At 44.2% G+C, this 56,434-nt stretch carries 64 protein-coding genes and 3 other annotated features (2 of these 67 running past the window's edge); of the genes, 25 read left to right on the top strand and 39 right to left on the bottom strand.

Going from position 1 to position 56,434, the window contains the following annotated elements; genetic code table 11:
• On the top strand, nt 1-439 hold the final stretch of the coding sequence (locus tag ACFSUO_RS03700) for a S1C family serine protease (RefSeq protein WP_382391209.1). 869 nt of this gene lie to the left of the window's left edge; only the last 439 of its 1,308 coding nucleotides appear in the window; its start codon lies beyond the left edge, outside the window; its stop codon occupies nt 437-439.
• A 210-nt stretch (nt 440-649) separates the two neighbouring features.
• Nucleotides 650-1,441: a zinc ribbon domain-containing protein gene (locus ACFSUO_RS03695; RefSeq protein ID WP_382391207.1), complete on the top strand. Its 792-nt coding sequence runs from the start codon at nt 650-652 to the stop codon at nt 1,439-1,441.
• Nucleotides 1,442-2,285: 844 nt separating this feature from the next.
• On the opposite strand, the gene ACFSUO_RS03690 is transcribed toward ACFSUO_RS03695, so the two are convergent.
• From ACFSUO_RS03690 to ACFSUO_RS03660, 7 genes are all read right to left on the bottom strand, one after another.
• Nucleotides 2,286-2,495 carry a zinc ribbon domain-containing protein gene (locus ACFSUO_RS03690; protein WP_382391205.1) on the bottom strand — a complete coding sequence of 70 codons (210 nt, stop codon included), beginning with the start codon at nt 2,493-2,495 and terminating at the stop codon, nt 2,286-2,288.
• 94 nt (nt 2,496-2,589) lie between these two features.
• A complete protein-coding gene (locus ACFSUO_RS03685) occupies nt 2,590-3,252 on the bottom strand; it encodes a TraR/DksA C4-type zinc finger protein (RefSeq protein ID WP_382391203.1) in 663 nt (220 codons plus the stop codon).
• 68 nt (nt 3,253-3,320) lie between these two features.
• On the bottom strand, nt 3,321-3,767 hold the full coding sequence (locus ACFSUO_RS03680) for a GNAT family N-acetyltransferase (RefSeq protein ID WP_382391201.1): 447 nt from the start codon (nt 3,765-3,767) through the stop codon (nt 3,321-3,323).
• The gene (locus ACFSUO_RS03675) at nt 3,767-4,075 is read right to left on the bottom strand and encodes a hypothetical protein (protein WP_382391199.1); all 309 of its coding nucleotides are present in this window, start codon (nt 4,073-4,075) and stop codon (nt 3,767-3,769) included. Before ACFSUO_RS03675 ends, ACFSUO_RS03680 begins: the two co-directional genes overlap by 1 nt.
• On the bottom strand, nt 4,068-4,766 hold the full coding sequence (locus ACFSUO_RS03670) for a class I SAM-dependent methyltransferase (protein WP_382391197.1): 699 nt from the start codon (nt 4,764-4,766) through the stop codon (nt 4,068-4,070). The genes ACFSUO_RS03675 and ACFSUO_RS03670 overlap by 8 nt, the downstream gene beginning before the upstream one ends.
• 161 nt (nt 4,767-4,927) lie before the next feature.
• Nucleotides 4,928-5,128 (bottom strand): cold shock domain-containing protein, encoded by a 201-nt coding sequence (locus ACFSUO_RS03665; RefSeq protein ID WP_382391195.1) that lies wholly within the window; start codon nt 5,126-5,128, stop codon nt 4,928-4,930.
• Between the two features lie 348 nt (nt 5,129-5,476).
• Nucleotides 5,477-5,677, bottom strand: coding sequence for a cold shock domain-containing protein (locus ACFSUO_RS03660; RefSeq protein WP_176960901.1), 201 nt, complete (start codon nt 5,675-5,677; stop codon nt 5,477-5,479).
• Nucleotides 5,678-6,002: 325 nt separating this feature from the next.
• Between ACFSUO_RS03660 and trhO the strand changes: the two genes are divergently transcribed.
• The gene (gene trhO, locus ACFSUO_RS03655; RefSeq protein WP_382391193.1) at nt 6,003-6,986 is read left to right on the top strand and encodes an oxygen-dependent tRNA uridine(34) hydroxylase TrhO; all 984 of its coding nucleotides are present in this window, start codon (nt 6,003-6,005) and stop codon (nt 6,984-6,986) included.
• 280 nt (nt 6,987-7,266) lie between these two features.
• The gene (locus ACFSUO_RS03650; protein WP_382391335.1) at nt 7,267-7,746 is read left to right on the top strand and encodes a glutathione peroxidase; all 480 of its coding nucleotides are present in this window, start codon (nt 7,267-7,269) and stop codon (nt 7,744-7,746) included.
• Between the two features lie 34 nt (nt 7,747-7,780).
• Here ACFSUO_RS03650 and ACFSUO_RS03645 read toward each other — a convergent pair whose 3' ends face one another.
• The 12 genes from ACFSUO_RS03645 to ytzI all read right to left on the bottom strand — a co-directional run bounded on the left by ACFSUO_RS03645 (nt 7,781) and on the right by ytzI (nt 17,279).
• Nucleotides 7,781-8,506, bottom strand: a complete 726-nt coding sequence (locus tag ACFSUO_RS03645; protein ID WP_382391191.1) for an amino acid ABC transporter ATP-binding protein — start codon at nt 8,504-8,506, stop codon at nt 7,781-7,783.
• Complete coding sequence (locus ACFSUO_RS03640; protein WP_382391189.1) at nt 8,499-9,158, bottom strand: amino acid ABC transporter permease; 660 nt, start codon at nt 9,156-9,158, stop codon at nt 8,499-8,501. The genes ACFSUO_RS03645 and ACFSUO_RS03640 overlap by 8 nt, the downstream gene beginning before the upstream one ends.
• Nucleotides 9,159-9,189: 31 nt before the next feature.
• Nucleotides 9,190-9,999, bottom strand: a complete 810-nt coding sequence (locus ACFSUO_RS03635) for a transporter substrate-binding domain-containing protein (RefSeq protein WP_382391187.1) — start codon at nt 9,997-9,999, stop codon at nt 9,190-9,192.
• Nucleotides 10,000-10,036: 37 nt separating this feature from the next.
• Nucleotides 10,037-10,366 carry a hypothetical protein gene (locus ACFSUO_RS03630; protein ID WP_382391185.1) on the bottom strand — a complete coding sequence of 110 codons (330 nt, stop codon included), beginning with the start codon at nt 10,364-10,366 and terminating at the stop codon, nt 10,037-10,039.
• Nucleotides 10,315-11,754: a proline--tRNA ligase gene (gene proS, locus ACFSUO_RS03625; RefSeq protein ID WP_382391183.1), complete on the bottom strand. Its 1,440-nt coding sequence runs from the start codon at nt 11,752-11,754 to the stop codon at nt 10,315-10,317. The genes ACFSUO_RS03630 and proS overlap by 52 nt, the downstream gene beginning before the upstream one ends.
• A 55-nt stretch (nt 11,755-11,809) precedes the next feature.
• Nucleotides 11,810-12,036: a binding site (T-box leader), on the bottom strand.
• Between the two features lie 68 nt (nt 12,037-12,104).
• Nucleotides 12,105-12,638 carry a GNAT family N-acetyltransferase gene (locus ACFSUO_RS03620; protein WP_382391181.1) on the bottom strand — a complete coding sequence of 178 codons (534 nt, stop codon included), beginning with the start codon at nt 12,636-12,638 and terminating at the stop codon, nt 12,105-12,107.
• A 105-nt stretch (nt 12,639-12,743) separates the two neighbouring features.
• On the bottom strand, nt 12,744-14,207 hold the full coding sequence (locus tag ACFSUO_RS03615; protein ID WP_382391179.1) for an aldehyde dehydrogenase family protein: 1,464 nt from the start codon (nt 14,205-14,207) through the stop codon (nt 12,744-12,746).
• A gap of 106 nt (nt 14,208-14,313) precedes the next feature.
• Nucleotides 14,314-14,865 carry a cysteine hydrolase family protein gene (locus ACFSUO_RS03610; protein ID WP_382391177.1) on the bottom strand — a complete coding sequence of 184 codons (552 nt, stop codon included), beginning with the start codon at nt 14,863-14,865 and terminating at the stop codon, nt 14,314-14,316.
• A gap of 44 nt (nt 14,866-14,909) precedes the next feature.
• Nucleotides 14,910-15,743 carry a bifunctional hydroxymethylpyrimidine kinase/phosphomethylpyrimidine kinase gene (thiD, locus tag ACFSUO_RS03605; RefSeq protein WP_382391333.1) on the bottom strand — a complete coding sequence of 278 codons (834 nt, stop codon included), beginning with the start codon at nt 15,741-15,743 and terminating at the stop codon, nt 14,910-14,912.
• Between the two features lie 71 nt (nt 15,744-15,814).
• On the bottom strand, nt 15,815-16,300 hold the full coding sequence (locus ACFSUO_RS03600; RefSeq protein ID WP_382391175.1) for a DUF456 domain-containing protein: 486 nt from the start codon (nt 16,298-16,300) through the stop codon (nt 15,815-15,817).
• 11 nt (nt 16,301-16,311) lie between these two features.
• The gene (locus ACFSUO_RS03595) at nt 16,312-16,932 is read right to left on the bottom strand and encodes a glycerol-3-phosphate acyltransferase (RefSeq protein WP_382391173.1); all 621 of its coding nucleotides are present in this window, start codon (nt 16,930-16,932) and stop codon (nt 16,312-16,314) included.
• 182 nt (nt 16,933-17,114) lie between these two features.
• Entirely contained in the window at nt 17,115-17,279 is a 165-nt protein-coding gene (gene ytzI, locus ACFSUO_RS03590) for a YtzI protein (RefSeq protein WP_382391171.1), read from the bottom strand.
• A 505-nt stretch (nt 17,280-17,784) separates the two neighbouring features.
• On the opposite strand from ytzI, the gene ehuB reads away from it, so the two are divergent.
• The 4 genes from ehuB to ehuA all read left to right on the top strand — a co-directional run bounded on the left by ehuB (nt 17,785) and on the right by ehuA (nt 20,996).
• The gene (ehuB, locus tag ACFSUO_RS03585) at nt 17,785-18,705 is read left to right on the top strand and encodes an ectoine/hydroxyectoine ABC transporter substrate-binding protein EhuB (RefSeq protein ID WP_382391169.1); all 921 of its coding nucleotides are present in this window, start codon (nt 17,785-17,787) and stop codon (nt 18,703-18,705) included.
• Nucleotides 18,706-18,835: 130 nt separating this feature from the next.
• Nucleotides 18,836-19,498: an ectoine/hydroxyectoine ABC transporter permease subunit EhuC gene (gene ehuC, locus ACFSUO_RS03580; protein ID WP_382391331.1), complete on the top strand. Its 663-nt coding sequence runs from the start codon at nt 18,836-18,838 to the stop codon at nt 19,496-19,498.
• Entirely contained in the window at nt 19,495-20,229 is a 735-nt protein-coding gene (ehuD, locus tag ACFSUO_RS03575; RefSeq protein ID WP_382391167.1) for an ectoine/hydroxyectoine ABC transporter permease subunit EhuD, read from the top strand. Before ehuC ends, ehuD begins: the two co-directional genes overlap by 4 nt.
• Nucleotides 20,226-20,996, top strand: coding sequence for an ectoine/hydroxyectoine ABC transporter ATP-binding protein EhuA (gene ehuA, locus ACFSUO_RS03570; protein ID WP_382391165.1), 771 nt, complete (start codon nt 20,226-20,228; stop codon nt 20,994-20,996). Before ehuD ends, ehuA begins: the two co-directional genes overlap by 4 nt.
• 92 nt (nt 20,997-21,088) lie before the next feature.
• On the opposite strand, the gene murB is transcribed toward ehuA, so the two are convergent.
• On the bottom strand, nt 21,089-22,015 hold the full coding sequence (gene murB / locus ACFSUO_RS03565; RefSeq protein ID WP_382391329.1) for a UDP-N-acetylmuramate dehydrogenase: 927 nt from the start codon (nt 22,013-22,015) through the stop codon (nt 21,089-21,091).
• 368 nt (nt 22,016-22,383) lie between these two features.
• Nucleotides 22,384-22,761, bottom strand: a complete 378-nt coding sequence (locus ACFSUO_RS03560; protein ID WP_382391163.1) for a YbaN family protein — start codon at nt 22,759-22,761, stop codon at nt 22,384-22,386.
• A gap of 219 nt (nt 22,762-22,980) precedes the next feature.
• Between ACFSUO_RS03560 and ACFSUO_RS03555 the strand changes: the two genes are divergently transcribed.
• The 8 genes from ACFSUO_RS03555 to hisC are packed head-to-tail and all read left to right on the top strand — an operon-like array spanning nt 22,981 to nt 29,935.
• Nucleotides 22,981-24,252: an ATP phosphoribosyltransferase regulatory subunit gene (locus ACFSUO_RS03555; protein WP_382391161.1), complete on the top strand. Its 1,272-nt coding sequence runs from the start codon at nt 22,981-22,983 to the stop codon at nt 24,250-24,252.
• Nucleotides 24,253-24,879 carry an ATP phosphoribosyltransferase gene (gene hisG / locus ACFSUO_RS03550; protein WP_382391159.1) on the top strand — a complete coding sequence of 209 codons (627 nt, stop codon included), beginning with the start codon at nt 24,253-24,255 and terminating at the stop codon, nt 24,877-24,879. It abuts the gene before it with no gap.
• A 6-nt stretch (nt 24,880-24,885) separates the two neighbouring features.
• Nucleotides 24,886-26,181 carry a histidinol dehydrogenase gene (gene hisD, locus ACFSUO_RS03545; protein ID WP_382391157.1) on the top strand — a complete coding sequence of 432 codons (1,296 nt, stop codon included), beginning with the start codon at nt 24,886-24,888 and terminating at the stop codon, nt 26,179-26,181.
• Nucleotides 26,162-26,746, top strand: a complete 585-nt coding sequence (gene hisB, locus ACFSUO_RS03540) for an imidazoleglycerol-phosphate dehydratase HisB (RefSeq protein ID WP_382391155.1) — start codon at nt 26,162-26,164, stop codon at nt 26,744-26,746. Before hisD ends, hisB begins: the two co-directional genes overlap by 20 nt.
• A 16-nt stretch (nt 26,747-26,762) precedes the next feature.
• Nucleotides 26,763-27,473 (top strand): 1-(5-phosphoribosyl)-5-[(5-phosphoribosylamino)methylideneamino]imidazole-4-carboxamide isomerase, encoded by a 711-nt coding sequence (gene hisA, locus ACFSUO_RS03535; protein WP_382391153.1) that lies wholly within the window; start codon nt 26,763-26,765, stop codon nt 27,471-27,473.
• A complete protein-coding gene (hisF, locus tag ACFSUO_RS03530) occupies nt 27,474-28,232 on the top strand; it encodes an imidazole glycerol phosphate synthase subunit HisF (protein ID WP_382391151.1) in 759 nt (252 codons plus the stop codon).
• A gap of 4 nt (nt 28,233-28,236) precedes the next feature.
• The gene (hisIE, locus tag ACFSUO_RS03525) at nt 28,237-28,881 is read left to right on the top strand and encodes a bifunctional phosphoribosyl-AMP cyclohydrolase/phosphoribosyl-ATP diphosphatase HisIE (protein WP_382391149.1); all 645 of its coding nucleotides are present in this window, start codon (nt 28,237-28,239) and stop codon (nt 28,879-28,881) included.
• A complete protein-coding gene (gene hisC / locus ACFSUO_RS03520; protein ID WP_382391147.1) occupies nt 28,874-29,935 on the top strand; it encodes a histidinol-phosphate transaminase in 1,062 nt (353 codons plus the stop codon). Before hisIE ends, hisC begins: the two co-directional genes overlap by 8 nt.
• 72 nt (nt 29,936-30,007) lie before the next feature.
• Here hisC and ACFSUO_RS03515 read toward each other — a convergent pair whose 3' ends face one another.
• The 9 genes from ACFSUO_RS03515 to fni all read right to left on the bottom strand — a co-directional run bounded on the left by ACFSUO_RS03515 (nt 30,008) and on the right by fni (nt 38,641).
• Entirely contained in the window at nt 30,008-30,796 is a 789-nt protein-coding gene (locus ACFSUO_RS03515; protein ID WP_382391145.1) for a SurA N-terminal domain-containing protein, read from the bottom strand.
• Nucleotides 30,797-31,024: 228 nt separating this feature from the next.
• Complete coding sequence (locus ACFSUO_RS03510) at nt 31,025-31,978, bottom strand: siderophore ABC transporter substrate-binding protein (protein WP_382391143.1); 954 nt, start codon at nt 31,976-31,978, stop codon at nt 31,025-31,027.
• A 17-nt stretch (nt 31,979-31,995) separates the two neighbouring features.
• On the bottom strand, nt 31,996-32,754 hold the full coding sequence (locus ACFSUO_RS03505; protein WP_382391141.1) for an iron ABC transporter ATP-binding protein: 759 nt from the start codon (nt 32,752-32,754) through the stop codon (nt 31,996-31,998).
• The gene (locus ACFSUO_RS03500) at nt 32,748-33,698 is read right to left on the bottom strand and encodes an iron chelate uptake ABC transporter family permease subunit (protein WP_382391139.1); all 951 of its coding nucleotides are present in this window, start codon (nt 33,696-33,698) and stop codon (nt 32,748-32,750) included. The genes ACFSUO_RS03505 and ACFSUO_RS03500 overlap by 7 nt, the downstream gene beginning before the upstream one ends.
• Nucleotides 33,688-34,641: an ABC transporter permease gene (locus tag ACFSUO_RS03495; RefSeq protein ID WP_382391137.1), complete on the bottom strand. Its 954-nt coding sequence runs from the start codon at nt 34,639-34,641 to the stop codon at nt 33,688-33,690. The genes ACFSUO_RS03500 and ACFSUO_RS03495 overlap by 11 nt, the downstream gene beginning before the upstream one ends.
• Before the next feature lie 267 nt (nt 34,642-34,908).
• Nucleotides 34,909-35,634: a DsbA family oxidoreductase gene (locus tag ACFSUO_RS03490; protein ID WP_382391135.1), complete on the bottom strand. Its 726-nt coding sequence runs from the start codon at nt 35,632-35,634 to the stop codon at nt 34,909-34,911.
• A gap of 226 nt (nt 35,635-35,860) precedes the next feature.
• On the bottom strand, nt 35,861-36,190 hold the full coding sequence (locus ACFSUO_RS03485) for a hypothetical protein (RefSeq protein WP_382391133.1): 330 nt from the start codon (nt 36,188-36,190) through the stop codon (nt 35,861-35,863).
• Nucleotides 36,191-36,472: 282 nt separating this feature from the next.
• A complete protein-coding gene (locus tag ACFSUO_RS03480; protein WP_382391131.1) occupies nt 36,473-37,333 on the bottom strand; it encodes an MBL fold metallo-hydrolase in 861 nt (286 codons plus the stop codon).
• A gap of 258 nt (nt 37,334-37,591) precedes the next feature.
• Complete coding sequence (gene fni, locus ACFSUO_RS03475) at nt 37,592-38,641, bottom strand: type 2 isopentenyl-diphosphate Delta-isomerase (RefSeq protein ID WP_382391129.1); 1,050 nt, start codon at nt 38,639-38,641, stop codon at nt 37,592-37,594.
• 219 nt (nt 38,642-38,860) lie between these two features.
• Between fni and ACFSUO_RS03470 the strand changes: the two genes are divergently transcribed.
• A complete protein-coding gene (locus ACFSUO_RS03470) occupies nt 38,861-39,400 on the top strand; it encodes an HD domain-containing protein (protein ID WP_382391127.1) in 540 nt (179 codons plus the stop codon).
• A gap of 75 nt (nt 39,401-39,475) precedes the next feature.
• On the opposite strand, the gene ACFSUO_RS03465 is transcribed toward ACFSUO_RS03470, so the two are convergent.
• On the bottom strand, nt 39,476-40,300 hold the full coding sequence (locus ACFSUO_RS03465; RefSeq protein WP_382391125.1) for an aldo/keto reductase: 825 nt from the start codon (nt 40,298-40,300) through the stop codon (nt 39,476-39,478).
• Nucleotides 40,301-40,490: 190 nt separating this feature from the next.
• Between ACFSUO_RS03465 and ACFSUO_RS03460 the strand changes: the two genes are divergently transcribed.
• The 3 genes from ACFSUO_RS03460 to ACFSUO_RS03450 all read left to right on the top strand — a co-directional run bounded on the left by ACFSUO_RS03460 (nt 40,491) and on the right by ACFSUO_RS03450 (nt 43,070).
• Nucleotides 40,491-40,976: a helix-turn-helix domain-containing protein gene (locus tag ACFSUO_RS03460; RefSeq protein ID WP_382391123.1), complete on the top strand. Its 486-nt coding sequence runs from the start codon at nt 40,491-40,493 to the stop codon at nt 40,974-40,976.
• A complete protein-coding gene (locus ACFSUO_RS03455) occupies nt 40,973-41,377 on the top strand; it encodes a hypothetical protein (RefSeq protein ID WP_382391121.1) in 405 nt (134 codons plus the stop codon). Before ACFSUO_RS03460 ends, ACFSUO_RS03455 begins: the two co-directional genes overlap by 4 nt.
• 274 nt (nt 41,378-41,651) lie before the next feature.
• Complete coding sequence (locus ACFSUO_RS03450; protein WP_382391119.1) at nt 41,652-43,070, top strand: amidase family protein; 1,419 nt, start codon at nt 41,652-41,654, stop codon at nt 43,068-43,070.
• A gap of 258 nt (nt 43,071-43,328) precedes the next feature.
• Here ACFSUO_RS03450 and ACFSUO_RS03445 read toward each other — a convergent pair whose 3' ends face one another.
• From ACFSUO_RS03445 to ACFSUO_RS03435, 3 genes are all read right to left on the bottom strand, one after another.
• On the bottom strand, nt 43,329-43,850 hold the full coding sequence (locus ACFSUO_RS03445; protein ID WP_382391117.1) for a hypothetical protein: 522 nt from the start codon (nt 43,848-43,850) through the stop codon (nt 43,329-43,331).
• Nucleotides 43,851-44,180: 330 nt separating this feature from the next.
• Complete coding sequence (locus tag ACFSUO_RS03440) at nt 44,181-44,750, bottom strand: DNA-3-methyladenine glycosylase I (protein ID WP_382391115.1); 570 nt, start codon at nt 44,748-44,750, stop codon at nt 44,181-44,183.
• Complete coding sequence (locus tag ACFSUO_RS03435; protein WP_382391113.1) at nt 44,747-45,589, bottom strand: sulfurtransferase; 843 nt, start codon at nt 45,587-45,589, stop codon at nt 44,747-44,749. Before ACFSUO_RS03435 ends, ACFSUO_RS03440 begins: the two co-directional genes overlap by 4 nt.
• Before the next feature lie 150 nt (nt 45,590-45,739).
• Here ACFSUO_RS03435 and pepT point away from each other — a divergent pair, with 150 nt between their 5' ends.
• Together pepT and ACFSUO_RS03425 are read left to right on the top strand one after the other, a co-directional pair.
• A complete protein-coding gene (pepT, locus tag ACFSUO_RS03430) occupies nt 45,740-46,978 on the top strand; it encodes a peptidase T (protein ID WP_382391111.1) in 1,239 nt (412 codons plus the stop codon).
• A 390-nt stretch (nt 46,979-47,368) separates the two neighbouring features.
• A complete protein-coding gene (locus tag ACFSUO_RS03425) occupies nt 47,369-48,385 on the top strand; it encodes a D-alanyl-D-alanine carboxypeptidase family protein (protein WP_382391109.1) in 1,017 nt (338 codons plus the stop codon).
• A gap of 102 nt (nt 48,386-48,487) precedes the next feature.
• Here the strand turns inward: ACFSUO_RS03425 and ACFSUO_RS03420 are convergent, their stop codons facing one another.
• The 4 genes from ACFSUO_RS03420 to ACFSUO_RS03405 all read right to left on the bottom strand — a co-directional run bounded on the left by ACFSUO_RS03420 (nt 48,488) and on the right by ACFSUO_RS03405 (nt 51,532).
• Nucleotides 48,488-48,940: a DUF2269 family protein gene (locus tag ACFSUO_RS03420; protein WP_382391107.1), complete on the bottom strand. Its 453-nt coding sequence runs from the start codon at nt 48,938-48,940 to the stop codon at nt 48,488-48,490.
• A gap of 115 nt (nt 48,941-49,055) precedes the next feature.
• Nucleotides 49,056-49,919, bottom strand: a complete 864-nt coding sequence (locus ACFSUO_RS03415) for a fructosamine kinase family protein (RefSeq protein WP_382391105.1) — start codon at nt 49,917-49,919, stop codon at nt 49,056-49,058.
• Nucleotides 49,920-49,944: 25 nt separating this feature from the next.
• Nucleotides 49,945-50,400: a nucleoside deaminase gene (locus tag ACFSUO_RS03410; RefSeq protein WP_382391103.1), complete on the bottom strand. Its 456-nt coding sequence runs from the start codon at nt 50,398-50,400 to the stop codon at nt 49,945-49,947.
• Nucleotides 50,401-50,497: 97 nt separating this feature from the next.
• Nucleotides 50,498-51,532: a PTS transporter subunit IIC gene (locus ACFSUO_RS03405; RefSeq protein WP_382391101.1), complete on the bottom strand. Its 1,035-nt coding sequence runs from the start codon at nt 51,530-51,532 to the stop codon at nt 50,498-50,500.
• Between the two features lie 223 nt (nt 51,533-51,755).
• On the opposite strand from ACFSUO_RS03405, the gene ACFSUO_RS03400 reads away from it, so the two are divergent.
• On the top strand, nt 51,756-52,316 hold the full coding sequence (locus ACFSUO_RS03400) for a nitroreductase family protein (protein ID WP_382391099.1): 561 nt from the start codon (nt 51,756-51,758) through the stop codon (nt 52,314-52,316).
• Between the two features lie 343 nt (nt 52,317-52,659).
• Here ACFSUO_RS03400 and ddlA read toward each other — a convergent pair whose 3' ends face one another.
• Nucleotides 52,660-53,763 carry a D-alanine--D-alanine ligase gene (gene ddlA, locus ACFSUO_RS03395; RefSeq protein ID WP_382391097.1) on the bottom strand — a complete coding sequence of 368 codons (1,104 nt, stop codon included), beginning with the start codon at nt 53,761-53,763 and terminating at the stop codon, nt 52,660-52,662.
• A 183-nt stretch (nt 53,764-53,946) separates the two neighbouring features.
• Nucleotides 53,947-54,195, top strand: a binding site (T-box leader).
• A 48-nt stretch (nt 54,196-54,243) separates the two neighbouring features.
• Nucleotides 54,244-54,514 (top strand) — a binding site (T-box leader).
• Nucleotides 54,515-54,898: 384 nt separating this feature from the next.
• Here ddlA and trpE point away from each other — a divergent pair.
• Entirely contained in the window at nt 54,899-56,302 is a 1,404-nt protein-coding gene (trpE, locus tag ACFSUO_RS03390) for an anthranilate synthase component I (RefSeq protein WP_382391095.1), read from the top strand.
• Nucleotides 56,283-56,434, top strand: partial view of an anthranilate synthase component II gene (locus ACFSUO_RS03385; protein ID WP_382391093.1) — the start only. The gene runs 448 nt beyond the window's last position; only the first 152 of its 600 coding nucleotides appear in the window; the start codon lies at nt 56,283-56,285; the stop codon falls past the right edge of the window. Before trpE ends, ACFSUO_RS03385 begins: the two co-directional genes overlap by 20 nt.

The following is a 56,434-nucleotide window of genomic DNA, read 5'->3' as shown; positions in this document are numbered from 1 at the left end:
AGTCGTAGGGATAAACTCCATGAAAATAGCCCGCCGCGAAGTTGAAGGTATTGGCTTTGCTATCCCAATCGACTCCGCGCTTCCTGTCATCAAACAGCTCGCAAATGATGGCAAAGTGGCACGCCCTTACATCGGAATCAGTACAGCATCCGTCAGCCAGGTTCCACCGCAATACCGTGACCAGGTTCAGCTGCCGGAAGATGTGGAAGGCGGAATGGTCATCGCACAGGTTGAACCCGGATCACCTGCGGACAATGCCAGCCTGCAGCAATTTGACGTCATTACAAAAATCAATGGCAACAAAGTCAAAACACTGCTCGACTTGCGAAAATTCATGTACAGTGAAACGAAAGTCGGTGACACCGTTGAACTGGAAATTTACCGTAACGGCAAGCCGCAAACCATTTCACTGGAACTTGTAGAACGAGAAGAATCATAAAGTAAAACTTCATTCAGTTGGGGTTTTACAGCCCGTTAATGCGTGATAAAACATCCGGATGACAGACTTGCAGCTATAAGCTGCAAGTCATTTTTATTTAACCCTCCCAGACACGCAGATTTTTCTCCTTCACTCTTAAACATGTTATAGTATGACACAGGAAGTACTATAGCACTTTTAATAAAACAACGGAAAAGGAAGTGAAATCACATGCATTGTCCTTCATGCGGCCAGGAATCGGCGGAGGGGAAATTCTGTACTAATTGCGGATCACAGCTGATTCCGGGAACTGCACACAAAAGTGAAACGGATTCGGAAAGCAGCGAAACAGCAGAACCAGCCGACGGTTCTCTAGTCAGTCATGACAAAGAAACAGACAGTGACACAGCCGAAAAACTGAAAACAATCGGGGCAAATTTCAGTCACTTTTGCAGCACCCTTTTTAAGAACCCGAGTATCGCCAAAAAAGCAAACCACACCGATGTCAGTTCCAGCATTATCGTTATCATTTTATTCGCGTTACTGGTTGCATTAAGCTATCATTTCGTTATCCAGTCCATTTCAGCAGGCTTTTTCATGAATGTATCGCTAATCGACAGCCTCCTCCTGCCTTTTATCGTTTTCATCCTATTACAAATTCTCATGGCAGGGCTGACATTTGCCGGAACAAAACTTGCTGCTCAGGCTGTCACGTTTCCGGATGTGCTTGCTAAATATGGGGCGTATTTGGTGCCGTTCGCCTTACTGTATGCCATTGCCATCGTCTTTTCACTGATTGGCCTGTCTGTATTGGCGGGGCTGCTCATTTTCATTAGCATACTGGGAATTTTGATGAATGCACCGACCTTTATTCTGATGGAACAGTCACCGGAAGGACTCGATCGAATTTATATCCTGCTCGGGTTATATATGCTGGCAATACTAGCGTTTGGGGTTTTCGCACAAGCATTTGCGGAGTCGCTTATCGGGAACATAATGGGATCAATGTTTCAAGGGTATTAACCAATTGAACAAGAGTGTCACATGCCAACAAACAGCATGAAAGCATGAGAATTTGTCTCTCAAGATCTTTTCCAGTGACTTTGGGAGGCTTTTTGGTTTCGAGAGGCCTTCTCAAGACCCTTCCCAGTGATTTTGAGAGGCCTTTTGGTCTCGAGAAGTCTTCTCAAGACCCTTTCCAGTGACTTTGAGAGGCTTTTTGGTTTCGAGAGGCCTTCTCAAGACCTTTTCCAGTGATTTTCAGAGGCTTTTTGGCTTCGAGAGGCCTTCTCGAAACCTTTTTCCAGTGACTTTGAGAGGCTTTTTGGTTTCGAGAACCCTTCTCGAGACCTTTTCCAGTGACTTTGAGAGGCTTTTGGTTTTGAGAAGTCTTCTCAAGACCCTTTCCAGTGACTTTGAGAGGCTTTTTGGTTTCGAGAGGCCTTCTCGAGACCTTTTCCAGTGATTTTCAGAGGCTTTTTGGTCTCGAGAGGCCTTCTCAAGACCCTTTCCAGTGATTTTCAGAGGCTTTTTGGCTTCGAGAGCCTTTCTCGAGACCTTTGCCAGTGATTTTGAGAGGCCTTTTGGTTTCGAGAACCCTTCTCGAGACCTTTTCCAGTGATTTTCAGAGGCTTTTTGGTCTCGAGAGCCTTTCTCAAGACCTTTTCCAGTGATTTTCAGAGGCTTTTTGGTCTCGAGAACCCTTCTCGAGACCTTTTCCAGTGATTTTCAGAGGCTTTTGGTTTCGAGAGGCCTTCTCAAGACCTTTGCCAATGACTAGGAGGGGTAGTTTGGACGATAGAAGCTTTTTCAACCAAAAAACGCTTGGTCCACAATAGCCAACCAAGCGTTTTTCTGATATGTTATTTCACCCGAAGAAAAAGTCAAAAATATTACTTCCGGCCGAGCTTTTCTTATTGTAAAACTCAGAGTAGCCACAGTTCTTGCATGAGACGACAAGGAACTGGTTGTTTTGCACATCAAACATTTTGGATAGGCCTGTCCCTGACATGGCCACTTCTTTCTGTTCGGCATCCGTGCTTCCACATTTAACACAGCCACGATTATTATCTTCCATAATTATCACCTCTTAGGATACTGTACGGATTACAAAGCTATCAGGTTCCATCCGTGCCGCATCTCTTGCAAAAAACATGCTAAATTCCATCCTTTTATTCCTCTTCATACTGCTGATGATTCGGGGCTGGTCCTGTGAATTTCCCTTCCTGATCGGCTGCCAGAAAGCTTTCTTCATCCGTAACACTTCCAACATGTTCATCACTGTTGACATACATTTCATTATAATGCTCTTGGTCACCATACAAATCAGACGGGGTTTCTGAAGTGCCATACCGGCTCACATCCTGCCATGCGTCTTCAGCATCATAAGCTGTTTGCTCTTCAGGAGTCACTTCATCTGGATTAATGTTCGGACTGAATACACCTTCTTCTATTGGCCGATCATTCATCAGATGATCGTTCTCCGCATGCTCAAAACAACGATCTGCTGTCGGCATTGCCTCCAGCCGCTCAAATGGAATATCCTCACCACATTCTCTGCAAATGCCGTATGTCCCATCTTCAATGGCATGGAGTGCTGCATTTATTTCCTTCAATTCCTGCTCCGCATGTTCGTTGAGAGCAACATCTTTTTGCCGCTCAAACAGCTCAGTCCCCGCGTCGCCCGGATGGTTATCATAATTGGACAATTCGTCCATTGATTGTTTCGTCAGTTCAAGGGAAGTTCCAAAATGCCCCTGTACTTGGTCGATTAGCTCATTCTGCCGTTCCAATAAAGCGTTTTTGCATTGTGCGAGCTGATCTTTTGTCATCATAGCCGTCAGCCTCCATTCAAAAAATGAATCGCTAACCATACTATGTGTCAATGCTAATGAATGATACGTTATCCGCGCTCCCAAATCATGTCAATATGGGGAATTCCATCCTCTAGATAAGACTCGGATATCTTTTTAAATCCAAGTTCTGTATAAAACCGCTCTAAATATTCCTGACCCTGGATTTTAATGCGAGGCTCAGCCAGAACCGTGGCCGTGTAGTCTATCGCCTTTCGCATTATTTCCTGGCCATACCCACAGCCACGGAATGTTGGATTAACGACAACTCTGCCAATCGATGCCTCCGAATATTTCGTCCCCGCTGGCACAATACGGACGTTGGCTGCAATCTCGTTATTCACTTTCAAAAAATAATGAACGGACGCCTGGTCATAGTCATCCAGCTCCGGATACGGGCAATCTTGTTCCACCACGAACACTTCCACCCGCAATTTCAAAATCGCATACAGTTCTTCATTCGATAATTCGCCAAACGTTTTTATGTACCATTCCATCATCCGTTCGCCCCTTTGCGTCTGTCGATTTGTTCCTGCACCGCAAATGCGAGATCGTCGTTGCCAAATGCCTGCAATACCTGAATTACTGTTTCATCAGGTATTTCATCTGACTCCTGTTTCGTGACGGTTAATTCCAGCGCTACCTGCAACGCCTCATTCTCCCTTTGACCGGGGTAGGCACGTTCATATAACGCTTTTGGATCAAGGTCATGATTGATGCACCACTGTGCATAAACGAGAATCATCATTTTTTCATCCTGCTGGTAACGTTCAATAATCTGCTTATCTTTTTCACTTTCAGCCATTGCCTTTCCCTGCCCTTCGCAGCATGAACACCCACATGAATGTTAACGCTTGTTTAAGCTCTTCAGGCAGCCCTTTCAGATGATCTGCTGCAACATTTTCTTTGTATACGCCAAACCCATCATCATAGGTGAATCCATATTCAGAAGCAAGCTGACGAAACTCCCACGGCATCATGGTATTGCAAATTGACGGTTGACCATGAAGACGAGGATAACTGTTTTTCCGCGGGCCTGCCGTCGGTCCGAGAATTCCCGCAAACAAGACCCCATCATTTTTCAGCACTCGGGAAAACTCTTGCAGTGCATCGTTCGGTGATTCGGTCCATTCCAAAACATTAATCGCCATCAATCCGTCCGCACTACTGGATGGAGCTGGAAGATCACAGGCATCCCCCTGCAAAAATTCAATCCCAGTGTACTGAAGTCCTTCTCGCGCCCGGCGGATCATTTCACCTGACAAGTCGATGCCGGTTACATCGTATCCGCTTTGATGCAGTTTATACGAGCCATAGCCATCGGCACAGCCAATATCTAATATACTGCTGCCTTTTTTCAAATGGTGATCAATAAACGGGATAATGTCTTTTCTGCTGCCGTTATTCCACATGTTCCTGCTTCGTTCGTTCCAAAAGTCCACACGTTCATCCCATTGCGCTTCAGCTTCCCGGTGCCAGCGAAATGATTGACCCATGAAATCCCCCCATTTCAGGTTTTTCTGATGTACCGCATCTAAACCCGCATATATAGTTTCAGCATATGAAAAAAGGTTTATCTCACGCGTGAGATAAACCTTTTTTAAGGAAAACATCTATAGTGGGCGTCCGATAAGCCATTGCTTAAAGACGCACCTTATTATAGACGAGTTACGTTAGCTGCTTGTGGGCCACGATTTCCTTCAACGATTTCGAATTCAACGTTTTCGCCATCTTCAAGAGTCTTGAAGCCTTCTGCGTTGATTGCAGAGAAATGTACGAATACATCGTCTCCTTCTTCACGCTCGATAAAACCGAAACCTTTTTCTGCGTTAAACCATTTTACTGTACCGTTCAACATAGTAAACGACCTCCTTAAACAATATGATGCGCAAAGTAATTGAACCATAGATACTTTTACACCACTTGTAAAAGAGATCGTAAAGTATTACTAATTTCAATTTCATTTGCTAACGCTAAGTATACGTTATTATATAAAAAATTGCAACCCCTGAGCTCAAGTAGTATTTATTCATACTGAGCCGTCTCCAATACACACAATATCACAGTACGATGACAGAGGATGAAATTTATTTTCCCAACAATGACGTAAAGGATTGACTTCAATGATCTAAATATGACACGCAATCTTTCCTAAATAAAAAAAGCTTACCTCACAAAGAGATAAACCTTTTTATATCATAATCGATTATGCAACTGTAACATTAGCCGCTTGTGGTCCGCGGTTGCCTTCAACGATTTCGAATTCAACGTTTTGACCATCTTCAAGCGTTTTGAAGCCTTCCTGGTTGATTGCTGAGAAGTGAACGAATACGTCGTCTCCCTCTTCGCGCTCAATGAAACCAAAGCCTTTTTCAGCGTTGAACCATTTTACTGTACCAGTCATCATATTAAACGACCTCCTTATACAAATATGTGCAAAGTAATTGAACCATAAGCACTTTTACACCACTTGTTAAAGGGATCGTAAAGTATTACTCATTTCAATGTCATTTGCTAATACTTAGTATACGCAATTATTCAGAGAAATGCAAGGTTTAACTTGATTTTATTTTTAAAAACGTGGATTCATTTGCGATTAAAAAACCAAGCCTGCAGACGAATTCAATTTGAGTAATAAGCAAAACATTGATATAATAAGCTCCGCAAGATTTAAAATCGAATATCAACCTCGCATTTGTATCTTGCAAATATGAATGACAGGTGGTAATACAATGGAACAGGATAGCAACTATCAAGTCTTGCTGTACTATAAATTTGTCCCGATTGAAGATCCGGTGGCATTTTCAGAAGAACATCTGGCTTTTTGTCAGGATCTTGGACTCAAAGGCCGGATTCTCGTGGCTGAGGAAGGGCTAAACGGCACGGTATCCGGAACCGTTGAGCAGACAGAAGCTTATATGGAAGCCATGCACCAGGATTCCCGGTTTGCGGACATGACATTTAAAGTCGACAAGCACGATGGTCACGCCTTTAAAAAAATGCATGTGCGGCATCGTCCGGAAATCGTCAGCCTGAGGATGAACGAGGACGAAGCTGTCAGTCCACTAGAAAAGACAGCCAAGTTTCTGTCACCGAAGGAATTTTATGAAACGATGCAGGAAGAAGAGACCGTTATTCTGGACGCGCGCAATGATTATGAATATGACCTTGGACACTTCCGCGGTGCTATCCGCCCCGATATCGAGACATTCCGCGATTTGCCGGACTGGATCCGCGAAAACAAGGATAAATTGGAAGGCAAAAAAGTGCTCACCTACTGTACAGGTGGCATCCGCTGTGAAAAATTCACCGGCTGGCTGATGGAAGAAGGTATTAAAGACGTCAATCAGCTGGACGGCGGCATTGTCACGTATGGCAAAGATCCGGAAGTACAGGGCGAACTATGGGATGGAAAATGCTACGTGTTTGACGAGCGCATTTCTGTACCTATTAACCAGAACGAGCATGTTGTCGTCGGCAAAGATTATTTTGACAGCCAACCATGTGAACGCTACGTGAACTGCGCCAACCCGTCATGCAACAAACAAATCATTTGTTCAGAAGAAAACGAGCACAAATATATGCGCGGCTGTACCCATGAATGCCGGGTAAGCCGAGATAATCTGTATGTCCGAGAGCACAACTTATCCCAGGATGAGATTGAGCGCAGACTTGCGATTATCGAGGAAGAAAACCAGACTAAACAAGAAGCATGATAAATAGAGGGAAAAGAATCGGCGGTAGCCGGTTCTTTTTTTGGTTAAAAACTGCCCTGTACCTCTTTTGAATGTGAACTTTGGCGTTTTTTGGGTGAACTTCAGCGATTTCATTGTGAACTTTAGCATATAGCTTGTGAACTTTATCGGATTCACTGTGAACTTCAGCATTTTGGGCTTCTGCTCATCATACTTCTATATAAGAAGCAAATCGTTGCTTTAATTTTTTGACAACATTCACCTACATTTAGTAATCTCTGTAAAAAGGAGGGGATCCACAATTACTGTACATAATTTCCATGCGACAACCATCGACGGAGAGAATGAATCACTGGCCGACTATGAAGGCAAGGTTCTTCTCATTGTCAATACAGCCAGTGAATGCGGGTTCACCCCACAGCTGGACGGCCTGCAAAAGCTGTACGATGACTATAAGGATAAAGGATTTACAGTACTTGGCTTCCCATGCAATCAGTTTCATCAGCAAGACCCAGGATCAAATGAAGAAATTTCCTCCTTTTGCCAGCAACATTACGGCGTGACGTTTCCGATGTTCAGTAAAATTGATGTGAAAGGCAGCAATGCCCACCCGCTGTTTGTTTACCTGACAAAACAGGCAAAAGGCATAGTTACGAAACAAATTAAATGGAACTTCACCAAATTTCTTGTCGACCAAAACGGTGGTGTGGTAAAACGTTTCGCGCCACAGACAAAACCGGAAAAATTGAATCAAGACATTGAACGGCTGCTTCATACATAAAGGCTGTCCCAGTGATTCCAGGACAGCCCTTTATCTAAAGTATCTTCTCTAAAAATTCCTTTGCCCTGTCTGAGTTTGGTTGTTCAAAAAAGGTATCCGGAGCGGTCTCCTCCATCAACACGCCTTCATCGAGAAACAGTATACGATCAGCCGCCTCTTTGGCAAAGCCCATTTCATGCGTCACAATTACCATCGTCATTCCGGTTGTCTGCGCCAGATCTTTCATCACTTCGAGCACTTCATTGACCATTTCCGGATCGAGTGCTGATGTCGGTTCATCAAACAGCATGACCTCAGGCTCCATGGCCAGTGCCCTGGCAATAGCGACACGCTGTTTCTGCCCGCCGGAAAGCCGGTTCGGATAAGCATCAAGCTTGTCTGATAGGCCAACCTTCGCAATCAGATCTTTGGCATGCGTATCCGCTTCCTCTTTGCTGCGATTATTTACCTTTTTTGGCGCATACGTTACGTTTTCCAAGACCGTCATATGAGGAAATAAATGAAAGTGTTGAAACACCATACCGATTTGTTTGCGCACATCCATTTTAGAAACAGACGGACCTGTGATTTCCTTCTGTTCAACCGATATGCTCCCACTCGTCGGCTCCTCCAAAAGATTCAGGCACCGAAGAAACGTGGATTTTCCTGATCCAGACGGTCCGATAACGGCAACGACTTCCCCTTTTTCAATGGTGGTCGATATATTTTTCAACACTTCTGTCCCGTCAAACGCTTTTGACATATTTTCTACTTTAATCACTGTAACGAAGCCTCCGTTCCACTACTTTCCCTGCCTGTGTCAGGACGTACACCATCACCCAGTAAATAACACCTGCAAACAGGAGTGGCTCAAAATTCCGATATAATTCCGAACCGACAATTTGTGCCCGGCGCATCAGATCAAGATAGCCGATCGTTGACACAATGGCTGATTCTTTGGTTAATGTAATAAATTCATTCATGAGTGCCGGCAATATATTCTTTAGCGCCTGTGGCAAAATAATCTGAAGCATCATCGGTTTATACGGGACTCCCAATGCTTCTGCCGCCTCTGTCTGTCCTTTATCCACTGCCAGGATTCCGGCACGGATAATTTCCGACACATAGGCAGCTGAATTAAGGCCAAACGCTGCTATCGCTGATAAAAATGGAGATATATCATACCCGGTCAATTGCGGAATAGCAAAATAAACAATCATCAGCTGTAAAATCAACGGCGTTCCGCGGAAAATCGATGTATACACATTTGCAATCCCTTTTAAAATTCGAATGTTGGCGATTTTGCATAAAGCCAGTAGTGTCCCAAGCAAAAAGCCAACGATAATGCATACACTGACAAATTTTAATGTGACCCATATCCCTTCCAGCATAAAAGGAATCCATGGCACAATTTGGCTAAAATCCAAATTCATGCCTTAACACCCCGTCTCTCTGTTGTAAAAATTATTCTTCTGACAGCCATTTATCTTTAAGCTCTACTAATTTGCCGTTTTCTTCAAGTTTCTTTAATACCTTGTTTACATCGTCTACAAGTTCGCTGCCTTTAGGGAAAGCAATACCCATGCCAGGGGAGCTTGTAGTTGGGTCATCAAAACCTTCCAGTCCCTGTTCCTTCACATATCCTTTAGCAACTGACTTATCCATGTAGCCAACATCAATTCGGCTGGAATTCAATTCCTGAATTAAAATGTTTGCACTGTCCAGTTTCTTTACTTCAAACCCATACTCATCTTTCAGTTTTTCAGCTCCTTCTTCCTGAATAGTTCCCAGCTGAACGCCGACTGTTTTCCCTTTTAAGTCCTCCAGGCTGTCAATTCCCGCGTCAGGTTTGGAAATGAACATTTCACCGGATCGATTGTATTCAGTCGAAAAATCCACGTTCTTTTTACGATCTTCTGTCGTACTCATGCCCGCCATAACCATATCTACCCGACCAGACTGCAAAGAGCCAATCAGCCCGTCAAACTTCATATCTTCTATTTTTAATTCGTAACCAAGCTCTTCAGCAACCAGATTCGCTAAGTCAATATCAAATCCTTCATATTCGCCTTCAGGTGTCCGGGATTCAAACGGTGGAAAATCAGCTGATGTAGCCATTCTCAATATATTTTCTTCACTGGAATCCGAACTGCCATCTGCGCCGGAAGATGTATCCTTACTGCCGCTAGCCTTATCACTACCACTTCCACAAGCCGTCAATATAAACATGAAAGCCACAACTATCAGCACTGCCCCCATTATTTTTTTCATCATGATCCGCTCCCTTTTTATTCATGTTTTTGTATATTTATTAATTAGTATGTATATTTATAACACGGAAAGCAATAAAAAAACAAGCGTATTTTGAAAATAAATTAAAAATTTGGTTTCCGGTTGATTCTTGTCCTTTTTCGGTTGATTCTTGTCCTTTTCCGGTTGATTCTTGTCCTTTTCCGGTTGATTCTTGTCCTTTTCCGGTTGATTCTTGTCCTTTTCCGGTTGATTCTTGTCCTTTTCCGGTTGATTCTTGTCCTTTTCCGGTTGATAAAAAAATCGGGCGGCTGATTATATCAGCGCCCGATTTTTTCTTTAATATGCTCTTGCCCAGTAGACCATTTCTTTTGCTTCTTTTCCGCAGCACACGCAAGAGTCGGAAACCTGTTCCTGTTCAAATGGGATACAGCGTGATGTTGCAGAGGTTTCGTCCTTGATTTGCTCTTCACACTCCGTATCACCACACCACATGGCTTTGATGAATCCCGGATTTTCATCCAATGCCTGTTTGAACTCGTCCATATTAGCAGCCGTTGAGGTGGCCTCATCAAGATGCGCCTGGGCTCTGTTATAAAGGTTTTGCTGTACTTCTTCAAGCAGAGCCGGCAGCCGTTTTTCCAGGTCACTTAATGGTACGAACTCCTTCTCACCGGTATCCCGCCGGACGAGAACTACCTGCTCATTTTCAATATCTTTCGGTCCCATCTCAATCCGGACAGGAATTCCTTGCATTTCATATTCGTTAAACTTCCAGCCTGGCTTCTTATCACTGCCATCAATATCAACACGAACTAAGTTTTGCAGCTGGTCGCGCAGGTCGTATGCTTTATCCAGCACCCCTTCTTTATGCTGGGCAACCGGCACAATCATCGCCTGTGTCGGCGCAATTCTCGGTGGAACCACTAAACCGCGGTTATCCCCGTGCACCATGATCAGCGCACCCATGATCCGGGTGGACATGCCCCATGATGTCTGATGAATCGGCTGCTGCTCCCCGTTTTTATCCAGATAGCGAATGTCGAACGCTTCGGCAAACCCGGTTCCAAAATAGTGTGATGTGCCGGATTGCAATGCTTTGCCATCATGCATCAGACTTTCGATTGTCAATGTATATTCTGCACCGGCAAATTTTTCTTTCTCCGTCTTCTTCCCGCGCAAAACAGGGAATGCCAGATAGTGCTCACAGATTTCAGCATAAATGTCGAGCATTTGTGCTGTCTCTTTTTCCGCATCCGCTTGTGTCGCATGAGCGGTATGCCCTTCCTGCCACAGAAACTCCAGTGAACGGAGAAACGGTCGTGTTGTTTTTTCCCAACGGACTACGTTGCTCCACTGGTTATACAGTTTCGGCAAGTCACGATACGAATGAATATTTTTTGCATAATATTCCCCGAAAAGCACTTCAGATGTCGGGCGAACACAAATCCGTTCTTCCAGTTCTTCTTCACCGCCGCGCGTTACCCAGGCCACTTCCGGTGCAAAGCCTTCAATATGATCTTTTTCTTTTTGCAGCATGCTTTCCGGAATGAACAATGGGAAATAGACGTTCGAGTGACCTGTCTCCTTGAAACGTCGATCGAGTTCATCACGGATATTTTCCCAGATGGCGAACCCATATGGCTTAATGATCATCGTTCCGCGGACATCACCATAATCGACCAGCTCAGCCTGTTTGACAACGTCTGTATACCATTGTGCAAAATCATCTTCCATGGAGGTGATTTTTTCAACAAATTGTTTATTGTTTTTACCCAATGAAAACACTCCTTTGTTCAAAAAAGTTATATAAATAAAAAATCCTCCGTCCTGAAAAAGGGACCGAGGTCTGGTGGTACCACCCTTGTTTGCAGCAATAACATGTACGTGCTGCACACTTTCCATCATAACGGTTTAACACCGCGCCAGTCTTAAGGCGGCAAAGCCCGTCCGACGGCGAACTCAGGAGGCAGGTTCCATTTGCGTCTTTGGAAATTCTCACCAGCCATTTCCTCTCTTGAAAAAACGACAAAAAGTACTAATCCTCATCAACGTTTCCTATATTATATGTCTAAATATATACGGATGCCGCTGCAAAGTCAAGCCTAAGCCTATAAATGCTTGTACCCCTAAAAGGCTTTTTCGTATTTGGAAAATGTAATTTCTCTCGCCCGCGCATGACCGCTAAACGTGAACCCCACATCCAGATAAAACTGGTTAAGAGCGGGGTTATCCGCAACACAATCCAAGCGGAGCACGCCGCCATCTAACTGACTATTAGCAAGAATCCATTCCAAGAGCTTTTTCCCGATTTGCTGGTGGCGATAGTTTTTGTCGATTGCCAACCTGTGCAGGTAGAGAGCCTTATCATTCCTATCACCCCATACACTGGTATCAAGCTCACTTTGTTCCGCGGAAAGATTAAATGTAGCAACTGCGCAATTGTCCTGGTCTACCACAAGATAGGTTGTTCCAGTTTCAACCGCTTCATTTATTTCCGCTGCCGCTTCATCCGTCAAGTAGTAATCCCATTGATGAATCCCTTTACCAATAAGCCACTTGGCCGCATCGCGTAAAATCCTGATGACAGTATCTGAATCATATGGCGTCGCCTTTCTGACCGTATAATCTTCAAATGTATAGCTTTTAAATAGTTCCGGCATTTTAATCCCCCGTTTATCCTTTGAAAGAACAGTTTACATGATTGAAAAAGGAAAAGGCAAATGCCGAAGCACTTGCCCTAGAAAAGGGGTTGTTTTCAAAAAGTCCTAGAAAGGAAAGTCACGGTATTCTTCCTGAACTGAAACCCATTTCATTTTTGTAAATTCATCAATGACCCATGGATTACCGAAACGCCCCATGCCACTCTGCTTATTGCCACCAAATGGAATATTGGCTGCATCATTAACTGTCTGATCATTAACATGTGTCATGCCGCTGTCAATTTTAAGCGCAGCTGCTTCCCCTTTTTCCAAATCAGATGTAAAAATGGACGACGTCAGCCCGTAAATAGTGTCATTCGCCAATTCCAGCGCATGGTCATCGGAATCTGCTTTAATAATGGAGGCGACAGGCGAAAACAATTCAGTCTGGGCAATATCATCCTGGTTATCAACATCAACAAAAACATATGGTGTCAAAAGCTTGCCGTTCCGTTCCCCTTTTAATGCAGCTTTCACACCGTTCTCCTCAGCTTTTTCGATAATCTCCATCACTTTATCAGCCTGTTCTTCATTAATGAGCGGACCAATGACTGTATCGGGATCGGTCTGGTCACCACACGGAAGTTCAGCCGCACGCTTGACAAATTTATCCTTAAATTCTTCGTAAATATCTCGATGAACAATCATCCGGTTTACACACATACAGATCTGTCCCTGGTGCATAAACTTGCCGAAGATTGCCGCGTCTACTGCTTTATCAACATCCGCATCGCCAAATACAACGAATGGATTATTTCCGCCAAGTTCAAGGGCAACACGCTTAAGGTTTTCCCCGGCAATTTTGCCAATATGCTTTCCGACGTTCGTTGATCCGGTAAATGCAATCAGCTGTACAACCGGATTTTCAAGCATCTCGTCACCAATTTCATCAATACTGGTAAATACCGATTGAAACACACCTTCCGGGAGCCCGGCATAATCAAAGGCCCGTGCTAAAATGGCCCCTCCGGTAAACCCGACCTGTAAATCCGCCTTATGAACAACCGTATTTCCCAATGCTATGGCCGGTGCAATCGAACGCATCGACAAATTCATCGGAAAGTTAAACGGCGAGATGGAACTGATTACACCCAATGGCTGTCGGTATATTTTATTCCGCTTGCCTTCGATACTGGCTTTTACTTCTTTTACCTCATCCACCACATCCATATAATTAAACGTTTCTTTTAACACATCTATCGTCAGATTCAATTCCAATTCGGCCTTTAATAACGTACCACCGGTTTCCCTGCTGACAATATTGATAATGTCATCCTTGTTATTTTGCATAAACTCAGCAGCCTTCCGGAAAATTTCCTTTCGCTCCTCAACAGACGAATGTGCCCACTCCTTTTGCCGCGCCTCAGCGATTTCATACGCATTTTTGACCTGCTTAAGTGAGGCGAGCTGAACTGTCGCTATAACTGAATCATCATAAGGGTTCAAAATATCATAGTCATGTCCGGTATCCCCATCAACCCAGTTCCCGTCGAGGTAACTTTTATTGTAATTGATTTCGAACTTTTCCATAACAACACCTCTTAAATTCGTTTCCCTTATTATTTACGGCAGGATCGAAAACAATGCCCCGAAACGGAAAGAGCCAGGCAGTATTCCGCCTGGCTCTTTCCTTTCCCTATACAACTTTTGCACCGAGTGTATCTTTAAAGTGTCCGAGTGCCCATTCATGTCCGGCTGCATTGAAACTGGCCACGGCACCCTGATGCACAACAATACGAAATCCTTTGTTATACGCGTCGATGGCGGTGTGCAGCACACAAATATCGGTACAGACACCGACCAAATGAATTTCATCAATCTGTCGTTCGCGCAGCCTCAGTTCCAAATCCGTTCCGGCAAACGCACTATAGCGTGTCTTATCAAAATAATAAACGTTCACCGCATCCTTATGCTGTTCATAAACAGAAGCCAAATCACCGTACAGTTCCTGCCCTTCTGTTCCGATGATGTTGTGCGGCGGAAAAAGCTGTGCCTCTGGATGGTACGTATCCCCTTCCTCATGGGCATCAATGGCAAATACGACATAATCTCCTGCGGCAATAAAGTCTTTCGTGATGGAAATGATACTCTCCTCAATAGCCTGTCCCGGTTTTCCACACGTCAATTTCCCTTGATCTGCAACAAAGTCAATCGTATAGTCCACATTAAGCAACGCCCGCTTCCCCATGAAACACCACTCCCCTTTGCCATTTCCTTTAGTGTAACATGTACTTACGCCAGTTTCTCCACTTTAATCGTGTGCGCTTCGCCTTTCATACGTTCAGCCGCATGATACGTCGGACCGACCATATCGTTATAGGAAAAACCATATTCGATGGCTGTTGTCACAAAACTCTTAGCCAGACGCACTGCCTCCGGAACGGTGTGCCCTTTTGTCAGGTAGGATGTAATTGCTGCTGAGTACGTACAGCCTGCCCCGCTCGTATTTTCCGTATCGATCCTGGGTGCCTCAAATGCGGTCATTGTTTCACCATCGTACAGCACATCAATTGCTTCGCCTTTCAATCTGCCGCCTTTGACAAGCACATAATTTGGACCGAGTTCATGCAAATCAATAGCAGCCTGCTTCATATCCTCAACTGTGGTCAGCTCCCGGCCGTTTAAAAGATAGGAAGCCTCAGGCACATTCGGCGTGATAACATCTGCCAAAGGCAAAAGCTTATCCCGTAAGACGTCGATAGCATCATCGGCAAGCAGTTTTGAATCAAGTTTGCCCACCATGACCGGATCAACTACTTTTGTTGTCGCATTGGTACCGGAAACCAGCTCTGCCGTCTTTTCAATAATGTCTTTGGAAAATAACATGCCCGTTTTAAGCGCATCGACCCCGACTTGCTTTGTCGCCGTTGCAAATTGTGCCTCAATGGCTTCAAGTGTCTGCAGATGGACGTTTTTATCTGTTTCAGGATGCCGGGCAACAATCGCTGTCACCACACTCATTCCATAGACGTCCAATTCCTGAAATGTTTTCAAGTCTGCCTGAATACCGGCACTTCCCCCGGCCGCAGACCCCGCAATTGTCATCACACGTGCTGGAAGCTTCATAATAAAAATCCTTTCTGTCATTAAAGTACGTGTTCAAAAAAGAGGATGAACCGGACTTTTTGAACAACCTCTTAAAATAAAATTGCTGCAAAAAACCAAACAATCATGACCAACTGAATCACGACCTTGGCAACGGCGCCTCCAAGAAATCCTATTAATGACCCAATGGATGCCCGTATCGCCTCCTTAGATGTTTTCTGTTGCATCGTTTCAATTACAAACACCGTCAGAAACGGTATAATCAAAATACCAAATGGCGGTATGATAAATGAGCCAATAATAACAGCCACTGCTGCACCGCGTTCGCCCCATTTGCTCCCGCCATATTTTTTGACAAAGTAACTGTTAGCGATGACATCCGCAACAATCAAGATAACCGTCAACACAGCCATCCCCATCCAAAACCACACGGTCAGCTCATCAGCATTGATGACGAAGTGATACAACAGAAAACCGACCCACAGAACAAGCGGTGACGGGATAATCGGGAAGATGACGCCTGCAAAGCTTGCGATAAATAGTGCAACGATAACAATCCAAATAATAATATCCAGCATAGTTCCTCCATCTATGATTCTTTTCGAAACATACTTGAGAGTTTGGTTTCTTCCTTATTGAGAATACGTTTATAATTCTCTATATGTTTTATTATACCCATTACCGATAATAGCACAACAATCATGGTCGGCTCGACTCCGAAAAATAAATACGTCGTTGTCAAAAACGACATATACATGAAGAAGACGCCGACAACCAAATAATCGGTCGCCAATGTGAACAGCAGCAAGATTCCAATACCAACAACAGCGACTTTCCAGTCAATTGCCAGCAAAATTCCCACCAAAGATGCTGTTCCTTTGCCGCCGCTGAATTTCATGGTAATCGGATAATTATGGCCAATAATGATAAACAGTGCATTAATGTATACTAATAATGTCTGCATCTGACCGGTAATACCCTGGCTGTTTAGCAAGTACAGCACCAATACAATGGATAAAGTCGCCTTGAAAATATCAATGATCGCAACCAAAATTCCGTACTTCCACCCTAATAATATCGTCGTATTAGAAGCACCGGAATTGTTTACCCCGCTGTTTTTTATATCGACTTTTTTGTATTTGCTGACTGCCTGTGAACCATGGAAACACCCGAATACATAGCCTATCAGAGTGACAAGCAGTACATACACGCTGACTCCTCCCCTCTTTAGGCTATCTTATAATTCCGAACGAAATACTTCAATACGCAATTTTGATCATAATTACCCGCACTTGCAGATGGACTTCGGATTAAGTATCAGACAGCTAAAAGAAGGCTTACGCCCATCACACGAGAAGCCTGACTAATTATTTCAGCATACAGAAGACCGTGCTAAATTGCACGGTCTTCCTTACTCTCAACATTCTTTTTTTCTTCATCATCCGCTGGCAACGGATCCACTGTATGTTTATAATCATATCCTTTTGATATCGCAATAAGAGTCAATGCCATTACAGTCAGCATAATAACAACACCAGTAACAATATATCCTGTCATCTAATTCCCCTCCGATAAAGAAAGATAACTAGTCTAATAGCCTCATAACGGCCAGATACCATTTTAACCAAATTGCTATATGCATTGTAACACATCAAATCTCTCAGCCGAATTTTCCAGAAAATTTTCCGTAATAACAGCAATTTTGGAGCATATAGAAGTAACACACGTTATATCCAAGCATATTTTGATATAGACAAGCTTTACACAATTCTTATACTATTTTGAAGTTATATTGCAAATTATCCAAAAATATGCAAGTTGAATCGGATTTATAAACCCTATACCATTGTAGTATGACAGTTTAAAGATACTTTCCCCACTGTAATTCTGTTCGGTTTCTAGTAAAAAAGTTGTACTGCACAAGCATCTTTTTGCATACCAATTGAACAGCATCCATTCCGTTATTCGGATCAGGAAGAAATCTTAGATAAACAGAACCTGACGCCGGCATTACTGGTGGTCACGTCCGTTTATCAAAAAACAATGGGAGGTCATTTAGGAGATGAAAAAGTTATTAGCAGCATCCATTTTCGCACTGGCGCTTCTTTTCCTGGCTGCTTGTGGATCAGGCGGCTCAGAGGAAACAAGCGGCGACGGCGGAAGTGATAATGGAAGTGAAGGAAGCAGCGGTGACAGCAAACTTGCCGAACTGCAAGAAGCGGGAACAGTAACCATTGGTTTTGCGAATGAGGAACCATACGGCTATCAGGGGGAAGACGGGGAATTAAAAGGGGCTGCAGTCGATATTGCGACCGCAGTATTTGCTGAACTCGGTGTCGATAACGTCGAAGGTCAATTATCCGACTATGGTCAGCTAATTCCTGGTGTGAAGGCAGGCAAGTTTGACGTTATCACGTCTGGGATGGCAATCAAGCCAGACCGTTGTGAAAACGTTGACTTCGGTGAACCGGAAATGACTTATGGGGAAGGTCTGATTGTTCAAAAAGGTAACCCGATGGATCTGCATAGCTACAAAGACATTGCGGAAAAAGATGCGACCGTGTCGATTATGTCCGGTGCAACAGAAGTTGATTTTGTTCAACAGGAAGGTGTGAGTGAAGACCAGATCCAGAAAGCTTCCGACATCCCTGCCACATTCTCCGCAGTTGAGTCAGGTCGTGCTGATGCAACAACCGGAACGGAGATGACCGTCAAAATGGCATTGGAATCCGCCGGCAACGATAAACTTGAATTTGTGGAAGACTTTGAACAGCCGGATATCGAGGGAATACCAAGCTACGGTGCTGCGGCATTCCATCCGGATAACGACGAACTGCGTGAAGCATACAACGAAGAACTGCAAAAACTGATTGACGACGGTACAGTAGCAGAACTTCTGGAGAAAAATGGGTTCAGCGCAGAAGGAAATGCGCCGCCTGCAGATTTGACAACAGAACAAATCTGTAATGGCGAAGCTTGGTAAACACTAAAGTAAGCTAATTGTTGGAATATGCAAGCATTGACTCCATAGGGTCCGGCTCCCTCACCCAGGGGGTCAGACCCTATTCGTATTTGGCAGCAAACATACGAGATATCATAAAGGAGTGATCACTATTAATGCAATTGCTGAGATTTTCCCCGTCTTGATGCAAGGAATGGGAATCACAATCAAAGTGTTGATTGGATCAATTATCCTCGGCTATTTAATGGCATTTATTGCGGGTTTTTCAAGATTATCCAAAAATCCAATCCTAAAGTATTTAACGGTTTTTTATGTAGAAATTTTCCGTGGGACTTCACTCATTGTACAATTATTCTGGCTATACTATGCAATGCCGATCCTATTCGGGATAGACATCGGCAGTGATTACTGGGCAGGTGTACTAGCCATTGCACTGAACTATGGTGCCTACATGTCTGAAATTGTACGTGGTTCTATAATATCTGTTGCAAAAGGACAGACAGAAGCAGCCACGGCCTTGAACATGTCCCGATTTCAACGGATGCGGATTGTTATTTTTCCACAGGCCGTCCGCATGATGCTCCCAGAGTTTGGCAACTACCTCATTCAAATGCTGAAAGCTACATCATTGGTCTCGCTGATAGGCATGACCGATATTCTTTATTACGGTGATATTTTGCGCAGCAGCAATCTGTCACAAGCTCCAACTGTCTATCTGCTAGTGCTCATTTTCTATTTCATTATGGCACTGCCGCTAATATGGATGACGAAGCGAATGGAAAAGGCATCCAAGAAAGGGGTGGCTAGTCAATGAATAATTGGAAATGGGAAGTATTTTTTGAAGCTTTTCCAATTGTGGCAGAGGGGCTCGGAATCACACTTGGACTTACCATTGCAACCTATTTGTTTGCTCTATTGTTCGGGTTCGTCTGGACGTTTATTAATAGAATTCCGCTGAAACCATTGAAATGGGTGCTTTCCTGGATTATGGAATTCATCCGGTCTACGCCACCGCTCGTACAGCTGTTTTTCATTTTCTATGCATGGCCGATGGTTCCAGTCGTTGGATTTGCTTTAGATCCGTTTACAAGTGCGATTATTGGCCTTGGAGTCCATTTCAGCACCTATATCGGTGAAGTGTATCGCTCTGGGATTGAAGCTGTTGATAAAGGACAATGGGAAGCAGCACGAGCGCTTAATTTTTCAACCAGGAAAAAGTGGACCAAAATCATTCTGCCACAGGCCATACCACCAACCATTCCGATGCTTGGAAACTATTTGATTATTATGTTTAAAGAAATTCCGCTTGCATCAACAATTGGCGTTGCCGGAATATTAAATCTGGCTAACTCGTATGGAGCAGCCAATTTCAGGTATTTGGAAGCATTAACGATTGTTGCACTTCTGTTCCTTGTGTTGAGCTATCCATCTGCTATACTCATTAATAGACTCGAGCGCAGAATGAATCGTCGTTTTGTAAAAGGGGAGCCAACTGGAAGCAAACCCGTTAAAGAAGAAGAGAAAGGAGCTGTTTCACAACAATGACAGAACCAATTGTAAGTTACAAAGATGTGCATAAATCATTTGGTGACACCGAAGTATTGACCGGTATTGACCTGGATATTAAACCAGCCGAAAAAGTTGCTGTCATCGGCCCAAGTGGTTCAGGTAAGACAACGATTATCCGGATGCTGATGACACTTGAACAGCCTACTTCCGGCAGTATTATAGTAGATGGTAAAAATTTATGGCACATGGAGAAAAACGGTGAACTTGTACCTGCCAATGAAAAACATTTAAGGCAAGTACGTGGCGACATTGGTATGGTGTTTCAGCATTTCAATTTGTTCCCACATATGTCCATTCTGGAAAACTGTATGACTGCACCTGTTCACGTCCAGAAAATTTCTAAAGCCGAAGCAAAAGAACGATCCGTAGAAATGCTGGAGAAAGTCGGGCTTGGGGATAAGCTGGATAACTATCCAAATCAGCTTTCCGGCGGACAGAAGCAGCGTGTTGCGATGGCACGTGCACTCGTGATGCGGCCGAAGATTATGCTGTTTGATGAAGTAACATCAGCACTTGACCCGGAACTGGTCGGAGAAGTCCTGGAAGTTATCCGGGATATAGCAAAAGAAGGCGAAATGGCAATGGTACTGGTAACACACGAAATGGAATTTGCCCGCGACATAGCTGACAGGGTCCTGTTCCTTGACAATGGGGTCATCGCCGAGGAAGGACCCCCTGCAGACGTACTTGAAAACTCTACCAATGACCGACTGCAAAGCTTCCTGCACCGGTTTCGGTCCTAGGAAGCAAAAACTGACTTGTTCCTTAAGAGCAAGTCAGTTTTTTATATGGGAGGCTTCTTGTCCCAGTCCGTAAAACGGGAAGAGGAAACTCATTACTCCGCCGGGTCCTCTCCTATAATCTTCACTTCCCGTTCAAGGCTGACACCAAATTTTTCTTTAACCGTACGCTGCACATGATGGATTAAATCGATATACTCCGTTGCTGTAGCACCGTCTTTATTAATAATAAAGCCCGCATGCTTTAATGACACCTCGGCTCCGCCAACTTGCTGCCCCTGCAAATCGCTGTCTTGAATCAATTTGCCGGCAAAGTACCCGGGAGGCCTTTTAAACACACTGCCGCATGATGGATACTCAAGTGGCTGTTTCGATTCCCGTTTGTATGTGAGATCGTCCATGACCGCTTTAATAGCGTCATACTCCCCTTCTTCCAGTGCGAACGTAGCTTCCAGCACAATATAACCCTTTTCCGGAATATTACTGGAGCGGTACTCTAGATCGAGTTCATCGGCGGACAATGTCAGCAAGTTACCATGCTGGTCAACGACAACCGTGCTCACCAGGACATCCTTAATCTCTCCGCCGTACGCACCCGCATTCATAAATAGCGCCCCGCCGACAGAACCTGGAATGCCGCACGCAAACTCAAGTCCCGTTAATGAATGAGACAGCGCCTCCTGGGAAGCGTCAATAATCCGGGCACCACTTTGTGCAACCATCCGTGTGCCATCTGTTGTGATATCTGCCAGGCGGCCCAAATTCAGCACAATGCCTCTTATTCCGCCATCTTTGATAATCAGATTAGATCCATTCCCGAGTAATGTGAATGGTATATTCTCTTTAATGGAAAGTCTGACGATATCCTGGACTTCCCTATACGTTTCCGGTGTTACATAAAAATCAGCCTTACCGCCTAACCGTGTATATGTGTGATCTTCTAAATTTTCACCAGCTTTAATATTTTCAGCTGATGTAATGGCTGTTAATTGTTCATACGTCTGCTCAGTCACCACAAACATCCATCCTTTGCTGTACTTCCTGTCTTCCCAGAGGTTGTTCAAAAAGTCCGGTAAAAATGACACATCGAATTTCTTTGTTGGCTCGTTTCTCCGCTACTCATGTATCTAAAGGCATACATTCCGTTACTCGAAACCATCGCCGCCTCGAAATTCTCGGTCCTTTTTATCCTCCTTTTTGAACACGCACTTCCATAAAACGGTTCGAATCCCTGCTGAAAAATTCGTCGTTTCCAAGCGAGATTATGTTACTCTGCCTGTTTTTATTTCATCCGCAATCGTCCAAGTTCATAATCCTCTGTAGCATTACTATTCACCAGAAGCATGACAGGTGCATAGGGTTCGGGGATTTCTTGGTTACCTCCCGTTCCTTAAGCCTTTCGCAGTGTCTTTTGCTTAAGGATAAACCATGTGAAATAAGAGCCTATTCCGAACAACAGAATCTTTACGGCCAATAGCGGAACGACAAACAAAATGCTGTATGCCATTGCTATCCATAGTGTAGACACCCCTATCACTTTTGCCTTCAAAGGAATACCTTTGCCATCACGGTAATTCTGTATGTAGGAGCCAAAATATTTATTCGAAAGGAGCCAATTGTATAGATTATCCGAGCTTCTCACATAACAGGCAGCCGCCAGCAGCAGCAGCGGCGTTGTTGGCACCAGCGGAAGAATAATGCCCAACATTCCCAAAGCCAGTGAAATCGACCCGGCTATAATCAGAACTATTTTTTTCAGCTGCTTCATCGTACCACCAGCTATCATGGGTTATAAATGCTGTTTTCATTATAGCATTCCCCGGAAAGTTATGCCTTCATTGATTATGGAATTTATTTGACTTTTTTACCCATGGTTCTCATTTGCAGTGTTGTAAAAAAATATTAAAGAGTCATTATTTTCTGTTGACTTTTCATCGATTAATTACTAGAATACTAAATAACTTTAATTAAATAAAGTGGTAAAGTGATGAAGACACGGACAGAATGGAGTTTTCGCATGGTTTCCTATCAAATTGACACTGAAAACAATGGAATAACCTCCAGGCAGCTAATGCAAAACAGCCTCCTGCCTTTGCTGAAGAGACGCTTCCGCACTTACGGATATGTCGAAACAAGCACAAGCGCTTTTCAGGATTACGATTTATATACTTCGGTTACCGGGACGGTCCGTAAACACGACATGATTAAAACCATAGACCCGTCCGGGGAGGTTCTTGTCCTTCGTCCGGATGTAACCATCCCCATCGCACAGCAGGCAGCATCGGGTGACAAAAGTCCTCGGCGGCAATTTTATGTCCAGGATGTGTACCGGCTTACCGATGAAAAGAACCATCATAGAGAACGGACTCAGGCAGGCGTCGAATGCTTCGGGGAAAACACACATGAAAATGATGCCGAATTGGTCGCCATGGCTGCTCATATTCTTAAGGACCTTCATTTCAGCCAATACAGAATTGTCCTAAGCCATGCCGCTTTCTTTAAGGAATTGCTGAGCCAGCTGCCGCTCTCGCCAAGTCAGGCTGAACAGTTGCACGAACTGATACAGTCCAAGAACTTGACTGAAATAAGACCCTTCCTTGCCGATTTGCCAATTGACGGGGAATTGGCAGAAGCTGTCGAGACAATCCCGATGTTATATGGAAGCCCGGAACAAGTAATTGCCAAGGCATCAGCGATATCCCTCAACGCCGGTATGCGAAAGACAATTAATGAACTCAAGGATGTTATTGCTGTTTTAAGGGCTTACGGCGCCTACGATTCTGTTGTATTAGATCTTGGCCTGATAAATGATATGAACTATTATTCGGGCATCATTTTTCAGGGATATGTTGCCGGATCCAGTAAACCTGTTCTAATGGGCGGACGGTACAATCACCTGACAGAGCAGTTTGGGAAAAGCATGCCGGCAATTGGTTTCGGCTGCTTCGCCGATCTTTTGTTGGATGCACTGGGTAAGGACGGCCAGCCACCGGTAATGGAAAATGCCATCCAGGTTATTATTTATTATGACCCAAGCGGCATCACACATGCATTAGCTATCGCCAATAAACTCCGGGATATCGGCTTCCGTGTAGTCACCGAGAATAGGTGCCGAAGAACTGATTTAGAAACGCCTGCACTCGGAACTGCCTTTATAACGGCAGACCAATTTCTGCTGCATCACCGGGGCAAACAAACGGAATTTCAGACGGCAGATGAACTAAACAATCTGCTGGAAGTAGAAATGAGGGGAAATTGAATGGATTACCTTACATTGGCACTTGCAAAAGGCCGGACAGCAAATAATTCTATCAATTTGCTGGAGAAGGCCGGCTTCCATTTCGATCATTTCAGAGAAGATTCAAGAAAACTCGTTTTCTATGATAAGGACAGTCTGATTAAGCTAATCTTTGTCAAGGCCGTTGATGTCCCGACATATGTGGAAAATGGAGCAGCAGACGTGGGAATCGTCGGGAAGGATAACATTATGGAAGAACAGCCTGACGTTTACGAACTGCTTGACCTGCAGTTTGGCCAGTGCAAATTTGCAGTTGCCGGCTTCACAGGAACCGGGCTGGATACAGACAGGACATTAACCGTTGCATCCAAATATCCAGCCGCAGCCAAAAAACATTTTCATAGAAAAGGCATCCCCATCGACACCATCAAACTAAACGGATCGGTTGAACTTGCACCTGTCATTGGCCTCGCGGACGTCATTGTGGACATCGTCGAAACCGGCAACACCTTACGCGAAAATGGACTGACTGTACTTGAAGAGATGGAAGCAATCAGCACCCGCCTGATTGTCAACAAAGCCAGCTTCACCACTAAATCGGACAGCGTACACAGATTCATTGATACTTTAAAAAAAGGGTTGGAGTGATCAAACGTGAAAAAAATGACAGCCAGCCAATTCCGGCAGGCGAGTGGATCATCATTCGGACAGACCAACAACGGCATTTTGGACGAAAAGGTTCTTCGCATCATCTCTGACGTCCAGAAAAATGGGGATACCGCTCTTCTCCGGCTCACGGAAGAATTGGACGGCATTAGGCTTCGTACACTGCAAGTTACTGAGGATGAATTTCAGGAAGCAGAAGCATCCGTCAGCGACTCATTTCATACAGCACTCCGGACCGCAGGCAAAAACATTGAAACCTTTCATGCTGGCCAGATGGAGCAATCCTGGTTCATGAATCCAGACCTCGGCGTGACATTAGGACAAAAGGTATCCCCTATTGAACGTGTCGGTGTGTATATACCGGGGGGTAAAGCCTCCTACCCATCTTCTGTACTGATGAATATCATCCCGGCGAAACTGGCGGGTGTTAAGGATATCACCGTTACCACGCCGCCAGATGAACATGGAAACATCAGTCCGCACGTCCTTGCCGCTGCCAGAGTGGCGGGCGCTGACACTGTCTATAAAGTCGGGGGGGCACAAGCCATTGCTGCATTAGCCTATGGCACCGAAACGATTAAAAAGGCTTTTAAAATTGTTGGACCCGGCAATACCTACGTTGCCCGGGCTAAAAAGTGGGTATTTGGTGATGTCGCTGTCGATATGATTGCCGGCCCAAGCGAAATTTGCATTGTCGCTGATGAAACAGCAAACCCAGCTTTTGCTGCTGCCGATCTTTTATCACAGGCAGAACATGACGAACAGGCCAGACCGCTATTGGTGACACCAAGCAGTCATATAGCAGATGCAGTACAAGGAGAGATATCCCGTCAGATAGAAAAGCTGGAGCGTAAAAAAATTATCCGCCAGTCATTAGATCAGAACGGGCGAATGATTGTGACGGAATCACTTGCAGAAGCACTGGACATCGCTAATCTAATTGCACCGGAGCATCTGCAGCTCATGATTCGGGAGCCGTTCGAAAACTTGGCGGCGATTACGAATGCGGGGGCCATTTTTCTAGGCAATTATTCCCCTGAGCCACTGGGTGACTATGCAGCCGGTCCTAACCATACGTTGCCAACGAGCGGTACAGCAGCATTTTCATCACCACTTGGTGTCTATGATTTTATGAAAAAATCAAGCATTATTCATTATCAGAGAGACGCTCTGAGAAACGTTTCAGAGACCGTCACCTCTCTTGCCAAAGCAGAAGGGCTGACCGCACATGCTCAATCGATTCAGATCAGGAAGGATGAAAACGATGCGAAAACAGACGATTAGACGTGCTACAGCCGAAACCAATATCACTGCAGCGTTCAGCCTGGATGGCTCCGGGACACCGAATATCCATACAGGCATCGGTTTCTTTGACCACATGTTGACACTGCTGACCAAACACGGACTGTTCGATTTGAGCGTGCAGTGTGATGGCGACCTGGAAGTTGATCAGCATCATACGGTTGAAGATACCGGCATTGTCCTCGGGCAGGCGTTCAAACAAGCACTCGGCGATAAAACGGGCATTACCCGTTATGCTACAGTCACGACACCGATGGATGAAGCACTTGCCTCTGTTTCAGTCGATATTAGCGGGCGGCCATACCTTGTCTATCATGTCGATGGACTGAAGGAAAAAGTCGGGTCATTCGATACAGAGCTGGCCGAAGAATTTTTCCAGGCCTTCGTCAATCACGCCGGTATTACACTGCACATTAACCTGGCCTATGGCTCGAACACCCATCATATGATAGAGGCTATTTTCAAAGGTGCAGGCCGGGCGCTTGACCAAGCTGTATCGATCAATGAGAGGGTGGATGGTATCCCATCAACGAAAGGATCCTTGTAGAAAAGAGGGAATAAAAATGATTTTACTTCCAGCTATCGATATCAGAGGCGGGAATTGTGTCCGCCTCACACAAGGGGATTACCGACAAGAAACAATTTATAGCGACTCCCCAGCCTCTATTGCCAAACAATGGGAGGACCAGCAAGCCGATTACTTGCACGTTGTGGACCTGGATGGTGCCAAAACCGGGACTGCCGCCAATGCTGAAACCATTCGGGAGATTGTCCAAACCATCCAGATCCCTGTTCAAATTGGAGGTGGCATTCGTTCCATTGATACGTTACAAACTTACCTGTCTGCAGGTGCTGATCGGGTCATTATTGGTACAGCTGCTATTCATCATATGGACTTCTTAAAAGAAGCAGTTGCTTCCTTTGGTGATAACATTGCTGTGTCCATCGATGCACGTAATGGCTTCATCGCAACAGATGGTTGGACCGAAACAAGTGATGTTAAAGCAATCGATTTGATGAAAGAGCTTGAAACAATTGGGGTCAGTACCATCATTTACACGGATATTTTGAAAGACGGCATGCTGAAAGGCCCCAACTTTGAAGAGCTGAACGCCATTAATTGTGCAACAAACATCCAAGTCATTGCCTCAGGCGGCATCTCCAGCCTGGAAGATGTGAACCGGCTCAAAGAGATGGATCTTTACGGTGCCATCATTGGCAAAGCATTGTATGACGGCACACTATCATTTACAAACATACGGGAGGAAACATGAATGAGGGCAAAACGAATTATCCCATGCTTGGACGTTAATAAAGGACGCGTTGTCAAAGGGCATAAGTTTAAAAATATACAAGATGTTGCGGACCCGATTGACCTGGCGAGACAATACAATGAATCCGGCGCCGATGAACTTGTCTTTTACGACATTACGGCATCCAATGAAAACCGCCTGCTATTTCTTGACATTGTCAGAAAAATAGCAGCAGAAATTACGATTCCATTCACTGTCGGCGGCGGCATCCGCAGTATCCGGGATATCGAGCAGGCGCTCCATGCCGGCGCAGATAAAGTATCCATCAATAGTGCAGCCGTTAAAAACCCTGATTTCATTCAGGAAGCCGCTGTGCAGTTCGGCAGCCAATGCATTGTTCTGGCAATTGATGCTAAAAAGGCCGGACCAGGAAACTGGCATATTGTCATTAGCGGCGGCAGGGATGATACGGGGATGGATGCTGTTGAATGGGTCAAAGAGGGAGAACGTCTTGGTGCCGGTGAAATAGTAGTCAATGCAATAGATACCGATGGGGATAAAACCGGCTATAGCCTTGAACTGACAAAAACAATCAAACAAAATGTCAACATCCCCGTCATCGCAAGTGGTGGTGCCGGATCAAATTCCCATGTAGCCGATGTACTGACCGAAGCAAATGCCGATGCAGCCCTTGCAGCCTCTGTCTTCCATTACAATGAGATTCAAATACCTGAGCTAAAAAACTATCTTGATCAAAACGGAATCACCGTCAGGAGGTAATGACATGTGGGACGAACAGCTGAACGAACTGACCTTTGACGAACAAGGTCTTATCCCCGCCATCATACAGGATATGGAAACAGGTAATGTGCTTACCCATGCCTATATGAACAGGGAGTCGCTGGAAATAACACTGGAAACCGGTGAAACATGGTTTTACAGCCGCAAACGCAGGAAGGTGTGGCATAAAGGGGAAACATCCGGCAACAGGCAAAAGATCCATGAAATCCGGTATGACTGTGATCAGGATGCCCTTTTGATAAAAGTGCATCCACTCGGGCCAGCCTGTCATACTGGTGAGCCAACTTGCTTTCATCATACGTTGAAAGAAGCTGATCCGACCGGCCAAATGACGCTCAACGAACTGGCAGCCCTTATCAAAAAACGCCGTGCTGATGCAGAGGAAGGCTCTTATACCACCTATTTATTTTCGGAAGGCATGGATAAAATCCTTAAAAAGATAGGAGAGGAAACGAGTGAAGTGATCATCGGTGCCAAAAATAACAGCCGTGACGAAATGATATGGGAAATAGCCGATTTAAGTTACCACACACTCGTTCTGATGGAACTGATGGATATCTCCATTTCCGAGATCAGACAGGAACTTGCCAAACGCCATACAGCAAAGGAAGACGTCCGACATGTGTAAATTCTGGAGCGAGGCAGTTAAACGGACAGAACCTTACGTACCCGGCGAACAACTGAATGACCCGGACATTATCAAGCTGAATACCAATGAAAACCCGTACGGACCTTCACCAAAGGTTATCGACGCCATTCAGAACGAATTGACACAGAAATTACATCTTTACCCTGCCCCCGGTGCTGACGCGCTTCGGGAAGAAATCGGCCGTTATTATCAGCTTGATAAGGACCATGTTTTTATCGGTAATGGGTCTGATGAAGTACTAGCCTTTTCGTTCATGGCCTTTTTTGAACAAGATGCCCGCATCCGGTTTCCATCGGTAACATACAGCTTTTACCCGGTCTATGCCAAACTTTTTCATATCCCGTATGATGATGTTCCGCTTAATCGGGACTTTACGATTCCTGTTGCGTCCTTTTTCCAGTCAGAGGGCGGGGTGATTATTGCCAATCCGAATGCACCAACAGGTTTATATCTCGATTTGAAGTCGGTAGAGGAGATTGCGGCAAATAATCCGAAGCAAGTGGTTATCATCGATGAGGCCTATGTCGACTTCGCTCCTGGTTCTGCCGTATCACTGGTCAAGGATTATCCTAACCTATTGATTGTACAGACCATGTCCAAATCAAGGTCACTGGCCGGTCTGCGGCTCGGTTTTGCCATCGGGCAGCCACACCTGATGGAGGCGCTCCATCGCATCAAGGACTCATTCAACTCATATACGATTGACCAACTGGCTATCGCTGGCGGAACTGCTGCCATTCAGGATGAAGATTATTTCCAGGAGACAACAGGACAAATCATCAATACAAGGGAGTGGCTGATTCCCGAAATGAAAAAACGCGGATTCTGCGTACTGCCATCCGCCGCTAACTTTATCTTCGCCTCCCACTATAAGGTAGAAGCAGAAACACTTTATCAGAAATTGAAACAGCAAAAAATCTTAATCAGGCATTTTCAAAACGCCGCAACTGCCAATTACGTGCGCATTACGATTGGTACGGAGGAACAGATGGAGCGATTGCTGGCTGCAATCGATTCGATCATTGTTGCATGAATCGCTCCAGGTTCTGCTGCAAAACAAGCAGAAAAAAAACCAGGATCCGTAATGGACCCTGGTTTTTTTCTGCTATAAATTAATGGTGACATCGGCATCTTTACGGAGTTTCTCAACAAGCGTCTGCCGTGCTTTATTTTCTTTTTGGGTTTTTAACTGTGACTTCAAATCTGATTTTTTCTCGTCAAATGAGGCTATTTTCTTTTCTTCTCCGTCTTCCTTTTCACCTTTGTTACCCTCTTTCGCTTTCTCCTGCTGAGACTTCCACTGGTCATATGCTTTTTGCAATTCTTCCTCCGTCGGTTCCGTGTCCCCTGATTCTTCAGAAATCAGCTTCTCCACTTTGACTTGTGTCTTAATCTGAGAAACAACTTCTTTTTCCTTCATGCCTTGCTCTTCTAACTTACTCAGCAATTTGTCTTTGGACTCAAGCCCATTTTGTTTGGCCATATCGTTCAGTGTCTCGTCCACATCTTTGTCCGATGCACTATAGTCACGATCATTTGCCTCTTGAATAAGCAGCTGATTACCGACCATGCCCTCTGCTGTCTGCTTTTTCAGCTTGTCCTGATCAAGCTTTTGACCGGTCAGCTGTGATTGCATCGCCATACGCTGGAACAGGCTTTGATACGTTGATTTGAATTCTTTTTTCTTGATTTCTTCGCCATTCACTTTTGCGACAACATCTGGCACATCTTTCAGGTCAGGCTCAGGCATCTTCTTCTGCTGTTCAGAAGCCTGTCCATTTTTATCACTACCGCCGCCATTATCCTTATCGCTCGATTCATCATCACCGCCGCACGCTGCCAGTACTAAAGCTATTCCGAGCGCCATTAGTGTCATCAGTAATTTTCTCATCATAAATGGTAGTCCCTCATTTCCTATCGTTGTTCTTTAATTCAAACATATTTTATGGGGGTATCGCAAGTTTTATTACATTCGGTTAGTTAGCCTTTATCCCTTATCATACCGGCATTTCCGCAACCTTTTACATCTTCTTTACAATTTATCGCCTATTTTACTATCATTTGCCGTATTTTCATTCACGTGAAGAGGACCGGCCCAAAATGGGGACCGGTCCCTAAAACTTTATTCGCTCAGACTCTCATCAATTTCATTAACCATTTCCTGTACGGAAACGAGTCCCCCACCCGAAAGGTACCAATAATCCGGGTTCAAATAGACGATATTATCATTCTTGTACGCCTTTGTTTTCTTGGTAAGATCATTTTCAACAACTTGTTTCGCGGATGATTCACTTCCGACTACAGCACCCCGGTCGATCACATAAAGCATTTCCGGATTCTGTTCAACCACATACTCAAACGAAACGTTCATGCCATGTGTGGATACCTCTATATTTTTATCAACTGCAGGAACACCGAACACATCGTGAATGATGCCAAACCGTGAATTAGGCCCGTACGCACTTATCTTATCATCGTTGGCAAGTATAATCAGTGCTTCCTTATTGCTGGCTTCGGCTTTCTCTTTGAGGTCGGCAATGGATTTTTCAATAGCTTCCAGTTCTTTATCAATTTCATCCTGTTTACCGAAAATGGTGCCGATTTTATTAAGATTTTCTTTGAATGAATCCATATATCTCGTTGTATCGACGCCGAGATGGACGGTCGGTGCAATTTCCTTTAATTGATCATATAAAGAAGCTTGCCGGCCGGAGATAATGATCAGATCAGGATTAATTTGTGCCAGCTTATCGAAATCAGGTTCTTTCAAACTGCCGGCGTTCGCATATTTATCACTTTTATATTTCTCCAGGTAATCTGGTATACTGCCCTTTGGAACCCCGGTAACATTAACTCCCAATTTATCAAGGGTATCCAGTGTGCCAAAGTCAAAAACGACTACTTTCTCCGGGTTTTTCGGTACATCGGTTTCCCCCAGTTCATGGTTCACCGTCACCTTTTCTGCCTCACCAGAAGCATTGCCTTTATCCTCTTCGCTGGAATCAGATGACGACCCGCATGCCGCCACAAACACCATCAGTCCGCTTAAAACAGTAATTAATAATAATTTCCTCAATGTTTTTTCCTCCTCTTTTATGCGAAATAAACGCAAATCCGGTTATTGTTAATATGTTTAATTTCAATATCCATGTCGTATATATCTTTCAGAACACATTCATCAATCACATTGCATGTCGGGCCCTGTTTAACGATTTTCCCGTCCTTTAGCGCAACAATCTGGTCGGAATAGCATGAAGCAAAATTAATATCATGGATGACAATAAGTATGGTCTTGCCCAGTTCATTAACCAGTTTCCGCAATGTTTTCATAATTTGCACTGAATGCCGCATGTCAAGATTATTCAATGGCTCGTCAAGCAGAATATACTCCGTGTCCTGGGCAATGACCATGGCAATATGGGCGCGCTGGCGCTGACCACCAGATAGCTCATTCAAAAATTTATCCTGGATGTCGCGGAGCTCCATGTAATCAATTGCCTCATCCACCTTTTCCCAGTCCTCATCCGTCAGTCTGCCCTGGGAGTACGGAAAGCGGCCGAAAGATACAAGCTCCCTGATAGTCAGCCGCAAATTAATCGCATTGGATTGTTTTAGAATTGATATCTTTTTAGCCAATTCTTTGTTCTTTTTCTGGGTGATATCCTCTCCATCAATGGTAATATCCCCATCATCGCGCGAAATAAGCCTGCTGATCATCGAAATTAAAGTACTCTTCCCCGCCCCATTCGGACCGATAAATGACGTAATCGTGCCTTTTTCGATTGACACCGAGACATCCTCCACGACATTCTTCTGATTATACCGCTTAAACACACTTTTCAGATCTACCATGATTTATTCTCCTTTAATAAAAGATAAATAAAGTAAATACCACCGGCAAAGTTGATGATTACGCTAATCGTTGTCTGGAAAGTAAACACTTCTTCAACGACGAATTGGCCTCCAAGCAGTGCGATAATGCTGATCAAGATGGAACCGATAATTATATAAAAATGACGGTATGTTTTTAAAAATTCATAGGCGACATTGACAACGAGCAAACCGAGAAACGTAATCGGGCCGACCAGTGCTGTTGCAATCGATATCAATACCGCCACAACAATCAAAAGCCGTTTCACCACATAATCATAGGGTACTCCCAGATTGATGGCATGATCTTTCCCAAGACCCAGCACATCAAGATACTTGTAGAACCGAATGAAATAGAGCGTTACAAGCACCATTAACCCGAATGACAAGTAGACAAGATCCTTATTCACATTATTGATGCTTGCAAACATCCGGTCACGGGCAACCATAAACTCATTGGGATCAATCAAAACTTGCATGAAGTCTGTAAAGCTTCCAAAAAATGTCCCTAGAATCATTCCTATCAGCAAGAGGAAATAAATATTGTTATTCTCCCCTTTAAACAGAAAGCGATAGAGCACCAGTGAAAAAATGACCATGACCCCGATGGACAGAAAATAGTTGATGCTGCTGCTCATCATGACCAGCGAGCGTGATCCAAATACAAAGATAATGAACGTCTGCAGCAAAAGATAAAGTGAATCAAGTCCTAATATATTCGGTGTCAAAATGCGATTATTGGTAATGGTCATAAATACGGTTGTTGAAAACGCAATCGCTGAAGCGGTCAGAATAATGGCAGCCACCTTCATAAGACGTCGCGGAAGTATATAGCCAATGTTGCCGCTCAAATCATAAAAAATGTAAATCAGGACAAAAATTGCTGCGATTATTGCAAGGGTGATTGTCTTTTTCTTATAGCCCATATTTCTTTCTCCTCAGCAGCAAGTAAATAAATATTGCACTTCCTATGACACCTACTGTCAGACTGATCGGAATTTCGTACGGATAAATGATAACCCTTCCAATAATATCGCAGGCCAATACGAATATAGCTCCCAGAAGTGCTGTATGCAGCAAGCTTTTCTTTAAATGGTCACCCTGATAGATGGTGACAATGTTTGGAATGATCAGCCCAAGGAATGGAATCATCCCCACCGATAAAACAACCGATGCAGTCACCAGCGCAACGATAATCAGCCCAAAATTGACCACCTGCTGGTATTTCAGTCCAAGGTTTTTGGCAAAATCCTCCCCCATTCCTGCAATCGTAAACTTGTTGGCAAACAAGTAGGCGATAATGAGCAGTGGGATGCTGATATACATGAGCTCATAATTCCCACTCATGACCATCGAAAAGTCTCCTTGCATAAAGGAGGACATGTTCTGGATTAAATCGTTCTTGTACGCCAGAAAGGTTGCAACAGAACTGATGATATTCCCGAACATCAGCCCAACCAATGGAATGAAGACGGCATCCTTGAATTTTATTTTCTCGAGGATTTTCATAAAGATGACCGTTCCCAGCAAGGCAAACAAAAACGAAATAGCCATCTTTTGCAGCGGGCTGGCGGAAGTAAAAACCATCAAGGCTACCAAAATGCCCAATCTTGCCGAATCCAGTGTCCCCGATGTTGTCGGTGAAACGAACTTGTTTCGGCTAAGCTGCTGCATAATAAGCCCGCAGATACTCATGCTCATGCCAGCAATCACTATACTGGCGAGCCTGGGCACCCGGCTAATCATGATGATCTCCAACTGTTCATCCGACAAGCTGAGAATGTCCCACGGCGCAACATCTGAAACACCTATAAAAATGGAAGTAAACGATAACAATAGTCCGACAGTCGCCAGATGCCAAATTTTCATATGTAACCCTCGAATGCAAATTAGAATGGTTATCTCTTTTTACTCAATCTAATTAATAATGAAAATCATTATCAATTACGTTCTGTCATTTATTATAACAGAATTTGGGATAACTGCAATATATTCCTCAAAAAAATTATTGCATTTTTATGTCATGTGGAATTTCCAGTCTTGAAAGTGAGCTTGTACAGGTGAAGCCGACACCTTTGACATAAAAAAGCCCCGGTAAACGCATTCCACGCTTACCAGGGCTTTCACAAAAGGTGTTTAGTCTTCTTCCACGACTTCACAGCCTTCATCTGTACAGTATGTTGTTTTTGACTTCTTAGGCGTCAATGATTGCAGGGCAGGCTCTGATCGCTCCTCTTCCCATACTTTTTCAAGCACCTCTAAAAACACTTCCTGCGGCTGTGCACCGGATACTCCATATTTGTTATTGAAAACAAAAAATGGTACACCCTCGACACCCAACTGTCCGGCCTCCTGTTCATCGGCACGGACATGTCTTTTATAATCGTCTGTCTCAAGCATTGCGCGTACGTCTTCCTGATTCAGGCCCGCCTCGCCAGCAAGTCTTGCCAGTGTATCATGATTACTTATAAGTTCAGAGTCTGTAAAATAAGCCTTCAACAGCCGTTCAGTGACTTGGTTTCCCTTGCCTTTATCCTTTGCATATTGTGCAACACGATGTGCATCAAATGTATTCGTATGTTTCATCGAATCAAAATGGTAAATCAAACCGAGCTCTGCCGCCTGCTTTCCCATTTCTTCGTTTGATTTCTTGGCCTTCTCGACACTCATGCCATATTTGGCTGCCAGGAGCTCATGAATCGATTTACCGGGATTCTCCTCGGCATTCGGATCCAGTTCATAACTTTTGTACGCCACTGTTACATCCTCTTTATTCGGGAATTGTTCCAGCGCTAATTCCAGTCTGCGCTTTCCGATGTAACAAAACGGGCAAACAAAATCGGACCATACCTCTATATTCATCATAACACCTCTTTTCCTGTTATTTATTTTAGCACAGAATAACTTTTTATAAGAAAAGATGCGCTTGATTGTCTGCCGTTCAGGAGTAATACCAATAACTACCGATTACTTCAAAAACCGCAACGATGAAGTAATTTGTCACAGGCCAGCTAATTCATGTATGTGCTCAAAACCCTTCCATGTCCTGCATGAAACTGACTCTGATGCTGTCCGACGCCGGCTGTCGCTACCATTTACTTCTCTCTGTTTCGATATTTCTTTCCATTTTCATTTTCTCTATTCGATAATTCATCATTACTTTTTTCGCCTTGTCCACATCATTTTCACTTACTTTTATGTATACCGGACTTTCCTTGTATCCAAATTGATAAAAATTACTCCAATTATATGGGATTTGATATTTAAATGGTATTTTATTTCCTTTTAGAAGCCAATAATATTCATTTGCCTCACTTAAATTTGATTCACTGCCACTGTAGACCGTTTCGTATTTCTTACCGTCTCTAAACATAAATAACAGCATGGCAGCTGCCATAACTCCTATGATTCCAAACATACAAATCCCTCTTTAACATTCTATTGTTTTCAAACACAATATTTTAGTCCGTTCAACTACCTACTTCATACCAGTCAGTTACTTATAGTCTTTCCAGGGTCCAGATTACTAAAACATTGCTTGGATCCAGTGATTTTGATTTTATGCTGAAAATCAAAATCCGTGCAATCGTTTCCCGGTCATCGTTCAAATACTGCTTGATCAGCCTCCCTTCATCCTATTCGCATTAACCGGTGCCCAACGTTAAAGAAATCGGCGTAATGCCGATTTCCCAATTACTTATCAGTGGTATTTTGGACCATCGACGTAACGTCCATAATCCGGTTTTGCTGTTTGGTCAAACGTCTTGGCAAGCTGCTGCAAACCTTCTTGTAAATCCTCTCCGCTCATCGAAGTTCCGTGCCCCGGTACCACTGTTTCAGGCTTTAGTGCAGCCAGTTTCTCAACAGATTCCCTGGCACTTTCCCAGTCAGTGGTCAAATACCTTGGCGGACCATTCACTTCACTGGTTTGCATCAGCACATTGTAGAACGAATCCTGCCTGACGGTAATGAATGCATCACCAGAAAGCAGCATGCCGTCACGTTCACGGTAAAATGAAACATGCCCCGGCGAATGTCCAGGTGTGTGGATCCATTCCCAATCATCCATCCCGGGAACACTGTTATCATCAGGCAGAGGTTTTACAGCATTCCCTAGGTTAATTGGTTTATTTGGGTACATTTTGGATATTTTGGCTAACATACCGCCTTCCACGCCAGGATCAGGTTCCGGATAGCTCTTTTCACCGGTTAAATATGGAATTTCCTTTGTATGGGCGTACACCGGAACATCCCACTTCTGTACAAGTTCGACTAGTCCGCCCACATGGTCAAAATGCCCGTGTGTCAAAATAATCGCTGACGGGGGGTTCTGTTTCCCGAAACGTTCCTCTGCCTTTTCGAGTATTTCATCAGCCGATTTAGGCAGACCTGCGTCCACCAGCATCCAATCCCCCTTATCCGGATAACCAATGAACCCGATGTTCGCAATCTGATTCGTGAAGTAAAACACATCATTCGCAACTTCTTCGCCTGTACCATTTGTAATCGACGTCATCGGAATAATTTTACTGTCCTCTGATTCATGCATTTCTTCATCCATGTAAAAACCTCCTTTTTCCTTTTAGGATTTGGAGGTTTCAGGATTATAAACCATGAATTTCGGGCTGTCGGATGGGACTTTGTGGGAAAAATGCTGGCTGAAATTGTGAACTTTAGCATTTTGAATGTGAACTTTAGCGTTTTTGTATGTGAACTTTAGCGTTTTTATTGTGAACTTTAGCGTTTCTGCATGAAACTTTAGCGTTTCCTCAATAACGCACCAAAAAACTGCCCACAAATTGTGAGCAGTCCCGCATTTTCAGTCCTCAAGCAATGATTTTCCCATAATGGATACGCGCTTTGTGTTTTTTAAATCATCAAGTGTTTTTGCACCAATACCGAACATGGTCATTTTCAATTCAAGTTCAATCTGTTCCATTGTTTCCTTTACCGCCTCATCAGATTCAGTCGCGGCTTGAAGTAATTTGCGGGCAAATCCGATCACATCAGCGCCAATGGTCAATGCTTTCGCTGCATCGACGCCGGTTTTCATACCGCCGCTGGATACAACCGGAACATCTTCCAACGCACTTCTCACCGACACAATGCAGTCTTTCGTCGGGATTCCCCAGTTATTGAACGCCTCGGCAGCAGCCTTTTTCAGCGGATCGTTGGAGCGAAGTTTTTCCACCTGACTCCATGATGTTCCGCCGGCGCCTGCGACATCAATATAGAAGATGCCAGCATCGTGTAATTTTTTTGCAATAGTTCCGTCGATTCCAAATCCAACTTCCTTCGCACCAACGGGAACGTCCAGCGCGGAACATACCTTCTCAATTTTCGGAAGGAGGTTCTCGAAATTCAAATCGCCCTCATCCTGCACGGCTTCCTGAAGTGGGTTAAAGTGCAGCACAATCGAATCAGCGCCGGTCATTTCAACAATCCGCTGACACTCTTCAGCACCATAACCATAATTCAGCTGGACAGCACCCAAATTAGCAATAAGAGGAACCGACGGCGCATGCTTTCGTATTAAAAAAGACTCCTGATGTGCGTCGCTTTCCAAAAGCGCCCGCGTTGAACCGAGTGCGACAGCCCAGCCTTTTTCTTCTGCAGCCTTTGCTAAATTTTGGTTGATTTTCGACGCCAGTTCTGATCCGCCAGTCATTGAACTTACCAAAAACGGTGCTTTGATCGGCTTGTCCAGGAAATCAGTATCCAGACTGATATCCGCAAAATTAATCTCCGGCAATGCGTTATGTATGAAGGCTATCCCTTCAAGCCCTGTTGATTTGTTTACACCTTCCACATTATCATTTAAACAAAGCCGGATATGTTCTGTTTTGCGCTTGTTAATTCCTTCACCCATAGTTATTCATCCTATCTCCATTGTCATTACTTTTATCATATCAAGTTTTTACGCTTATGTAACGATTAAGATAAAAATTGCATCTATACATCTAGTTTACTTATTCCGCAACTGAATGAAAAGAAATCTGATTCCACTAATCCAAAATTTAGTGCAGTTGAGCAATGGCTGCCGTAGTGCTACACTTGCTCTAATAACATCGCCCATGGAGGGAAGCAGATGAAACAAGCAGCAAAAGCCTTTGCCGAACAAGCCCATGAAGGCCAGACACGCAAAAGTTCCGGCACGCCATATATTACCCACCCTATCCGTGTCGCAAAACAGCTGGAAACGTCGGGATTCAGCGAAGCGTTAGTCTGTGCCGGTTATTTACATGATGTTGTAGAAGATACATCGTATGAAATCGAGGATATAGAAGGGAGATTTGGATCAAAGGTTGCTCAGCTCGTTTCCGCCCACACGGAAGATAAATCAAAATCCTGGGACGAACGCAAACAGCACACAATCGATACTGTCAAACAGGCCGAAAAAGAAATCAAATATCTGATTGTTGCCGACAAATTGGACAATCTGCTATCGATGGAAAAAGAATTAAAGCGTCAGGGCGATAAGCTGTGGCTCCATTTTAATGCAGGTTTCGAACAACAAAAATGGTACAACCAATCCATTGCTGAAAATATGTATAGCGGATTAGCGGAAGATAAGATTCCAGATTATTTTCGAGAGTTTGCAGACGTCGTGAAGCGTGTATTTGGTTGAAATTTTTCAACAGTTGAAGACACCGATTATTTTAAAAAAACCGGATGCAGATTGACTCCGCACCCGGGACAGCATTTACCGTTTATTCATTTCACTCGGCTCCGGACCATTGCGCTGGCCGCGATCCAATCCCGCCAATTTATCCATATCGTCATCACTTAATTCAAAATCAAATACATCGAAGTTTTCTTCAATACGGGATGGAGTCACTGATTTCGGAATAACAATCGACTCCGACTGCAGGTGCCAGCGAATAATAACTTGCGCCGATGTTTTGCCATGCTTTTCGGCAATTGCACGAACCGTATCATTCTCCAGCACTTCTTTGCCGTTCATTAACGGGCTCCATGCTTCCAGATAAATGTTATGGTCCTGGCAAAACTTCTTCAGCTCATGCTGCTGAAAATATGGATGGCATTCTACCTGATTCAACACCGGCACAACATCACATTCATCCAACAGACGCTGGAGATGTTCGATGTTAAAGTTACAAACGCCGATTGCCTTGACACGGCCATCATTATACAGTTTTTCCATCGCCTTATATGTTTCCACATAATCATCAAATTCCGGTGTCGGCCAATGGATTAAATATAAATCAACATATTCAAGACCAAGGCGCTCCAGACTCGCATCGAAAGCCTTCAATGTCTCGTCATATCCCTGATCACTGTTCCAGACCTTTGTCGTAATAAACAGCTCATCACGGGCGATCCCACTCTTGGCAATTGCTCTGCCAACACCATGCTCATTCTCATATACTTTGGCCGTATCAATCGCGCGATAGCCTGTTTCAAGTGCTTTCGCAACAGCCGGTTCCGCTTCCTCATCCGGTACCTGCCAAACACCAAAACCGAGCTGCGGCATTTCCAGTCCGTTGTTTAATGTTACATATTGCATGAGCAAAACTTCCTTTCTTGCTATGGTAAAAATTAGTTTATCACAATATATATGCTGAAAAAAATATTTGCTGTAATTGCTGCTTTTTCCTCGCGAAGAAAGATTTCCTTCACAATACAGGATATAATAATTATAAAAAGTTTAGTAAGTTTAATAATATGTTATAATAAAGATGTGGAGGTGAATGGAATTGACTAACTCAACCGAAATCGCACATGATATTATCCTTAAACTTGCCGAAGAAACGAAAAAAGAAACTGATTTGACTGACCCATATATTCAAAAACTTATTTTTGAACTAAATTCAGTAGCACGTGTCAGTTTATCCGAAAACACGAATGCCCCGGAACATTATACAGTGAAAGATGTCGCGGAATTGTTTGACGTTAATAAACAGACAGTCTATAAATGGATTGCAGAAGAAAAAATTGAATACAAAATTGATGAGAGCCCGGGTAAAATACAGCGAAAAGGATACCAAATTCCAAAAGGGCAATTTAAAACAGAAAAAGAAATGCATGCTGTTGATCCTACATTTAGGGATAGACGTGAAAAAAACATGAGGGAAATACCCAATACAGGTTCTTATCAACCAGATATGCCCCCTCAAGAAGGTAACGGGAATAGTGTCAGTTATGATGATATTAAAGCTAAAATAAACAGGAACAACCAATGAAAATCATTAAGGAATTTTGGCATCAGGAAATAATTGTTATGGACCTTCCAATTATTGCGGAACATGTAGAAGACTTTAATGCATTTTACGATACGTTTCTCACTGCTATCCACAAGGCTAAGCGAAATCCACTTCGTCCAGGATGGAGTCTGAGACATGATTTAATAGGTTGGCGGGAATACAAATTTTTTTCTAAAAACAACCCCAACCCTCAGGAAAAACCGGATATGCGGTTTGTATATCACTATGACAAAGCCCCTAAATACTTCTATGTGTTAGCTGTTGGACTTAGGAATTCAAAGGAAACAAGATACTCTAAAGAGCAACATAGCGTCTATTACATGGCCGCCGAACGCCTGAAAAAGATTACACCAGCTTACTGGCAAATGATACAACATTAATTCCTGCAGAAAAGGCAAATGTCCCGGTAACTTTTACCGATTAAGGGCTACTATTTGAAATAGCTAGAGCTGTCCTCCTACACCTACAATCGATTGCGAACAAGAAAAAAGTGTCGTCTACCTAAAGAAAAAATGTTACCTTTTCATATCACCTTTTGACTGCATCCTTCGATTATAGTAATAGAATACAATCTCCAAAAATTTTTTCAATTTAAAAGGAACTTCAACAACAAAAGTCGAATATTTCAAAAGATAACCTATGAGGAGGACTACTATGGCAATAAATGAAATGACTATCCCAGAATTACAACAAAAAATGGAATACGGCAATTTGTCAGCAAAAGAACTAACAAAACAGTACCTGAAACAAATTGCCAGCCATAATGAACAAATCAACGCAGTGCTGGAATTGAACCCGGATGCATTGCATATCGCGGAATCCCTAGATACAGAAAGAAACCAAACAGGCCCACGTAGCCCGCTTCATGGTATTCCTATCCTGGTAAAAGACAATATTGACACCGGGGATAAAATGCATACGACGGCGGGCTCGCTGGCTATGGAAAATAACTATGCAAAAGAAGACGCTTTTATTGTCCGGAAACTACGTGAGGCCGGAGCAGTTACCCTCGGGAAAGCCAACCTAACTGAGTGGGCGAACTTTATGACCGTGGGAATGCCGAATGGATACAGTTCGTTAGGCGGACAAGTAAGAAATCCCTATGGACCAGGCAAATTCGACACAGGAGGTTCCAGTGCCGGGTCGGGTGCCGGTATTGCCGCTGGTTTTGCTGCCGGAGCACTTGGTACGGAAACGAGCGGATCCATCCTGAGCCCTGCAAGCAGCAATTCCATTGTCGGCATCAAACCAACTGTTGGCCTGCTGAGCCGCACAGGTATCATCCCGATTTCCAATAGCCAGGATACCGCCGGGCCTATGACACTTACCGTGGAAGATGCGGCCATTCTGCTGGATGCGCTTACTGGTTCCGATAAAAACGATCCAGCTACTTTGATAAACAAAACGACAAAGAACTTTTCCCAGTCACTTAATATAAATGGATTAAAAAACGCCAGATTGGGTATGTCACGCGACTACCTGCAAGGAGCGGATGACGAAGAAATTGCCATCATAGAGGATGCTTTAGCGGATATGGAAAAGCTCGGGGCAGCCATAACGGACCCGGTTAAGTTGCCCGTGGATGTAAACGATATAAACGTCATGCTGCACGAATTCAAAAGCGGAGTCAATGCCTATTTAAAGGATGCATCAACAAATCTCCCAGTCCAATCATTGCAAGATGTTATCCAGTTTAATAAAAATCACAAGAACGAGGCGTTGAACTACGGACAGACAATTCTCGAGCAGTCCGACAAAAAAAGCGGAAACCAGACCGAAGCTGAATATATTCAAGCCCGATTAAGTGATTTGGAGCAGTCACAGGAAGAAGGCATTGATAAAGCGATAAACGAACATAACTTGGATGCGCTCATTTTCATAAATAATTACGGGGCGGGAATCGCTGCAAAAGCGGGTTACCCTTCTATAACTGTTCCGGCAGGCTATACGTCAGCAGGGAAACCAGTTGGCATCACATTAACAGGGGTTGCTTTTACCGAAGCAAGGCTGATTGAACTGGCCTATGCATATGAACAAGCAACAAACCATCGGAAAACACCGCAGCTCAACTAAAGAAAGGGGCTATTTCCTATTTAAGAGGATGTTCAAAAAGTCCGGTAAAAATGACACTTCGAATTTCATCGTTGGCTTGCCTTTCCGTTCCTTGGAAAAGAAAACCACTTTTCCTGCGTGCGATGTGTATTCAGGGGAGCATTCCTTGTGCTCATGTATTAATTTGCATATATTCCGCTACTCAAAGCTGCGCCGCCTTGAACTTCTCGGTCCTTTTTATCCTCCTTTGAACACGCACTTGGAGGGAAATAGCCCGCTTTATGCACCATTCCAAATAATTTCACCACATTGTGCCTGATGGTCAATTTTCACGTCAAAATAATGCTTACTGTAAAAATGTTCCAACCGCTCGACATGATCGAAATCGCGCTGAACAATGTCACCTGTAATATTCTGCACATTATCTTCATGTGCCACTTCTTTTAAATGTTTCATTAGTACCGATCCATACCCTTTATTTTCTTCGCCTTTAATAGCAGCAATATGCAAGTTTTGGTTATCTTTATATTCCGCTTCTATGGTCGAATGCCAATCACCACGGTATGGTCTTGAACAATTATGCAGCATGATTTGGCACATTTCCTCATCCCTATATGCGTAAATGATAACCCACTCGTCATGTCTGGTCTGATCAATGCCGATAATCTCTGCATTCCTGGCAATCTTTTTCATGTTATCCTGCATACGGAAGAGTTGCAGTTCCAGCGTATCAAGCTCCGTTTTCAATTCATCTTTACTTTTTGCTTCTTCTTTTTCCAAAAACACACTTTGAGATATCATTATCTTCTTCCTTTCCAAATCGCGCACAATGTCGTATTCTACTAGAAAGGAAGGATGTACTTCAAGGCATTAAAAGAATATCTTACTTAGGATCCTATCTTCAATAATCAATTCCAAAGATACATTTTTCGTAAATAAATGTATCGATTTTAGTATAATCATTTTATTCATAAAAAGCAGATAACCGCCTATTAAACTCCGGCAAATCTTCCTCCAGGATTGTCAGCCCTCTTTAAATTGACGATTATATTAACATCATGCATATCTAATCCGCCAACACACCGCACACCTCTATCCCGTACTATTAATTCATTGTTGTACCACCTATTCTTATTTTCCATGATAAAGAAAACAACCCTTAGTATGATCATTCACCATCCCGGTTGCCTGCATAAATGCATAACAAATCGTTGGTCCGACAAAGCTGAATCCGCGCTTTTTTAAATCCTCGCTCATCAGCTCTGATTCCTTCGTAAACGACGGCACATCAGCGTGTGTATCCCAGTCATTCAACATTGGTTCCCCGCCGACAAATTGCCAAATGTATGCATCAAAACTGCCAAACTCCTTCTGTATTTTCAAAAAAGCATGTGCGTTTTTGATGACGGACTCAATTTTGCGTTTATTCCTTATGATGCCGGCATCCTGCAGCAGTTCACTGATTTTATGCTCGTCATACGCTCTGATTTTCACCGGATCAAAATAGTCAAATGCTTCCCCATAGTTGTGCCGGCGTTTCAGAATGGTAATCCAGCTCAAGCCAGCTTGGGCACCTTCGAGCGTCAGCATCTCGAATAGCAATCTGTCATCGTGAACCGGCCTCCCCCACTCGTCATCATGGTAATCAATATAAATCTGTTCATCCGTCACCCAGTCACAGCGTTTGAGGCCATTCGTCATTCTTCCGCCAACTCCACTTCATTTTCTTCATAAGAAATCCAGTCACTGAAACTGCCCGGATAAAGCTTCACATTTCGGAACCCAGCCGATTTCAATGCCAGGACATTCGGACAGGCGGATACACCCGACCCACAGGAGACAATAATTTCATCATCCTTATCAAGTGATCCGAAGTGCTTCGCCAACTCTTCCGTATTCTTCCATTTTCCATTCTCGTTGAAAACACCTTTCCAGAAAAAATGTCTCGCACCAGGGATGTGACCTGCTTTAGCATACAGCGGCTCGGTTTTTCCGAGATATCTTTCCTTCGAGCGCGAGTCAATTAACGTTGCTGACTTGTTCTTAAGTTTCTCCTTCACTTCCTCGATATCCACTTTCTCGTGCTCCCGATACTGCGGTATGAAGTTCACTGCTTCCAGTTTCGGTATTTCTGTTGTCACTTCATACCCCTGTTCCACCCAGGCATCCAAGCCCCCATCAAGCAAGTAAACATGTTCATGGCCTGCATAATACAAAAGCCACCACAAGCGTGCGGCGAACATGTCATTCTGCTGATCATAAATAACAATGGTTGTATCATGGCCAATGCCGATGTTGCCGATTTTTGCTGCAAACATCTCCATATCGGGTAGTGGGTGACTGCCGCCATGTTTAGCCGGTTTCGCGGACATGTCTTTATTCAGATCCAGATAAACGGCTTGTGGTATGTGGCCTTCCAAATATGCTTTCCTTCCAGCATCTTCATCGCTCAGCTTAAAACGTGTATCAACAACTGCCGTCTGCTCAGGATAATCCTCCAGCCGCTCCCTCAGCCATGCCGGACTCACTGCTACTGACATTGTAACGCCTCCCATTTCATTTGTTCGTTTCCTATCAGAAATTTCTTTTCCTTTATTTTAACCGATGGAATAGTCTGTGAACAGACCCCTGCTTATCCTTCCCCTTCTGTAAAATAAAGTGATAATATAGAAAGAAAGGAGCTGAATAATATGAAAAAGAAATTGATTGAACGATTCACTAATTATGTTACTGTCGATACCCAGTCCGACGAGTCCAGCGAAAAAACCCCGTCCACACCCGGCCAAATTGAACTGGCCAAACAGCTCGCCGATGAACTGAAATCCATCGGTATGCATGATGTATCTGTCGATGATAATGGCTACCTGATGGCTACACTGCCAGCCAATACCGAAAAAGATGTCCCAGTTATCGGCTTTCTCGCCCACCTTGATACAGCAACTGATTTTACTGGCAAACATGTAAACCCGCAGATTGTGGAAAATTACGACGGGGAAGACATCGTACTAAACGAAGAAAAGGGTGTCGTATTATCGGCCGAAGAATTCCCGGAACTGCCTGAATATAAAGGCCATACATTGATCACAACAGACGGAACAACACTGCTTGGGGCGGATGACAAGGCAGGCATTGCGGAAATTATGACCGCAATGGACTACTTAATCAATCACCCTGAGATCAAACACGGAACCATTCGGATAGCCTTCACTCCTGATGAAGAAATCGGCCGCGGCCCACATAAGTTCGATGTAGACCGGTTCCAGGCCAAATACGCCTACACCGTGGATGGCGGTCCATTAGGCGAATTGCAGTACGAAAGTTTCAACGCTGCCGCCGCCAAAGTAACGATTAACGGCAACAGTGTTCACCCTGGCACTGCCAAAGACAAAATGGTCAATTCCGGAAAAATCGCTGCTGAATTTATTAGTAAACTGCCTGCACAAGAGGCACCCGAACATACAGAAAAATATGAAGGTTTTTATCACCTGATATCCGTCAATGGAGATGTTGAAAAGACGCAGTTGACCTATATCATCCGTGACTTTGACAAAGATAATTTCGAGGCGCGTAAAGAAACGATGAGCAAGTTCACCTATGAAATCAATGCGGCATACGGGGAAGGCACCGCCGAAATTGATCTAAAGGATCAATACTACAACATGCGTGAAAAAATTGAACCTGTTAAAGGCATCGTCGATATAGCTTACCAGGCGATGGAAAACGTTCAAATTAACCCGGAAATAAAACCGGTCCGCGGCGGCACAGATGGATCACAGCTTTCTTATAAAGGACTGCCAACACCGAACATTTTTACTGGCGGCGAAAATTACCATGGAAAATATGAGTATATTTCAGCCGACAATATGGAAAAAGCAGCAAATGTCATCATTGAAATTTGCCGGCTGTTTGAAGCAGAGGCAAAGAATTAAGGTGCAGCAACAAATAGTATATTGATTTAGTAAACAAAAACGCTTGGAGAGATATCATTTATCCAAGCGTTTTTTAATATCAAACTGTATTAAGGTGATGAATTCCTTAACACAGAGGAAGAACCGTTATTCGGTCACTCATTGGAGTGATGAACGACTGAACACAGTGATAGAGCCGTCTTTTGGTCACTCATCGGGGTGATGAACGACCAAACATAGCGATAGAACCATCATTCGGTCAATCATCGAGGTAATGAACGACCAAACACCGTTGCTAGAGGCTGAAGCATGTCTATCGACCAGCAGGCATGATTTGGCATAGACCAGTGCAATTGTGCAGTGTTAAGATGGAGTTTAGAAAAAGTTAAAAGACAACAGGGAGAGAAAAGGATGTTCCAAAAAAGCCTGACCGCTGTTTTTATGCTGCTTTCCTTCACACTTGCGGCCACAGCCTGCAGCAACGATAACCCGGAAAGCCAAGAAACGGCAGAACATGTACCAGCAGACAAAAAAGAAAATCAGCAAAAAGAGGCCCCGGAAGATGACAGTATTCAACTGCCGCAAAACGAACTCCAAAAAACGGATCAGGGCCGAGAAGTCACAGCCTTGCAGGAAGCACTACAGAAAGCCGGATACTCCATTAGTACGAATGGAACTTATAATGATGCTACAACATGGGCAATTACCGATTTTCAGCTGCAGCAGGAATCACTGACTGCTACCGGTGTGTATAATGAAGCAACCCGAAAAGCACTGCAGAAGATACTAAAGGAAGGTACAGCAGTAAAGGCCGGATCGGTTCTCGATAAACCGGACAACAGCCCGGAAACTATTGACAACCCGCATGACATCCTGGCACTTGTTAATAAAGAAAACCGACTGCCAAGTGAATTTGTCCCTCGTAACCTTACCGTACCGGATGTACGCTTTCCGTTTGAAGAGTTTTTACCGAAAAAACAAATGAGGGAAGTGGCCGCCAGCGCACTGGAGGATATGTTCAAAGCCGCCGATAGCGCCGGACTTGAACTGTTTGCCCAATCAGGCTACCGGTCCTTTGAAAGACAGGACGCGATTTTCGCCTCCAATGTTCGAAAGAATGGTGAAGAGGCAGCCAATAAATTCAGTGCAAGACCGGGAGAAAGTGAGCACCAGACCGGCCTGACAATGGATATCACCAGTCCGGACGTGGATTATCAGTTAATCATAGAATTCGGTCAGACAGATGAAGGCAAATGGATTAAGAAACACGCCGCCGAATACGGATTCATCATTCGTTACCCGGAAGGAAAACGAGCAATTACGAAATACCAGTATGAACCATGGCATTTACGGTACGTAGGGAAAAAAGCCGCAGCAGCAATCATGGAACAGGGGATTACACTGGAAGAATATTTGGGAGAAACTTAACACAGGCGGGCGCATTGAAAAAAACTCTTTAAAACACAAACAGCGGGGACATCCATACGGCGATGTCCCCACTTTTCTTTTTATATTGCTCGTGGCAGGCAATTAGAATGGCTTCAAAATCATTAGCGCAATAATAATTAAAAACAGTATATTTTCCAGTCGTTCATAGAAAAATAGTTTCCTGGAAAGTGTATAATAGACGGATGGTATGTCATCTCCCTGGTGCTCGTTAAGCAGCTTCTTCACCGGCTTAGACTTTGGTGACAGCATGGCAGGCCCCAACCCCAGTGCGATGAGATACAGTGTCAGACTTGTCACATACCAGCCTTTTTCAAAGAGATATGGGTTTAAAAAGCCCATCCACAGTCCCGAAATCAATAGTAATGTTCCGCCAACCATCACAAAAATATGCAGGCGGTTCCGAATAACATACGCATGCCGCAGTTCAGTCATGGTCTCCGCTTTCGTCACTATGTAAATCATCACAAAGCCGGGCCCCATTCCTAATATTGCCGAAAAGACGTGTATAAAGACAAGCAGCTCATAAAATGTCATCGTTCACCCCACCAATCCCATCATGTACCCCCATCATACACGATTAATGGCAGGGAGCATTTGTGACATGCAGCACAATTCCAGCTCCCTTTATGACAAAATTGTGTCACCCCGGTCAACCACAATACCTTTTCAAAATCGCATCAACAGAAGATCCATATGCCTCACCGAAGATATTCAGATGAACGAGTAAATAATATAACTGATATAGTGGTTTAACATCCGCATAATCCGGTGATAGCGGAAACCGGTCCCAATACGCCCTGTAGAAATCGCCGGAATAGCCGCCGAACAATTCGGTGAAAGCCAATTCAAAGTGCCGGTCCCCGTACAGGAATGAAGGATCAATGACATATGGGTCCCCGCCTGACCCGGCAAGCCAATTGCCACCCCACAGATCTCCATGCAAATAGGAAGGCTCCACATTCGCCGGAACCCATTTCTCCAGGTTCATTAGCAATCGTTCCAGCCGTTCGCGCCGTTTCCCGGTTATACAGCCCCGGTCAACTCCTAACGTCAACTGTGCTTTCAGCCGCCGTTCCCGGTAATAATCCAGCCAGTTGGAAAATAAACCGTTTGGCTGCGGCAGTGTACCGATGAATGTATCATATGCAAATCCATGATTATCACCAAACGCCTGATGCATGTGGGCAATACGGTCTCCCAGTTTCCATTGTGTATTGTGGGCACGTTCTCCTTCGACCCATTCCATGACGAGAAATGCGGCATCTTTTTCATCCGAATATGCATAAACCTCTGGTACAGCGATGGAATCCGTCTGTCTGATCAGGTCCAGGCCCTTGGCTTCCAGTTCAAAGAAACGTGCCGGGGGATCTGTATGATATTTTATAAAATATTGCTGTTCTTCTGTTTCCACAAAATAACTTTCATTGATGGATCCGCCCGCCACCCGTTTCGCCTGCTTGACAGATGAATTATCACCCGTCTGCTGCAATGCCGTTTGCATGAATCTGTTCATCAGGATGCTCCTTTACGTTCTCCCTTTAATCGGTATGCTCTTTCCATAATTGCATAGGATCTTCCTGTCCATTCTGCAGAGGCATATGGATCAATTCCATCCGGCGCTCACTTTTTGGTTTTTTCAGCTCTTCGTAAACAGTCTCTGCTTTTCCCAATCCGGCATCAACAGCATCCTCCGATGAAGCGCAATAATAGATTTGATCAATTCCGGCATAATACATCGCCGTCAGACACATCGGGCACGGCTCACCGCTGGCATACATCGTGTAACCTTTCAGCACATGGGAATGCATCATTTTCTGCGCTTTTCGCATCGCTTGAATTTCAGCATGTGCTGTAATATCGAAGCGTTTATGCAGCTCATTTACTCCTTCTGTCACCTTGTTACCGTTTTTCACCAACACTGCACCAAACGGTTCGCCGCCATTACGAACGTTGTCGGCAGCCAATTCCACTGCTCGCTCCATAAATTGGTCCATCCGTCCATCATCCTTTCCATGTTTATTCCAAATTTGTTTTCAGTATAACAAAAAATATTTGCCGCCGCGCCCCAGGGAACTGTACCTAAAGTCAACTTCACTCATAATCGATCAGCATGTCACCCGGTTTGATCCAGCCTTTTTTCCGAAACCATTCCGCTATCACTAGACTGATAATCGCCGGGGCAGCGACATGCAGCACCACCATGGCCCAAAAAATGTCCCAAGAAAAGCCCATGGATTCAAATGTCATAATCTGCCCCACAAGACCGCTCGTACCCATTCCGGCACCAAGGTCATTGTTTTTAAGCTGAAGCCAGACGATTGCAAAAGGGGCAAGAACTGCTCCAGCAACAGTCGGCGGGATAATGATGATTGGATTCCGCAGCACGTTACCAATTTGCAGCATCGACGTTCCAATCCCTTGTGCCAGCAGTCCGCCAACCCCATTTTCACGGTAACTGGCTGCTGCAAACCCAACCATTTGCGCAGCACACCCCACCGTTGCCGCTCCAGCAGCCAGCCCGTCAATGGAAAGCATAATGGCGATGGCCAGACTGGATATAGGAGCCGTCAAAGCCCACCCCATCAGCACTGCGACCAAAATCCCCATGATAAACGGCTGCTGTGCGGTAGACCAGTTGATAATTTCGCCAAACCATACCATGAACGTATTGATTGGCGGCCCTATAAACGTACCGACCGTAAACCCGGCCAGTATCGTGACAAACGGTGTGACGATTATATCGACACGCGTCGTTTTATAAACAGCTTTACCAAATTCTGTTGCAAATAGAGCTGTTACGTAACTCCCTGCCGGTCCACCCAATTCCGCACCAAACGCCCCAGCGAATAGTGCCGAAAACAAAACAAGCGGTGGAGCCTTTAAACCATAGGCAATCGCAACACCAATGGCACCACCCATGATCTTCGTTCCCATTGCATAGCTGCCCATCTCAATCAAAAAGTCCAGCCGCTGAAATCCAAGTTCCACAGCCTGCTCCCCGACCGTTTGAATGATCAATCCAATAATTAGTGACGAGAATAAACCCAGTGCCATATAGCTTAGCGCCGTGACCACATACTCCCGTACTGACAGTGAAATCCCCTTCCGCCTTAGAAACGCTTTCATTTTTCTTCCTCCTTTTGTGAAATCATTCACAAAAATACATGTGTTCACCTATTTATTTCTCTATGTATGTACCTTCCATTATTGCGTGATTCTTTTCACAAATCAAGCACAATTTCAATGAACAAGCAATTTTTGCCTTTTCCTGTTTTATGGGCTACAATCTAATTGAAAATGGCTATCAATTTAAAGCATATGTACTATATAAATTCAGGAGGGTGACGATTTGGAGAAAATAAAGCTGCCCACAGCACTGCAGCAAACCATCCGCGATCGGCGCGCTGTCAAAAAGGGCTATAGCGATAAACCGGTTACCGAGGAAACTATAAAAAAACTGCTGGAAGATGCAGTCTGGGCACCCACACATGGTATTCGTCAGCCATGGCGGTTTATATTCGTTGGCCCGGAGCAAAAGGAAAGCTTTGCTGACAAAGTTGCCGCCACGTACCCAGAGGAACGGCAGGAAAATCGCCGAGCGTATCTCCGTGAGCCAAATGCATTTCTGATTGTTGTCATGGAGGAACCCGCCAGTCAAAAGCAATGGGACGAAAACTTCGGGGCGGCCGCATGCATGATTCAAAACTTCTGGCTGCTTGCCTGGGAACATAAACTTGGCGTCGTCTGGAAAACCAACCCCCATATTTATGATCCAAATGTTAAAGACATTCTCAACATCGGGGAAGATGAAAAAATCGTCGGTTTCCTGCACCTCGGCTACTTTGACCAGGCACCCGCCAAAAAAGAACGCATACCAGCTGCAGATAAATTCACGACATTTCATGGGTAACCAGAACAAAAGCGCAAGCGCCCGGTTAGCGACGTATGGACTGGACTGAGCCGTATGAGATAAAGGAAACACGATGAGCGTAAGCGAATCGATATTGACTTATCGTAAGGAGGTGAAGGAAGTCGCACTAGTCGCTGGGCGCTGGAGCTGGACGTGTCTAGCTCTGTAATATCAGGTATGTAATGACCTAAATTTTATACTTTCTTATCTCATTAGAAAAACTCAGGCCTAGCCTTTTAGCGAATGCCGAGGTTTCGCTTATAAGGTCATCCATAATTTATACGTTCTGACGTTATAGAAAAGAGGCTGTTCTCACCAGGAGCAGCCTCTCACCATTACGTATTTAGTCATCCCAAACGGCACTTTTTAATGTACTACTGCGCTGATGCCGGTCGATTGCCAACTCAATCAGTCGGTCGATTAGTTCCGGATACGTTACACCGCTAAGCTCCCACAGTTTCGGATACATGCTGATGCGTGTAAACCCGGGCAGTGTGTTGACTTCATTCACATATACGTCTCCATCTTCTGTCAGGAAGAAGTCTACCCGGGCAAGCCCTTCACATTCAAGGATCCGAAATGCATCTACCGCCGCCTTTCGTACTTTCTCTGTCGCTTCATCTGACAGATCAGCCGGCATTTCAAGTCTGGCACCGGATTCGTCAATATATTTGGATTCATATGAGTAAAATTCTGTACGCGGCAATATTTCCCCTGGTAACGATGCTTGCGGGTCTTCATTGCCCAGCACCGCACATTCAATTTCTCGCCCGCTCAATGCTTCTTCAATCACCACTTTCTGATCATATTGAAATGCTTCAGAAATAGCCTTCTCAAACGCTTCCCGTATGGATACCTTGCTTACACCAACGGAAGACCCCTGGTTTGCAGGTTTAATGAACATCGGCACACCTAATTCCGCCTTGGCCTTATCGAAATCAATATGCTGCTTTTCCGCTCGTGAATAAGTGAGTCCTTTTGCAACATTCAGCCCGGCAGCCTGGAGCAGCCGTTTGGCAATATCTTTATCCATGCAGACCGCTGACCCCAATACACCTGTACCAACAAATGGGAGATTAGCAAGGCGCATCATGCCCTGCAGACTGCCATCCTCGCCCAGTGTTCCATGAACGATCGGAAACACAGCATCAAGCTGATTCATCACACCGGCATCTGCAGCGCGAATCAGCTGATGGTCTTTCTGTCCGGGTACCATAGCAACCATCTCGTCCGATTTGTTCAGCCGGATAGATTTCGGGTCTTCGGCATTGATCAAATACGAGGACTGGTCGTTTATATGCCACTTCCCCTGCTTATCAATCCCAATCAGAACAACATCATATTTATCTTTATCAATCGCATCGACTATGTTTTTCGCCGATTGCAGTGAAACTTCATGTTCAGCAGATTTCCCGCCAAAAATAATTCCAACCGTTTTTTTCGGCATTCTCAGAACCCCTTTGCAAATGTATATATCTAAAATAGCATATAAAGGCTTGTTTAATACAGGAAAAATTAATTCACGCAGCTAAAATGCCGGCTTGGCCGTGGATTCGATAAAACCTTCTATACAAAAGTATCTTGACAAATGGTAAAAACACGCTTATGATAGTTATCAAACATTTTTAAAAATGAAGCGTTGACGAAGAGAAGTAACCTGTTGTTATTCAGAAGAGAGCCGGTGGCTGGTGTGAACCGGTGGATAAGGCAGGCGAATGGACTTCCGAGCTTCCGGACCGAACCGATTTTTGCAGTAGGCTCCGGCGACGTGATCCCATCGTTACACGGGTCGCATATGAAACATATCCATGTTTCGTATGGTCGGAGTGAGCTGTTATACAGCTAACAAAGGTGGCACCACGGGTTTCCTGTCCTTTTAGAAGGATGGGGAGCCCTTTTTTTATTTTCATGATCAACAACCGAATACATAAAATCGCTGAGCAAGAGAAGTAAGCTTTCTTGAAGCGTTCCAGAGAGCCGGCGGCGGTGAGAAGCCGGTACGCGGATAATTGCTGAATGGACTTGCGAGAGGTTTCCTGAATGACAGTACGGAAACACGGAGATCCGCCGTTATACGGATAAGATATCGGATGAAAAGCGCACCTGGCAACATCGCTTTGCATTCCCGTATCTGAACGAGATGGAGGTATATCGTTATCTCCAAAAGAGGTGGCACCGCGGTCACAATCGTCCTCTAAAAACACATTCCCCATGTGTTTTTAGAGGATTTTTTTATTGGGGCTGTTTTCTACAAGAGTGTTGCTTTTTGAATAAGTTTTAATTAAAGCTTCGCACAAAGAAGCCCGTATACACGTAGACTCCAGCGGGACAGCGAGACAGACCAAGACCCCACAGTGAGCGGTTTTTGCGAACGAGGAGGCTTGGCGCGAGCCCGCGGAAAGCGACGAGCGAAACTTCCACCGAGTAAGCTACGAGTTGCGAGGAGTGTTAGCTTCACCGAAAAAGCTTGCAACACGACGAGCACGTGTATACGGGTTGCGGGCCAGATAACGACAATGTTTACGAAAACAGCCTTTACTTATGTGTGAACAACCGCTTTATGTGAAAGGAGTCTTTAACTAATGAAAACAAAAACACTGCCCTTCAAGTACATCAAACAAAACGCTGACACACTGACACCCATTGGAATATACAAAAACCTTCAAGGTACGAAAAAGTTTTTACTGGAAAGTTCGTTTCAACATGCGGAAAAAGGTAAGTATTCCTTTATCGGGGCTAACCCCTACCAGGAATTCGTCGGCAGCCAAGATGTAACAACCATTTTAAGCCGTGAAAAAGTAACTGTAGAAAAACGAAGCGAACCTGTTTTATCGGTCTTACAAGAAGAGTTTCCTAAATTAGACTTCGACCTCCCTTTTCCTTTTTTTGGAGGAGCTGTAGGGTATATTGGATACGATGCTATCCGTTCCTATGAAACGATTGGTGATGAGTTACCTGATGATATAGGCATGCCTGATGTTCATTTCATGCTTTATAAAAATATCATTGTTTTTGACCATCGTGATGAATCGGTTTACCTTGTTGCAACAAACCTGGACCAACAGCCTGAACATATATTAGACGAACGGCTAGCAGATATGAAAAAGGCATTAAATTCCATTCCAACAGAAGATCCGGCAATGGACGAAAGTATTCAATTCAAGCCAGAAATGGATAAACAGCACTTTATGCGAAATGTGGAAATAGCAAAAGAACATATTAAGCAGGGTGATATCTACCAGGTTGTTTTATCGCAGCGTATGCAAGCTTCATTAACAAGTGATCCTTTTGATTTTTATCGGAAACTGCGGAAGGAAAATCCATCCCCCTATATGTTTTATATCGACTTTGACGACTATTTACTGTTAGGTGCATCGCCGGAAAGCCTGCTTAAAACGACGGGTCAGGACATTATCGCAAATCCGATTGCTGGTACACGCCCTCGTGGTAAAACAAAAGGTGCAGATGAAGCATTCGCCAGTGAACTTCTTGCAGATGAAAAGGAAATTTCAGAACACCGAATGTTAGTTGATTTAAGCCGAAATGACCTTGGTCGTGTATGTGAAGTTAATAGTGTTTCAGTTCCAGCTTATATGGAAGTAGAAAAATATCAGCACGTGATGCACATGGTGTCTGAAGTACACGGCAAATTAGATAATCAATTTTCGAGTATTGACGCGTTAATCGCCTGTTTGCCTGCTGGAACCGTTTCTGGTGCACCAAAAATTCGTGCCATGCAAATCATTAATGAATTAGAAGGTGTAAAGCGTGGTGCCTATGGTGGCGGTGTTGGCTATATCAATTTCAATTACGACTTGAACATTGCACTGACCATTCGATCGCTCGTTGTGAAGAATAATCATGCCTACTTACAAGCAGGTGCAGGTGTTGTATACGATTCAGATCCAGAGGCGGAATACAACGAAACATTGCACAAAGCAAAATCATTAATGGAGGTGACAAATGATGATGTTACTCATCGATAATTATGATTCATTTACGTACAACATCTATCAGTACGTTGCAAGCAAAGGAATTGAGGTGAAAGTTATCCGAAATGACGAACTTACTATTAATCGTATTTCGGAATTAAACCCAGAGGCAATCATCCTGTCACC

This window comes from Lentibacillus juripiscarius (assembly GCF_042685205.1).
GTDB lineage: Bacteria > Bacillota > Bacilli > Bacillales > Amphibacillaceae > Lentibacillus > Lentibacillus juripiscarius.
Note: the sequence above shows the minus strand (reverse complement) of the source record. Positions and strands in the feature narration are given on the sequence as shown.

Bases quoted from the DNA above. Each gene is read 5' to 3' on its own strand.
- ACFSUO_RS03450 (WP_382391119.1), top strand. From the start codon at position 41,652: ATGGCAATAAATGAAATGACTATCCCAGAATTACAACAAAAAATGGAA.
- ACFSUO_RS03420 (WP_382391107.1), bottom strand. From the start codon at position 48,940: ATGACATTTTATGAGCTGCTTGTCTTTATACACGTCTTTTCGGCAATA.
- ACFSUO_RS03690 (WP_382391205.1), bottom strand. From the start codon at position 2,495: ATGGAAGATAATAATCGTGGCTGTGTTAAATGTGGAAGCACGGATGCC.
- pepT (WP_382391111.1), top strand. From the start codon at position 45,740: ATGAAAAAGAAATTGATTGAACGATTCACTAATTATGTTACTGTCGAT.
- ACFSUO_RS03695 (WP_382391207.1), top strand. From the start codon at position 650: ATGCATTGTCCTTCATGCGGCCAGGAATCGGCGGAGGGGAAATTCTGT.
- ACFSUO_RS03485 (WP_382391133.1), bottom strand. From the start codon at position 36,190: ATGTTTGGAATCATAGGAGTTATGGCAGCTGCCATGCTGTTATTTATG.
- ACFSUO_RS03685 (WP_382391203.1), bottom strand. From the start codon at position 3,252: ATGATGACAAAAGATCAGCTCGCACAATGCAAAAACGCTTTATTGGAA.
- ACFSUO_RS03455 (WP_382391121.1), top strand. From the start codon at position 40,973: ATGAAAATCATTAAGGAATTTTGGCATCAGGAAATAATTGTTATGGAC.
- ACFSUO_RS03635 (WP_382391187.1), bottom strand. From the start codon at position 9,999: ATGATGAAAAAAATAATGGGGGCAGTGCTGATAGTTGTGGCTTTCATG.
- ehuA (WP_382391165.1), top strand. From the start codon at position 20,226: ATGACAGAACCAATTGTAAGTTACAAAGATGTGCATAAATCATTTGGT.
- ACFSUO_RS03490 (WP_382391135.1), bottom strand. From the start codon at position 35,634: ATGAATATAGAGGTATGGTCCGATTTTGTTTGCCCGTTTTGTTACATC.
- fni (WP_382391129.1), bottom strand. From the start codon at position 38,641: ATGGGTGAAGGAATTAACAAGCGCAAAACAGAACATATCCGGCTTTGT.
- hisF (WP_382391151.1), top strand. From the start codon at position 27,474: ATGAGGGCAAAACGAATTATCCCATGCTTGGACGTTAATAAAGGACGC.
- hisC (WP_382391147.1), top strand. From the start codon at position 28,874: ATGTGTAAATTCTGGAGCGAGGCAGTTAAACGGACAGAACCTTACGTA.
- ACFSUO_RS03670 (WP_382391197.1), bottom strand. From the start codon at position 4,766: ATGGGTCAATCATTTCGCTGGCACCGGGAAGCTGAAGCGCAATGGGAT.
- ACFSUO_RS03675 (WP_382391199.1), bottom strand. From the start codon at position 4,075: ATGGCTGAAAGTGAAAAAGATAAGCAGATTATTGAACGTTACCAGCAG.
- ACFSUO_RS03410 (WP_382391103.1), bottom strand. From the start codon at position 50,400: ATGGACCAATTTATGGAGCGAGCAGTGGAATTGGCTGCCGACAACGTT.
- ACFSUO_RS03600 (WP_382391175.1), bottom strand. From the start codon at position 16,300: ATGCTGGATATTATTATTTGGATTGTTATCGTTGCACTATTTATCGCA.
- ACFSUO_RS03500 (WP_382391139.1), bottom strand. From the start codon at position 33,698: ATGGGCTATAAGAAAAAGACAATCACCCTTGCAATAATCGCAGCAATT.
- ACFSUO_RS03425 (WP_382391109.1), top strand. From the start codon at position 47,369: ATGTTCCAAAAAAGCCTGACCGCTGTTTTTATGCTGCTTTCCTTCACA.
- ACFSUO_RS03615 (WP_382391179.1), bottom strand. From the start codon at position 14,207: ATGGAAAAGTTCGAAATCAATTACAATAAAAGTTACCTCGACGGGAAC.
- ACFSUO_RS03435 (WP_382391113.1), bottom strand. From the start codon at position 45,589: ATGTCAGTAGCAGTGAGTCCGGCATGGCTGAGGGAGCGGCTGGAGGAT.
- ACFSUO_RS03445 (WP_382391117.1), bottom strand. From the start codon at position 43,850: ATGATATCTCAAAGTGTGTTTTTGGAAAAAGAAGAAGCAAAAAGTAAA.
- trhO (WP_382391193.1), top strand. From the start codon at position 6,003: ATGGAACAGGATAGCAACTATCAAGTCTTGCTGTACTATAAATTTGTC.
- ehuD (WP_382391167.1), top strand. From the start codon at position 19,495: ATGAATAATTGGAAATGGGAAGTATTTTTTGAAGCTTTTCCAATTGTG.
- ACFSUO_RS03640 (WP_382391189.1), bottom strand. From the start codon at position 9,158: ATGAATTTGGATTTTAGCCAAATTGTGCCATGGATTCCTTTTATGCTG.
- ACFSUO_RS03415 (WP_382391105.1), bottom strand. From the start codon at position 49,919: ATGAACAGATTCATGCAAACGGCATTGCAGCAGACGGGTGATAATTCA.
- hisB (WP_382391155.1), top strand. From the start codon at position 26,162: ATGCGAAAACAGACGATTAGACGTGCTACAGCCGAAACCAATATCACT.
- ACFSUO_RS03465 (WP_382391125.1), bottom strand. From the start codon at position 40,300: ATGCAATATGTAACATTAAACAACGGACTGGAAATGCCGCAGCTCGGT.
- ACFSUO_RS03480 (WP_382391131.1), bottom strand. From the start codon at position 37,333: ATGGATGAAGAAATGCATGAATCAGAGGACAGTAAAATTATTCCGATG.
- murB (WP_382391329.1), bottom strand. From the start codon at position 22,015: ATGTTTGTGGTGACTGAGCAGACGTATGAACAATTAACAGCCATTACA.
- trpE (WP_382391095.1), top strand. From the start codon at position 54,899: ATGAAAACAAAAACACTGCCCTTCAAGTACATCAAACAAAACGCTGAC.
- ehuB (WP_382391169.1), top strand. From the start codon at position 17,785: ATGAAAAAGTTATTAGCAGCATCCATTTTCGCACTGGCGCTTCTTTTC.
- ACFSUO_RS03610 (WP_382391177.1), bottom strand. From the start codon at position 14,865: ATGGGGAAGCGGGCGTTGCTTAATGTGGACTATACGATTGACTTTGTT.
- ACFSUO_RS03560 (WP_382391163.1), bottom strand. From the start codon at position 22,761: ATGAAGCAGCTGAAAAAAATAGTTCTGATTATAGCCGGGTCGATTTCA.
- ACFSUO_RS03515 (WP_382391145.1), bottom strand. From the start codon at position 30,796: ATGATGAGAAAATTACTGATGACACTAATGGCGCTCGGAATAGCTTTA.
- ACFSUO_RS03665 (WP_382391195.1), bottom strand. From the start codon at position 5,128: ATGTTGAACGGTACAGTAAAATGGTTTAACGCAGAAAAAGGTTTCGGT.
- thiD (WP_382391333.1), bottom strand. From the start codon at position 15,743: ATGAAGCTTCCAGCACGTGTGATGACAATTGCGGGGTCTGCGGCCGGG.
- ytzI (WP_382391171.1), bottom strand. From the start codon at position 17,279: ATGACAGGATATATTGTTACTGGTGTTGTTATTATGCTGACTGTAATG.
- hisG (WP_382391159.1), top strand. From the start codon at position 24,253: ATGGATTACCTTACATTGGCACTTGCAAAAGGCCGGACAGCAAATAAT.
- ACFSUO_RS03405 (WP_382391101.1), bottom strand. From the start codon at position 51,532: ATGAAAGCGTTTCTAAGGCGGAAGGGGATTTCACTGTCAGTACGGGAG.
- ACFSUO_RS03555 (WP_382391161.1), top strand. From the start codon at position 22,981: ATGAAGACACGGACAGAATGGAGTTTTCGCATGGTTTCCTATCAAATT.
- ACFSUO_RS03495 (WP_382391137.1), bottom strand. From the start codon at position 34,641: ATGAAAATTTGGCATCTGGCGACTGTCGGACTATTGTTATCGTTTACT.
- ACFSUO_RS03470 (WP_382391127.1), top strand. From the start codon at position 38,861: ATGAAACAAGCAGCAAAAGCCTTTGCCGAACAAGCCCATGAAGGCCAG.
- ACFSUO_RS03620 (WP_382391181.1), bottom strand. From the start codon at position 12,638: ATGCCGGAACTATTTAAAAGCTATACATTTGAAGATTATACGGTCAGA.
- hisIE (WP_382391149.1), top strand. From the start codon at position 28,237: ATGTGGGACGAACAGCTGAACGAACTGACCTTTGACGAACAAGGTCTT.
- ACFSUO_RS03505 (WP_382391141.1), bottom strand. From the start codon at position 32,754: ATGGTAGATCTGAAAAGTGTGTTTAAGCGGTATAATCAGAAGAATGTC.
- hisA (WP_382391153.1), top strand. From the start codon at position 26,763: ATGATTTTACTTCCAGCTATCGATATCAGAGGCGGGAATTGTGTCCGC.
- ddlA (WP_382391097.1), bottom strand. From the start codon at position 53,763: ATGCCGAAAAAAACGGTTGGAATTATTTTTGGCGGGAAATCTGCTGAA.
- ACFSUO_RS03680 (WP_382391201.1), bottom strand. From the start codon at position 3,767: ATGGAATGGTACATAAAAACGTTTGGCGAATTATCGAATGAAGAACTG.
- ACFSUO_RS03660 (WP_176960901.1), bottom strand. From the start codon at position 5,677: ATGATGACTGGTACAGTAAAATGGTTCAACGCTGAAAAAGGCTTTGGT.
- ACFSUO_RS03440 (WP_382391115.1), bottom strand. From the start codon at position 44,750: ATGACGAATGGCCTCAAACGCTGTGACTGGGTGACGGATGAACAGATT.